General features: G+C 70.1%; 50 protein-coding genes (1 of these 50 running past the window's edge). 26 read left to right on the plus strand and 24 right to left on the minus strand.

Annotated features, from left to right (window positions below; all coding sequences use genetic code 11):
* The first annotated feature begins 63 nt into the window (after positions 1–63).
* Both chpH and QF037_RS37155 read left to right on the plus strand, forming a co-directional pair.
* Positions 64–297 carry a chaplin ChpH gene (chpH, locus tag QF037_RS37150; RefSeq protein WP_307032906.1) on the plus strand — a complete coding sequence of 78 codons (234 nt, stop codon included), beginning with the start codon at positions 64–66 and terminating at the stop codon, positions 295–297.
* Between the two features lie 124 nt (positions 298–421).
* The gene (locus QF037_RS37155; protein ID WP_307032908.1) at positions 422–1,234 is read left to right on the plus strand and encodes a chaplin; all 813 of its coding nucleotides are present in this window, start codon (positions 422–424) and stop codon (positions 1,232–1,234) included.
* A 66-nt stretch (positions 1,235–1,300) separates the two neighbouring features.
* On the opposite strand, the gene QF037_RS37160 is transcribed toward QF037_RS37155, so the two are convergent.
* Positions 1,301–1,489: a DUF5703 family protein gene (locus QF037_RS37160; protein WP_005485166.1), complete on the minus strand. Its 189-nt coding sequence runs from the start codon at positions 1,487–1,489 to the stop codon at positions 1,301–1,303.
* Between the two features lie 47 nt (positions 1,490–1,536).
* Here QF037_RS37160 and QF037_RS37165 point away from each other — a divergent pair, with 47 nt between their 5' ends.
* Complete coding sequence (locus QF037_RS37165) at positions 1,537–2,241, plus strand: hypothetical protein (RefSeq protein WP_307032910.1); 705 nt, start codon at positions 1,537–1,539, stop codon at positions 2,239–2,241.
* A gap of 114 nt (positions 2,242–2,355) precedes the next feature.
* Here the strand turns inward: QF037_RS37165 and QF037_RS37170 are convergent, their stop codons facing one another.
* A complete protein-coding gene (locus QF037_RS37170; protein ID WP_307032912.1) occupies positions 2,356–4,533 on the minus strand; it encodes an ATP-dependent DNA helicase in 2,178 nt (725 codons plus the stop codon).
* Positions 4,530–5,513 carry an aldo/keto reductase gene (locus tag QF037_RS37175; protein WP_307032913.1) on the minus strand — a complete coding sequence of 328 codons (984 nt, stop codon included), beginning with the start codon at positions 5,511–5,513 and terminating at the stop codon, positions 4,530–4,532. Before QF037_RS37175 ends, QF037_RS37170 begins: the two co-directional genes overlap by 4 nt.
* 178 nt (positions 5,514–5,691) lie before the next feature.
* On the opposite strand from QF037_RS37175, the gene QF037_RS37180 reads away from it, so the two are divergent.
* Both QF037_RS37180 and QF037_RS37185 read left to right on the plus strand, forming a co-directional pair.
* Positions 5,692–6,747 carry an LLM class F420-dependent oxidoreductase gene (locus tag QF037_RS37180; protein ID WP_307032915.1) on the plus strand — a complete coding sequence of 352 codons (1,056 nt, stop codon included), beginning with the start codon at positions 5,692–5,694 and terminating at the stop codon, positions 6,745–6,747.
* 225 nt (positions 6,748–6,972) lie between these two features.
* The gene (locus tag QF037_RS37185; RefSeq protein WP_307032917.1) at positions 6,973–7,761 is read left to right on the plus strand and encodes a ferritin-like domain-containing protein; all 789 of its coding nucleotides are present in this window, start codon (positions 6,973–6,975) and stop codon (positions 7,759–7,761) included.
* A 9-nt stretch (positions 7,762–7,770) separates the two neighbouring features.
* Here QF037_RS37185 and corA read toward each other — a convergent pair whose 3' ends face one another.
* A complete protein-coding gene (gene corA / locus QF037_RS37190) occupies positions 7,771–8,766 on the minus strand; it encodes a magnesium/cobalt transporter CorA (RefSeq protein ID WP_307032919.1) in 996 nt (331 codons plus the stop codon).
* A gap of 173 nt (positions 8,767–8,939) precedes the next feature.
* On the opposite strand from corA, the gene QF037_RS37195 reads away from it, so the two are divergent.
* The 4 genes from QF037_RS37195 to mshC all read left to right on the plus strand — a co-directional run bounded on the left by QF037_RS37195 (position 8,940) and on the right by mshC (position 12,464).
* The gene (locus QF037_RS37195; protein WP_307032920.1) at positions 8,940–9,626 is read left to right on the plus strand and encodes a histidine phosphatase family protein; all 687 of its coding nucleotides are present in this window, start codon (positions 8,940–8,942) and stop codon (positions 9,624–9,626) included.
* A gap of 67 nt (positions 9,627–9,693) precedes the next feature.
* Positions 9,694–10,284 carry a DUF3090 domain-containing protein gene (locus QF037_RS37200; RefSeq protein ID WP_307032923.1) on the plus strand — a complete coding sequence of 197 codons (591 nt, stop codon included), beginning with the start codon at positions 9,694–9,696 and terminating at the stop codon, positions 10,282–10,284.
* Complete coding sequence (locus QF037_RS37205; RefSeq protein ID WP_307032925.1) at positions 10,248–11,057, plus strand: SCO1664 family protein; 810 nt, start codon at positions 10,248–10,250, stop codon at positions 11,055–11,057. Before QF037_RS37200 ends, QF037_RS37205 begins: the two co-directional genes overlap by 37 nt.
* Before the next feature lie 177 nt (positions 11,058–11,234).
* Positions 11,235–12,464, plus strand: coding sequence for a cysteine--1-D-myo-inosityl 2-amino-2-deoxy-alpha-D-glucopyranoside ligase (mshC, locus tag QF037_RS37210; protein ID WP_307032926.1), 1,230 nt, complete (start codon positions 11,235–11,237; stop codon positions 12,462–12,464).
* An 81-nt stretch (positions 12,465–12,545) separates the two neighbouring features.
* Here mshC and QF037_RS37215 read toward each other — a convergent pair whose 3' ends face one another.
* Positions 12,546–13,223 carry a hypothetical protein gene (locus tag QF037_RS37215; RefSeq protein ID WP_307032928.1) on the minus strand — a complete coding sequence of 226 codons (678 nt, stop codon included), beginning with the start codon at positions 13,221–13,223 and terminating at the stop codon, positions 12,546–12,548.
* A gap of 42 nt (positions 13,224–13,265) precedes the next feature.
* Positions 13,266–14,996 (minus strand): S8 family peptidase, encoded by a 1,731-nt coding sequence (locus QF037_RS37220; protein WP_307032930.1) that lies wholly within the window; start codon positions 14,994–14,996, stop codon positions 13,266–13,268.
* Between the two features lie 275 nt (positions 14,997–15,271).
* Between QF037_RS37220 and QF037_RS37225 the strand changes: the two genes are divergently transcribed.
* Positions 15,272–16,228, plus strand: coding sequence for a superoxide dismutase (locus QF037_RS37225; RefSeq protein ID WP_307032933.1), 957 nt, complete (start codon positions 15,272–15,274; stop codon positions 16,226–16,228).
* 36 nt (positions 16,229–16,264) lie between these two features.
* Here QF037_RS37225 and QF037_RS37230 read toward each other — a convergent pair whose 3' ends face one another.
* The 8 genes from QF037_RS37230 to QF037_RS37265 form a co-directional block, all read right to left on the minus strand.
* Positions 16,265–17,251 (minus strand): PAC2 family protein, encoded by a 987-nt coding sequence (locus tag QF037_RS37230; RefSeq protein WP_307032935.1) that lies wholly within the window; start codon positions 17,249–17,251, stop codon positions 16,265–16,267.
* A gap of 230 nt (positions 17,252–17,481) precedes the next feature.
* A complete protein-coding gene (locus QF037_RS37235) occupies positions 17,482–18,153 on the minus strand; it encodes a FadR/GntR family transcriptional regulator (protein WP_307032937.1) in 672 nt (223 codons plus the stop codon).
* A 98-nt stretch (positions 18,154–18,251) separates the two neighbouring features.
* A complete protein-coding gene (locus QF037_RS37240) occupies positions 18,252–19,547 on the minus strand; it encodes an amidohydrolase (RefSeq protein WP_307032939.1) in 1,296 nt (431 codons plus the stop codon).
* Entirely contained in the window at positions 19,544–20,296 is a 753-nt protein-coding gene (locus QF037_RS37245; RefSeq protein WP_307032941.1) for a nucleoside phosphorylase, read from the minus strand. The genes QF037_RS37240 and QF037_RS37245 overlap by 4 nt, the downstream gene beginning before the upstream one ends.
* Complete coding sequence (locus QF037_RS37250; protein ID WP_307032944.1) at positions 20,293–21,159, minus strand: ABC transporter permease; 867 nt, start codon at positions 21,157–21,159, stop codon at positions 20,293–20,295. Before QF037_RS37250 ends, QF037_RS37245 begins: the two co-directional genes overlap by 4 nt.
* A complete protein-coding gene (locus tag QF037_RS37255) occupies positions 21,159–22,211 on the minus strand; it encodes an ABC transporter permease (RefSeq protein ID WP_307032946.1) in 1,053 nt (350 codons plus the stop codon). The genes QF037_RS37250 and QF037_RS37255 overlap by 1 nt, the downstream gene beginning before the upstream one ends.
* Before the next feature lies 1 nt (position 22,212).
* A complete protein-coding gene (locus tag QF037_RS37260; protein ID WP_307032948.1) occupies positions 22,213–23,742 on the minus strand; it encodes an ABC transporter ATP-binding protein in 1,530 nt (509 codons plus the stop codon).
* Entirely contained in the window at positions 23,723–24,772 is a 1,050-nt protein-coding gene (locus tag QF037_RS37265; RefSeq protein WP_307032950.1) for a BMP family ABC transporter substrate-binding protein, read from the minus strand. Before QF037_RS37265 ends, QF037_RS37260 begins: the two co-directional genes overlap by 20 nt.
* 292 nt (positions 24,773–25,064) lie before the next feature.
* On the opposite strand from QF037_RS37265, the gene mtnA reads away from it, so the two are divergent.
* The gene (gene mtnA / locus QF037_RS37270; protein WP_307032952.1) at positions 25,065–26,096 is read left to right on the plus strand and encodes an S-methyl-5-thioribose-1-phosphate isomerase; all 1,032 of its coding nucleotides are present in this window, start codon (positions 25,065–25,067) and stop codon (positions 26,094–26,096) included.
* Positions 26,097–26,156: 60 nt separating this feature from the next.
* Here the strand turns inward: mtnA and mtnB are convergent, their stop codons facing one another.
* From mtnB to QF037_RS37285, 3 genes are read right to left on the minus strand one after another with little or no spacing between them, the layout of a single operon-like run.
* Entirely contained in the window at positions 26,157–26,765 is a 609-nt protein-coding gene (gene mtnB, locus QF037_RS37275; protein WP_307032954.1) for a methylthioribulose 1-phosphate dehydratase, read from the minus strand.
* A complete protein-coding gene (mtnC, locus tag QF037_RS37280; protein ID WP_307032956.1) occupies positions 26,762–27,496 on the minus strand; it encodes an acireductone synthase in 735 nt (244 codons plus the stop codon). Before mtnC ends, mtnB begins: the two co-directional genes overlap by 4 nt.
* Positions 27,493–28,092 carry a 1,2-dihydroxy-3-keto-5-methylthiopentene dioxygenase gene (locus tag QF037_RS37285; protein WP_307032958.1) on the minus strand — a complete coding sequence of 200 codons (600 nt, stop codon included), beginning with the start codon at positions 28,090–28,092 and terminating at the stop codon, positions 27,493–27,495. Before QF037_RS37285 ends, mtnC begins: the two co-directional genes overlap by 4 nt.
* A 524-nt stretch (positions 28,093–28,616) precedes the next feature.
* On the opposite strand from QF037_RS37285, the gene QF037_RS37290 reads away from it, so the two are divergent.
* The 4 genes from QF037_RS37290 to mtnK are packed head-to-tail and all read left to right on the plus strand — an operon-like array spanning position 28,617 to position 33,502.
* Complete coding sequence (locus tag QF037_RS37290) at positions 28,617–29,714, plus strand: substrate-binding domain-containing protein (protein WP_307032960.1); 1,098 nt, start codon at positions 28,617–28,619, stop codon at positions 29,712–29,714.
* Positions 29,701–31,230: a sugar ABC transporter ATP-binding protein gene (locus QF037_RS37295; RefSeq protein ID WP_307032962.1), complete on the plus strand. Its 1,530-nt coding sequence runs from the start codon at positions 29,701–29,703 to the stop codon at positions 31,228–31,230. The genes QF037_RS37290 and QF037_RS37295 overlap by 14 nt, the downstream gene beginning before the upstream one ends.
* Before the next feature lie 40 nt (positions 31,231–31,270).
* Positions 31,271–32,317 carry an ABC transporter permease gene (locus tag QF037_RS37300; RefSeq protein ID WP_307032964.1) on the plus strand — a complete coding sequence of 349 codons (1,047 nt, stop codon included), beginning with the start codon at positions 31,271–31,273 and terminating at the stop codon, positions 32,315–32,317.
* Positions 32,318–32,332: 15 nt separating this feature from the next.
* Positions 32,333–33,502, plus strand: a complete 1,170-nt coding sequence (gene mtnK / locus QF037_RS37305) for an S-methyl-5-thioribose kinase (RefSeq protein ID WP_307032965.1) — start codon at positions 32,333–32,335, stop codon at positions 33,500–33,502.
* Between the two features lie 92 nt (positions 33,503–33,594).
* Here mtnK and QF037_RS37310 read toward each other — a convergent pair whose 3' ends face one another.
* The 4 genes from QF037_RS37310 to QF037_RS37325 all read right to left on the minus strand — a co-directional run bounded on the left by QF037_RS37310 (position 33,595) and on the right by QF037_RS37325 (position 38,781).
* Entirely contained in the window at positions 33,595–35,211 is a 1,617-nt protein-coding gene (locus tag QF037_RS37310; protein WP_307032967.1) for a glycerol-3-phosphate dehydrogenase/oxidase, read from the minus strand.
* Positions 35,212–35,262: 51 nt separating this feature from the next.
* Positions 35,263–36,804 (minus strand): glycerol kinase GlpK, encoded by a 1,542-nt coding sequence (gene glpK, locus QF037_RS37315; RefSeq protein ID WP_307032969.1) that lies wholly within the window; start codon positions 36,802–36,804, stop codon positions 35,263–35,265.
* A gap of 75 nt (positions 36,805–36,879) precedes the next feature.
* Positions 36,880–37,680, minus strand: a complete 801-nt coding sequence (locus QF037_RS37320; protein ID WP_307032971.1) for an MIP/aquaporin family protein — start codon at positions 37,678–37,680, stop codon at positions 36,880–36,882.
* Between the two features lie 336 nt (positions 37,681–38,016).
* Positions 38,017–38,781 carry an IclR family transcriptional regulator gene (locus QF037_RS37325; RefSeq protein ID WP_307032973.1) on the minus strand — a complete coding sequence of 255 codons (765 nt, stop codon included), beginning with the start codon at positions 38,779–38,781 and terminating at the stop codon, positions 38,017–38,019.
* Between the two features lie 305 nt (positions 38,782–39,086).
* On the opposite strand from QF037_RS37325, the gene metH reads away from it, so the two are divergent.
* The 4 genes from metH (at position 39,087) to QF037_RS37345 (ending at position 47,129) form a co-directional block, all read left to right on the plus strand.
* Positions 39,087–42,602, plus strand: coding sequence for a methionine synthase (gene metH / locus QF037_RS37330; RefSeq protein ID WP_307032975.1), 3,516 nt, complete (start codon positions 39,087–39,089; stop codon positions 42,600–42,602).
* A gap of 150 nt (positions 42,603–42,752) precedes the next feature.
* Positions 42,753–43,454, plus strand: coding sequence for an HAD family hydrolase (locus QF037_RS37335; protein WP_307032977.1), 702 nt, complete (start codon positions 42,753–42,755; stop codon positions 43,452–43,454).
* Between the two features lie 422 nt (positions 43,455–43,876).
* Entirely contained in the window at positions 43,877–45,481 is a 1,605-nt protein-coding gene (locus QF037_RS37340; protein WP_307032979.1) for an ABC transporter substrate-binding protein, read from the plus strand.
* Between the two features lie 67 nt (positions 45,482–45,548).
* Positions 45,549–47,129 carry an ABC transporter substrate-binding protein gene (locus QF037_RS37345; RefSeq protein ID WP_307032981.1) on the plus strand — a complete coding sequence of 527 codons (1,581 nt, stop codon included), beginning with the start codon at positions 45,549–45,551 and terminating at the stop codon, positions 47,127–47,129.
* A 74-nt stretch (positions 47,130–47,203) separates the two neighbouring features.
* Here QF037_RS37345 and QF037_RS37350 read toward each other — a convergent pair whose 3' ends face one another.
* Together QF037_RS37350 and QF037_RS37355 are read right to left on the minus strand one after the other, a co-directional pair.
* A complete protein-coding gene (locus tag QF037_RS37350; RefSeq protein WP_307032983.1) occupies positions 47,204–47,875 on the minus strand; it encodes a response regulator in 672 nt (223 codons plus the stop codon).
* Between the two features lie 15 nt (positions 47,876–47,890).
* Entirely contained in the window at positions 47,891–48,874 is a 984-nt protein-coding gene (locus QF037_RS37355; protein WP_307032985.1) for a RecB family exonuclease, read from the minus strand.
* A gap of 174 nt (positions 48,875–49,048) precedes the next feature.
* On the opposite strand from QF037_RS37355, the gene QF037_RS37360 reads away from it, so the two are divergent.
* From QF037_RS37360 to QF037_RS37370, 3 genes are all read left to right on the plus strand, one after another.
* Positions 49,049–50,653 (plus strand): site-2 protease family protein, encoded by a 1,605-nt coding sequence (locus tag QF037_RS37360; protein ID WP_307032988.1) that lies wholly within the window; start codon positions 49,049–49,051, stop codon positions 50,651–50,653.
* Between the two features lie 46 nt (positions 50,654–50,699).
* On the plus strand, positions 50,700–51,602 hold the full coding sequence (locus QF037_RS37365; RefSeq protein WP_266833473.1) for a tRNA (adenine-N1)-methyltransferase: 903 nt from the start codon (positions 50,700–50,702) through the stop codon (positions 51,600–51,602).
* A gap of 213 nt (positions 51,603–51,815) precedes the next feature.
* Entirely contained in the window at positions 51,816–52,394 is a 579-nt protein-coding gene (locus QF037_RS37370) for a hypothetical protein (RefSeq protein ID WP_307032990.1), read from the plus strand.
* Positions 52,395–52,418: 24 nt separating this feature from the next.
* Here QF037_RS37370 and QF037_RS37375 read toward each other — a convergent pair whose 3' ends face one another.
* Complete coding sequence (locus QF037_RS37375) at positions 52,419–52,724, minus strand: ferredoxin (RefSeq protein ID WP_307032992.1); 306 nt, start codon at positions 52,722–52,724, stop codon at positions 52,419–52,421.
* 434 nt (positions 52,725–53,158) lie between these two features.
* Between QF037_RS37375 and arc the strand changes: the two genes are divergently transcribed.
* From arc to QF037_RS37395, 4 genes are all read left to right on the plus strand, one after another.
* Positions 53,159–54,925, plus strand: coding sequence for a proteasome ATPase (gene arc / locus QF037_RS37380; protein ID WP_307032994.1), 1,767 nt, complete (start codon positions 53,159–53,161; stop codon positions 54,923–54,925).
* 245 nt (positions 54,926–55,170) lie between these two features.
* Complete coding sequence (dop, locus tag QF037_RS37385; RefSeq protein WP_373463861.1) at positions 55,171–56,682, plus strand: depupylase/deamidase Dop; 1,512 nt, start codon at positions 55,171–55,173, stop codon at positions 56,680–56,682.
* Between the two features lie 188 nt (positions 56,683–56,870).
* Complete coding sequence (locus QF037_RS37390; protein WP_307037557.1) at positions 56,871–57,089, plus strand: ubiquitin-like protein Pup; 219 nt, start codon at positions 56,871–56,873, stop codon at positions 57,087–57,089.
* A 38-nt stretch (positions 57,090–57,127) separates the two neighbouring features.
* On the plus strand, positions 57,128–57,671 hold the 5' portion of the coding sequence (locus QF037_RS37395) for an endonuclease VII domain-containing protein (RefSeq protein WP_373463862.1). It continues 50 nt past the right edge of the window; only the first 544 of its 594 coding nucleotides appear in the window; its start codon is at positions 57,128–57,130; its stop codon lies off the right edge, out of view.

The raw sequence follows: 57,671 nt of genomic DNA on the forward strand, positions 1-57,671 counted from the left end.
CTCGTTACAGGTGATGCGATCGGCAAATAAACACGAGATCGCTTTTGCCAACAAGGAGGAATAATGATCAAGAAGGTCGTCGCCGCTGCGGCTGCCACTGGTGGCCTGGTTCTCGCGGGTGCGGGCCTGGCCGTCGCCGACGCGGGTGCCCAGGGTGCCGCGGTGCACTCCCCGGGTGTCCTGTCCGGCAACGTCGTTCAGGCGCCCGTCCACGTCCCGGTGAACGTGTGCGGCAACACGATCTCCGTGATCGGTCTGCTGAACCCCGCCTTCGGCAACACCTGCATCAACAAGTGACATCGATCCGCTGAGGGTCGTTTGACACCCGCCGGCCTCGGAGCGCGCGCCATGCGCCCCGGGGCCGACCGGTCTATTCACGAGGATTGCAGGTCGGAATCGAAAAGGCAGGGAGAATTCAGGAATGCGACAGGTCACCCGCAAAGGCCTGATGACCGTGGCGGCCGCGACCGGCGTGATCGCCGCCGCGGGCGGTGCCGCCCACGCCGACTCGGCCGCGAACGGATCGAGCTCGAACTCGCCCGGCGTGCTGTCGGGCAACACGGTGCAGGCGCCGGTGCACGCGCCGGTGAACGTCTGCGGCAACACCGTCGACGTGGTCGGGGTGCTCAACCCGGCCATGGGCAACAAGTGCGCCAACACCAGCGGATCGTCCGGCGGGTACGGCGACGACGGTGGGTACGGCGGTGGCTCCGGCGGCAGCGGTTCGTCGTCCGACGGTCACGCGAGCGGCTCGCCGGGCGTCGGCTCCGGCAACCACGTCGAGGCCCCGGTGGACGTCCCGGTGAACGTCTGCGGCAACAGCGTCGACATCATCGGGATCGGCAACCCCGCCACGGGCAACGACTGCGCGAACGACGGCTCCGGGGGCGGGCACCCCGGCACACCTCCGGGCGGTGGCCAGACGCCCCCCGGCGGCCCGGACCAGCCCGGCAACCCCGGGCAGCCGAACAACCCGGGCAACCCCGTGGAGCCGGGCACCCCCGGATCCCCGGGCACCCCCGGATCCCCGGGCACACCGCCGTCCTCGGGCGGGGAGACGCCGGGCTCGCCGGGCGGCAACCACCCCGGTACGCAGACGGTCGCCCAGCCGCACGGTGAGGCCCAGCTCGCCCACACGGGCAGCGACCTCCCGCTGGGGCTCACCCTGCCGGTCGGGGCGGGCGCGCTGCTGGCGGGCGCGGTGCTCTACCGCAAGGCACGGGCAGCCGCGTAGCGGACACGGCGCATGACGGAGCGGGCCCCGCATCGGCGGGGCCCGCTCCGTTTTCGTCGCGTCATCTCACCAGGTGGCACGAACCTGGCGGATGATCCTGCGGCGCAGCCGCACCCTGCGGCTTCCGTCACGCAGCAGGCTCAGGCGGTCCAACTCCCAGTGTCCGTACTCGGCATGGTCCGTCAGCAGTCGGGTGGCGTCCTTGCGGGAGACCCCGCGCGGTACGTACACGTCGACAAATTCGTATTCCGGCATCGCATCTATTGTGCGGTCTGGGGCCCGGTACGGATAGCGTCTGCACTATGTCTGATGCTGTGCAGCCCACCGCTGCCGAGGTACGTGCCGCCGCCGAGGCGGTCAAGACCGCGCTCGACCGCCACCTGGCCGCGGTCGAACGCCGGTCGGGGGAGGACGACCCGGCCGTGTACGAGGCGTTCAACGAGCTCGCCGCGGCCGCCGAGACGTACGACGAGCTGCTCTACGACCGCTACGACGAGGTCACCCCCTTCGAGATCCCCGGCACCGAGGACGCGCTTCCGCCGTACACCGGCCCCGAGGAGCCGCATGCGGTGAGCGTGCTGATCCGCCGTGACTACGCGGTGGCGGAGCCGCAGCGGCTGCTCGCGCAGGCGCAGCGGATCGAGGCGGCGGACTACGAGGACGGTGCGGAGACCTCCGGCACGGTGCACGGAGCGTTGGGCATCCTGTTCGGAGAGTTCGAACCGGACGAGATCGCCTCCCGGCACAAGGAGTTCGGCCTGGAGGAGGGCGACTCCACGCTGTGGGTGACCGCGGCGGACGAGCAGGCGGATCCCGGTGAGTGGCTGGCGGGGCCGTTCGAGCAGATCGACGCGCAGCGGGTGGTGTGCCGGTTCGACGTCAGCGCGGTGTTCGACGACGAGATCGATGACGGCGAGATCGATGACGCCATCGATGACGGCGAGGACGAGCTGGACGATCTCGACGCGGAGCTGGACGAGGACGAGGATCTGGAGCGCCACGCGTAACGCTGCGCCGGGCTTGGGCGGCGGCGGGCGCGGAGGGATTCCGTGGCCGCCGCCGTCTCGCGTGTGCGGGTGCGTCGTGGCTTGTCGCGCAGTTCTCCGAGCCCCTTGGGTGGGTCAGCTGGGCGTTGGTACCTGAGTGGCGAGCAGCACGGGCAGGCGGGTGGTGCGGGGCTTGGCCGGGATTTCCGCCACTGCCCTGGGGAGGGCCTGGTCCGCGCCCTGGACGACGGAGAGGTGGCGCTCGGCTCGGCTGAACGCTGTGTAGACCCATGGTCGGGTCAGGGCCTGGGTCGCGTCTCCCGGGAGGACCACGACGACCGCCGGCCAGCGGCCGCCGGCTGCCTGGTGGGCGGTGAGGGCCCAGCCGTGGCGTACGGAGTCCTCGACCCGCTCCTTCGGTACGACGACGGACTTGCCCGCACAGGTGAGGTGGAGTCCCTCCGCGTCGGCCTTCACCACGTGGCCCGACACAGTGCGGCCCGGCGTGGGGGAGTAGGCGATGCGATCGCCGGGGTCGAAGCCGCCGAAGCGGCCGGGACCGGGGTTGAGCCGCTCCTTGAGGGCCGCGTTGAGGGCGCGGGTGCCCGCCGCGCCGCCATGGCCCGGCGTGATCACCTGGGTCGCCTCGGGCGGAACACCGATCGCCCGCGGCACCGAGTCGGCGACCAGCTGCACGGTGCGGTGCACGGCCTCGCCCGCGTCCCGCGCCGGCACGATCACGACCTCCTTGCCGGGGGCCTCGACCTGGTTCAGCTCGCCGATGCCGATACCGGAGACCAGCTCGCCGAGCGGGCCGGGGTCCGGCCGCCGGGAGGCGATCTGGGGGCAGACGCGCGCGGCCAGCAGATCACCGAACACCCGCCCCGGCCCCGCCGACCACAGCACCGCCGGGTCCCCGGCCAGCACCAGCCGCGCCCCGTCCGGCAGCGACTCCGTCAGCAGCGCCGCGCTCTCCACGTCCAGCTGCGGCGCGTCGAGCACCACGAGGAGGTCGAGATCGAGTGCGCCGTCGGCATCGCGGCCGGGGCCTTCGGTCCCGGAGAGGAGGCCGGTGACGGTGGTGGCGGTGTCGCCGGAGGCCAGGGCCGCGAAGCGGTCCCGTCCCAGCGGGCCGTGGGCTGTCGCCCAGGCACGCAGGCCGAGTTCACGGGCCGCGTGGAGCAGAGCCGCGGGTTCGGCCAGGGAAGCCTCGGCGCCGGTGTGGAGGACCAGGCCGTGGCCCGCGACCGCGCGGATCAGTTCGCCGGCGGAGCCCTGGGCCGAGTCGGCGGCGCGCTCCCAGTCCTCGGCGGAACCGTCCTGCTTCGGTACGGAGTTGATCAGCCGGGCCAGTCCGTCGGCGAGGCTCTCCTCCGCCATCGCGTACCGCTCGAGGCCGACCAGGACGCGGACCGGGCGCTCCTCGCCCTCCTCCGGTTCCGGGGCCCGCGGGTCGAGGGCGTCCTGGAAGACCAGCGCCTCGGCCTCCGTGAGGGTGCTCTGGACGGCCGCGTCGGCATCCGGCACCCCCTGCTTGCCCAACGCCGCCGTGAGCGTGGGAAGTTCGAGAGCCGTGTGCCCGGCCACGGCCGCCTGCTCCAGCAGCCAGACGGTCACCGCCCGGCCCCGCCGCTCGTCGTCCGGGCCGCACTCCGTGCCGAGCAGTGCCCGCGCGAACCCGTCGGCCTGCTCGGGCCGCACCCCGGCGACCCGCAGCAACTGCCAGGGGTCCTCGCGCAGTCGGCCGGCCGCGCCCTCGCCGAGCGCGGCGACCTGCGGGACGAGAGCCTCGGGCGCACCGCCGTCGGCCAGGACCCGCCGGACGGACTCGACGGTCTGCGCCGCGGGAGCCGGGGGCGCGTCGGCCGTCACCGGCCGAGGGCGCTGTACCGGCTCCGGCGCGGACCGGCGCGGCGGCTCGGGCTCGGCGAAGACGGTCGCCGCGGGCTTGTCCCCGCTCTCGACGGCCCGCACGGCGGCCAGCAGATCGGCGGCCTTCCCGCTGAGCTTGGCCCCGGCCTCGACGGGCCCCTGCTTCTCGGCCTTGCGCCGGGCGATCCGCTCCCGCTCGAGCTTCTGCGCCGCGAGTTCGGCCGCGGCCTCGGACAGCTTCGCCGCGGCCTCGCCCTGCTCGCTGTCGGACGCCGAAGCCTCGCCGGCCGCCTCGTCCGAGTCGCCCTCGGCGACCGCGGGCGTCTCGGCCCCGTCGCCCGGGACCGCCGCCCCCGCCTCGGCGTCGTCGGCGTCCGCGTCCTTTGCGGTGCCCGGCGATTGCGGCTCGGTCTCCTCCGTGGGCTCCGGCTCCGTGCTCACAGCGTGCTCCAGTCGTGATCGGGATAGCGGTGCACGGGCGCCGACACATCGTCGAGCGCCCGGCAGATCTCGTCAGGAAGACTAAGGGCCTCCACTGACAATGCCGCCGTGAGCTGCTGCGCGTTGCGCGCGCCGACGATCGGCGCGGTCACGCCGGGCCGGTCGCGGACCCAGGCGAGGGCCACCTGGAGCGGGGTCACCGCGAGCCCGTCGGCGGCGGTCTGCACGGCGTCCACGATGTGCCGGGCCGTGTCGTCGAGGTACGGCGCGACGAAGGGGGCGAGGTGGTCCGAGGCGCCCCGCGAGTCGGCCGGCGTGGCGTTGCGGTACTTGCCCGTCAGCACCCCGCGGCCCAGCGGGGACGACGGGAGCAGTCCGATGCCCAGGTCCAGCGCGGCGGGCAGCACCTCGCGCTCGATGCCCCGCTGGAGCAGCGAGTACTCCAGCTGTGTCGCGGCCAGCCGGGTCCGGGTGCCCGGGGCGGCCAGCTGCCAGGTCGCGGCCTTGGCGAGCTGCCAGCCACAGAAGTTGGAGACCCCGGCGTACCGCGCGCGGCCGCTGCTGACCGCGAGGTCGAGCGCCTGGAGGGTCTCCTCCAGCGGGGTGTCCGGGTCGTAGGCGTGGACCTGCCACACGTCGACGTAGTCCGTGCCGAGCCGGGACAGCGAGGCGTCCAGCGCGGAGAGCAGATGGCCGCGCGAGCCGTCGAAGCGCCGGTCCGGGTCGGGCACGCTGCCCGCCTTGGTGGAGATGACCAGATCCCGGCGCGGGATCAGCCCTTCTATGAGGCGTCCGAGCAGATACTCGGACTCCCCATCGCCGTACACGTCCGCGGTGTCGACGAGGCTCCCGCCCGCTTCCCAGAACGTCTTCAAGAGGTCCGCGGCGTCGTGCTCGTCGGTGTCCCTGCCCCACGTGAGGGTTCCGAGTCCGATGCGGGACACACGCAGGCCGGTGCGGCCGAGATGCCTCTGCTCCATGAACGCCGACATTACTGGCCGGAACCAGCGGTGTGGGGGCCTGTGGACAACCAGTTTCCGTCAGCGACACGCGCGTTCATGTGGGCGGAAGAACACGACCGTCGGCTGCCCCGATCCGCACGCCCCGCGCTAAGGTCGGGAAACCAGGGACGTTACTGATGGGTAAGGGGAATCGGTCATGCAGCTCGGCATCAACCTCGGCTACTGGGGCGCCGGAATGGACGCGGACAATCTCGCCGTCGCCCAGGAGGCCGACCGACTCGGGTACGCCGTGTGCTGGGCCGCCGAGGCCTACGGCTCCGACGCGGCCACCGTGCTCAGCTGGGTCGCGGCGCAGACCGAGCGCATCGACGTCGGCTCGGCCATCTTCCAGATCCCGGCCCGCCAGCCGGCGATGACCGCGATGACCGCCGCCACCCTCGACTCGCTCTCCGGCGGCCGCTTCCGCCTCGGCCTCGGAGTCTCCGGACCGCAGGTCTCCGAAGGCTGGTACGGCGTCAAGTTCGACAAGCCGCTGGCACGCACGCGTGAGTACGTCGAGATCGTCCGCAAGGCGATGACGCGCGAGCGTCTGTCGTTCGAAGGAGAGCACTGGACGCTGCCGCTGGCCGGCGGCCCCGGCAAGCCGCTCAAGCTGACCGTGCACCCGGAGCGCGAGCACATCCCGCTGTACATCGCCGCGATCGGACCCAAGAACCTGGAGCAGACCGGCGAGATCGCCGACGGCGCGCTCCTCATCTTCCCGTCCGCCGAGCACCTCGAGGAGACGACGCTCAAGCACCTGCGCGCGGGACGCGCGAAGGCGGGCAAGACCCTCGACGGGTTCGACGTCCACCCGACGCTCCCGCTCGCCCTCGGCGAGGACAAGGACGTGGCCAGCCTCGCCGACACCTTCCGCCCCTACACCGCGCTGTACGTCGGCGGCATGGGAAGCGCCAAGCAGAACTTCTACAACCAGCTCGCCCAGCGCATGGGCTACGAGGCGGCGGCCGCCGAGGTCCAGGAGAAGTACCTGTCCGGCGACAAGCAGGGCGCCGCGGCGGCCATCCCGCACGACCTGATCGACAAGACGGCGCTGCTCGGTTCCGTGGACCGCATCGCGGACCGGATGAAGGAGTACGCGGCGGCGGGCGTCACCACGCTGAGCCTCGCCCCCGCGGGCTTCACGCTCGACGAGCGGATCACCGCGCTGCGGGCCGGGTCCGAGGCCCTGGAGCGGGCCGGACTCGCGTAACACGCGCCGGAGGTTTCTGCGGCCGTGGTGGGGGCTCGGGGGTCTTCCCCGCCACGGCCGTCACGCGGAACAACGCGCCCGCGCCCGTGTGGTTACGCCCCTGTCGTGACGCGCGGGGTCCTCCTTTTGGCGGAGTTGTCCGACACAGCTGTTGCAGCACCCCTCGCGCCGCATTTGACTCGTTCTTTGCGGAATGCCGCGGAGTCCCGCAGAGAGGTGCCCACGATGCTTTCGGCCAAGGGTCTGTTCCAGGAGATCATCGACAACGACGAGTCCTTCCGGCTGTTCTGCTCCATCGCGGCCGGCGGGGAGACGCAGGGCGGCTGGGAGAACGCCCGCATCGCCGCGCTCGTCCCGGACGGCGAGCGCGCCCTCGCCTCCAAGATCACCCGGCACGGCGCGGACGAGGACAAGCACGGGCGGATCTTCAACGCCCTGATGAAGAAGCGCGGCCTCGAGCCCGTCCCCGTACCGCCCGACACCGACTACACCATGCTCCTGGAGCGCGGCGGCATCGGTCTCGCCCACGACAGGCTCAAGGCCGACCAGGCACTGACCGTGCAGGACATCGTGACCTACCTCGCCCACAGCCGCGTCACCGAGCAGCGCGCCTCCGAGCAGATGGAACTGCTGCGCAAGCACTTCGCCGACCATCCCGACCTCGGCCGCGCCGTGAAGATGATCTCCCACGACGAGGACAACCACCTCGCCTACTGCCACGAGGAGTTGCTGCGCCTCGCCTCCGCGGGGCACGGCCGGGCCATCCAGCGCACGCTTCGGGAGTGCGCGCTCGCCGAGATCCGCGTCTACCGGGACGTCAGCCTCGCGGTCATGGCCCACATGGGCCGCATCCTGGGCTGGCCGACCGCGAAGTCCGCCGTCCTGGCCGCGGGCATCCATGCCCTGTACGCCTACGAACGCGCCGGGGGATGGCGCCGGATGGTCTCCCTGCGGATGCCGGAGCGGCGCGACGCCCTCGGCGGACCGGCGGCCGCGGCCCCCGAGTTCGCCTGAGCAGCGGCGCTACAGCCAGCCCCTGCTCTTGAACAGCCGGTACAGCAGCACCTCCAGGGCGGCCATGAGCGCGATCACCGCCGGATACGCCCACACCCAGTGGAGCTCCGGCATGTGTTCGAAGTTCATGCCGTAGATCCCCGCGATCATCGTGGGGATCGCGGCCATGGCCGCCCACGCGGAGATCTTCCGCATGTCGTCGTTCTGACGGACGCTCATCTGCGCGAGATGCGCGGAGAGGATGTCCGACACCAGCCGGTCCAGGCCCTCCACGGACTCGTTCACGCGCGTGAGGTGGTCGTTGACGTCCCGGAAGAAGGGCCGCGCCTTCTCGTTGACGAACGGCACCCCCGAGCCGAACTGGCCGACGGCGGCCAGCCGGGTCAGCGGCAGCGCCAGCGGGCCCGTCGCCCGGCGGAACTCCAGGATCTGCCGCTTGAAGGTGTAGATCCGCGACGCCGTGTGGCGCGAACCGCCGCCGTCCGGCGAGAAGACCTCCGTCTCCAGCTCCTCCAGGTCGGTCTGGAGCTCCGTCGCGACGTCCAGGTAATGGTCGACGACGGCGTCCGAGACCGCGTACAGCACCGCCGTGGAGCCCTTGCCGAGCAGCTCCGGCTCCTGCTCCAGTCGCTGCCGAACCGCCTTGAGCGGCGAACCCTCGCCGTGCCGGACGGTCACCACGAAGCCCTCGCCGAGGAAGATCATCACCTCGCCGGTGGAGACCCGGTCGCTCTCCGGCTCGTACACGACGGGCTTGAGGACGAGGAAGAGCGAGTCGTCGTAGACCTCCAGCTTGGGCCGCTGGTGGGCCTTCAGGGCGTCCTCGACCGCCAGCGGGTGCAGCCCGAACTCCTGGGTGACGAGGTCGAACTCCCGCTCCGAGGGCTCGTGCAGCCCGATCCAGACGAACCCGCCCGCGGCCCGCGCCTCGTCCAGGGCGTCGGACAGGTCCTCGGGGCCCTCGCTGCGGTGCCCGTCCCGGTAGATGGCACAGTCGACGATCACGCTGCGTATTCTCCCGTCGCTCGCAATCCGCCGCACGGTGACATTTTCGCCTCCGGGGCGCTCCAGCCGGTGTCGAGAGGTCGACCGTGCTCGACCCTTCGGGCCTCCGCGCGCTCGACCTCTCGACACCGGCGCGCCCCTTCGGCCGGGCGCGTGCGCCTACGCTGGGCCGCATGCCCACGTTGATCCTCGTCCGCCACGGACGATCCACCGCCAACACCGAGGGACTGCTCGCCGGCTGGACGCCCGGGGTCGCCCTGGACGAACGCGGGGCCGCGCAGGCCGCCGCACTGCCCGGACGGCTCGCCGGTCTGCCGATCTCCGAGGTCGTCACCAGCCCGCTCCAGCGCTGCCAGGAAACGATTCGGCCGCTCCTCGACGCCCGTCCCGAGCTGAACCCGCACACCGACGAGCGGATCGGCGAGTGCCACTACGGCGACTGGTCCGGCCGCAAGCTCGCCGAGCTCATGGACGAGCCGCTGATGCAGGTCGTCCAGTCCCACCCGTCGGCGGCCGCGTTCCCCGGCGGCGAGTCGATGCGGGCGATGCAGACCCGCGCCGCCGAGGCCGTACGCGAGTGGAACGCGCGCGTGGAGCGCGACCACGGCGACGACGCCGTCTATCTCATGTGCTCGCACGGCGACATCATCAAGTCGCTCGTCGCGGACGCGCTCGGACTCCATCTCGACCTCTTCCAGCGGATCTCCGTAGAACCGTGTTCCATCACGGCGATCCGTTACACCCGTCTGCGGCCGTTTCTCGTGCGCCTCGGCGACACCGGAGATTTCGCCTCGCTCGCCCCGCGCGAGGAGCCTCCCGCCGGCGATGCCACGGTCGGTGGTGGTGCGGGCGCACCGTGATCGTCGGGCGCAGTAGGGTGAAGCGGTCGAAGCAGCGCCGTACCCACGATTCCAATGGAGACAGGACGTGTCCCGTCAGGTGTTCCTCTATGACCCACCGGAGCGTTTCGTGGCCGGCACGGTCGGACTGCCCGGGCGCCGTACGTTCTTCCTTCAGGCCTCCGCCGGCCCCCGGGTGACCAGCGTGGCCCTGGAGAAGACCCAGGTCGCCGCGCTCGCCGAGCGGATGGACGAGCTGCTGGACGAGGTCGTGCGCCGCAGCGGCGGCAGCGCCGCCGTCCCGGCCGTGGCACCCAGCGAGGTGTCCGACGCCGCCCCGCTGGACACCCCCGTCGAGGAGGAGTTCCGCGTCGGCACCATGGCGCTGGCCTGGGACGGCGAGGAGCAGCGCATGATCGTCGAGGCGCAGGCTCTGGTGGAGCTCGACGCCGACACCGAGGAGGACCTCGCCGAGGCAGAGGAGCGGCTCCTCCAGGACGAGGAGAACGGCCCCCCGATGCTGCGGGTCCGGCTCACCGGCGCGCAGGCGAGAGCCTTCGCCAAGCGCGCCCTGGACGTCGTCAACGCCGGGCGGCCGCCGTGCCCGCTGTGCAGTCTCCCGCTCGACCCGGAAGGACACGTATGTCCGCGCCAGAACGGATACCGCCGCGGAGCGTGACCACGGCAGAGCTGCTCACCCGGGGTGAGCTGACGGTGCGCGGACAGATCCGCGAGGCCTCCAACGCGGTGCTGTACTGCGCCGTCTCGTACGAGGGGCAGGAAGTCGCGTGCGTCTACAAGCCCGTACGCGGTGAGCGCCCGCTGTGGGACTTCCCCGACGGCACCCTCGCCCAGCGCGAGGTCGCCGCGTACGAGGTCTGCGAGGCGACCGGCTGGGGGCTCGTACCGCCCACCGTGCTGCGCGACGGACCCTACGGCGAGGGCATGGTCCAGCTGTGGGTCGAGGCCGAGCCGGGCCCCGAGCTGCTGGCGCTCGTCGACACGGAGGAGCCCGGGCCGGGCTGGAAGGCGATCGGGTTCGCCGAGGTCGGCGACGGGAAGACCGCGCTGCTGGTGCACGCCGACGACGAGCGGCTGCGCCGGCTGGCCGTGCTGGACGCCGTGATCAACAACGCGGACCGCAAGGGCGGCCATCTGCTGCCGGCCGGGGACCGTCTCTACGGCATCGACCACGGCGTGACCTTCAACACCGAGAACAAACTGCGCACCCTGCTGTGGGGCTGGGCGGGCGAGCCGCTGCCGGGCGAGGCCGTCGACGTACTCAAAGGCCTCAGAGAAGCCCTGACGGGGGAGCTGGGCACCCGGCTGGCCGCACTGATCACCCCGGCCGAGCTCGACGCCACGCGCGCGCGTGTCGACGCCCTGCTGGCCACCGGGACGCACCCGGAGCCGAGCGGCGAGTGGCCGGCCATTCCCTGGCCGCCGGTATAGGAGCAGAGCGGGTGGCATCGTGCCCCGTAGGGGTGCGGGGAATTGCGCGACCAGCCCCCACCGGCCGGCAGTTCTGTCACGGTTACCCCTGCGGAGCGTTCCGCGCAAGACCGCCTTACCGGCCATCCGGCCCGGTCCGGTTCGTATACGGAGCATCCGTCCGGTTAGGCTCATGACATGCATGCCTGGCCCGCTTCCGAGGTCCCCGCCCTGCCTGGTCAGGGCCGCGACCTGAGGATCCACGACACCGCGACCGGTGGCTTGGTCTCCCTTGCCCCCGGTCCTGTCGCCCGTCTCTACGTGTGCGGCATCACGCCGTACGACGCGACCCACATGGGACACGCGGCGACGTACAACGCGTTCGACCTCGTTCAGCGCGTGTGGCTCGACACCAAGCGGCAGGTTCACTACGTCCAGAACGTCACCGACATCGACGACCCGCTCCTGGAGCGCGCCGAGCGGGACAGCGTCGACTGGGCCGCCCTCGCCGAGAAGGAGACGACTCTCTTCCGCGAGGACATGACCGCCCTGCGGATGCTGCCGCCCCAGCACTACATCGGCGCGGTCGAGGCGATACCCGGGATCGTCCCGCTCGTCGAACGGCTGCGGGACGCGGGCGCCGCGTACGAACTCGAAGGGGACGTCTACTTCTCCGTCGAGTCCGACCCGAACTTCGGCAAGGTCTCGAACCTCGACGCCACCGCCATGCGGCTGCTGTCCGCCGAGCGCGGCGGCGACCCGGACCGTCCGGGCAAGAAGAACCCGCTCGACCCGATGCTGTGGCTGGCCGCCCGTGAGGGCGAGCCGAGCTGGGACGGCGGCTCGCTGGGCCGCGGTCGGCCCGGCTGGCACATCGAGTGCGTCGCCATCGCCCTCGACCACCTGGGCATGGGCTTCGACGTCCAGGGCGGCGGCTCCGACCTCGCCTTCCCGCACCACGAGATGGGCGCCTCGCACGCCCAGGTGCTGACCGGCGAGTTCCCCATGGCCAAGGCGTACGTCCACGCCGGCATGGTCGCCCTGCACGGCGAGAAGATGTCCAAGTCCAAGGGCAACCTGGTCTTCGTCTCGAAGCTGCGCTACGACGGCGTCGACCCGGTCGCGATCCGGCTCGCCCTGCTGGCCCACCACTACCGGGCCGACTGGGAGTGGACCGACCAGGTGCTCGAGGACGCCGTCGCCCGGCTCGGACGGTGGCGTGCCGCCGTCTCCCGGCCCGACGGTCCGTCCGCCGACGCCCTCGTGGAGGAGATCCGCGAGGCCCTGGCGAACGACCTCGACGCCCCCACCGCGCTGGCCGCCGTGGACCGCTGGGCGGCGCGGCAGCAGGAGCAGGGCGGCACGGACGAGGGCGCACCCGGCCTCGTGTCGCGGGCTGTGGACGCGCTGCTGGGCGTAGCGCTCTAGACAGAACAGAGACGAGGGCGCTTCCGCCACGTGGCCACGTGGCGGAAGCGCCCTCGGTCATGTCAGACCGTCAGGCGCGGGTCAGAGCCGCTGGATCCTGACGCTGCGCAGCACGTTCGGGGACTGGGTGTCCCAGACGCCGATCACCTGGTGGCCGAAGGCGAAGGCCTCCTGGATCTGCTGCTGGATCTGCGGGATCGGGTTGTTGAGGACCCGGAACTGGTTGTTGATGCGCAGGAAGATCTGCCGTGGCTGGCCCTGGAGCGGCTGGATGATGTCGATGAAGCCGTTGGCCACACCGGCCGCCAGAGGCTGCGCCTGGACCTGCTGAGCGACCTGCTGGACCACTTGCTGCACGATCTGCTGGAGATGCTGCTGCACCTGCTGCTCGATCTGCTGCGCCTGCTGGTCCTGCTGCTGGCTCTGCTGGTCCTGCTGCTGCCCCTGTTGGCTCTGCTGCTGACCGAGCTGCTGGAGCAGCTGCTGGAACGGCTGCTGCCGGCCGAGCTGCTGGAGCTGCTCCAGCGAGCCGCCCCCCATGCCGAACGGCTGCTGCTGGCCCTGTTGGGCGTAGCCCTGCTGACCTTGCTGGCCCTGCTGTCCTTGCTGGCCGAAGCCCTGCTGCCCGTACGGCTGTTGCTGCTGGCCGAAGCCCTGCTGGCCGAACGGCTGCTGCTGTTGCTGCTGGTACGGCGAAGTGCTCGGGAACTGCTGTCCCTGCTGTTGTCCCAGTTGGCTCATCTGCGGGGTGGTGCTCATGCGGGTGCCACCTTCCCTGGTGATGGTGGGGATGTGTCGCCGTCAGCCAGTGACGACCAGACCGACGATCTCGTCGTCCGCGAACCACACGCGGACGTCGGGGCGTCCCCCCGCGAACGCGGCGTGCACCGCCTGGCGGATCTCGGGGGACGGGTGGTTCAGGTTCCGCCAGCCGCCGGCCACGAACAGCCGGAGCCTGGGCGGGAGTTCGCGCGGATACGGCAGCAGTTCGTCCCAGTACCGCTCGGCCTGGCCGGAGCCGACCGCGTGCGGCAGCAGATGGGTCACCGCCGCCTTGATGTCGGGCCGGTTGCCGATCCGCTGGGAGGCGGGCCGGCCCGGCGCGTCCTGCTGCGGGGCCCCGGTCGCCCGCAGCACCGCGCGGGCACGCTCCGGGGACATCGGAGCCTGGGCGGCCGCCCTGAGCATGCCCTGCAGCGCGGCCAGGGCGCCGACCACCATCGGAGAGGCCGAGGAGGTCCCGGAGAACGTGTCCGTGTACCAGGCGATCTCCTCGGGCCCGCCCTGCAGGTCGCCGGGCTTGTCCCAGAAGCCGCCGGTGGTCGTGACCTCGCGTCCCCAGCCCTGGGCGTCCACCCGGGCACCGTAGTTGGAGAACGCGAGCCGTGACCGGTCCGGTCCGTGGTCGCGGCCGTGTGTGCCGGGCGGCGGGGCGCCCGCGCCGACCAGGACGGCACCGGAGGACTGGTTGGACGGGTTGAACGGGTTGCGCCACCACTCGGGGAACTCGTCGGGGCGGCGCTCGTAGACCGCGTCGTCGAGGGACTCGCCGCCGTTGCCGGCGGCCGCCACGACGAGGACGCCCTTGGCGGTGGCGTGGCGGACGGCCGCGAAGTCGTCCGGCCACCACTCCAGGGCGATGTAGCCGCGCTGGTCGTCGCGTTCGGCGAACTCCGACCGCGGTCCGGGCCGGTGGAGTTCGACGAGGACGATGTCGCCGGGGCCGAGCCGGTCCGCCGCCGCGTGGATCGCGGCCGCGGTGCCGATGCCCTGGAAGGACGCGGCCGCGGTGGTCGCCTCCGGCACGATGCCGGTGACGCCGTGCTCGCCCTGGTCGCCGCCGATCACCCCGATCACGGCGGTGCCGTGGTTGCGCCAGGCGATGTCGGTCAGCGGGGTGCCGACCACGACACCGGCCAGCTTGGCGGCCAGGTCCTCATGGCCCAGCTGCCAGGAGCCCTCGACGTCGATCACGGTCACGTCCTGACCGGTACCGCCGGGCCGCTGCCAGGCCCAGTGCGCGTCGATCCCCTCGGGCGCCGGCCGCAGATAGCCCTGCCGGCTGCTGAAGTCCGATGTGACCGGGGCGCCTTCCTTCAGCCGGCCGCTCTCCTCGCCGATCTGCTGGAGGGCGGCGGGTACGGCGCCCGGCTTCACGTACGCGGTGTCGACGCCCGGCAGCGCGGCGATCCGCGAGCGCAGTTCCTCGGCGCGGCTGCGGTCGCCGCGCACCCGGTAGAACAGCGCGAGGTCGGGCACGTTCTCGGAGCCCGAGACGGCCGACTGCTGCAACCTTTCCTCGCTTCCGAACAGCGGTTCAAGAGCGAGCTGTTCGTCGCTGAGGAACATGTTGAGGGCCGAGACGTCGGCGCCCGCCGCCGACCGGACGCCGTCGGCCTGGGCGCGCAGCCGGGCCTCGGGACGGGCGACGACGATCAGTTCCTGTTCGGCTCCTCGATAGGTGAATCCCGCTCCGTCGGGCCCCGGCCCGGACGTTCCTGGGCCCTGCTCCGGCTGTACCTGGTCGGTCATCGGGTTCCGCTCCCCTCGGTCCTTGCGGGTGCCTGGTTGCGGGTGGTGAGCCTCCGTGGGACAACCAAGCACTCCGACGGCGCCTCGTCCAGCCCGTGTTCGCCAACTCGGTTTGGAAACAAGCTGAGTTGGGTACCGTGTGCAATCCGTCCTGAAACAGATGTCACGTGGCAATCCGGCCAAAGACTGCGGAGGCGACGGTCATGTGATGGGGTGAGAGCGCCTGTTGACCGTTCGGCCGACCCATCCGTCGGCCCTTGGCAGAAGGACGCACAGTGGCACCCACAGATCGTTCCTTCGCACGTCGAAGACTCCTCACCACGACCGCGGCGCTGACGGGAGCAGCGCTGCTCGGCGGCACGGCCCACGCAGCCGAGAAGCCGAAGGGCGCCTGGCCCGACCGGTTCCCGCTGCCCGACGGCTTCCAGCCCGAGGGCATAGCCATCGGCACGAAACCCTTCGCGTACTTCGGTTCCCTCGCCGACGGCGACATCTACCGGGCGAGCCTCGCCACCGGCCGGGGCTCCGTGATCAGCAAGGGCCTCGGCGCGGGCCACCCGACCGTCGGCCTGAAGATCGACGGGCACGGCCGTCGGCTGTTCCTCGCCGGCGGCGACAGCGGCGAGATCCGCACGGTGCACGTCCGCTCCGGCGAGATCGAGAAGGTGTACGCCACCGGGGGCACCTTCGTGAACGATGTGATCCTCACCCCGGGCGCCGCCTGGTTCACCGACTCGTTCAAACCGCAGCTCTACAGGCTGAGCCTCGGCAAGCACGGCGAGCCCCAGGGCGTCGAGACCGTCCCGCTGACCGGTGATTGGGTCCAGGGCGACGACTTCACCGCCAACGGCATCGAGCGCACCCCCGACGGCCGCGCCCTGCTCGTGGTGAACGCCTTCGCCGACGGCGGCACCCTCGAACGGGTCGACCCGCGCACCGGAGTCGCCCGCGCCGTCGACCTCGGCGGCTCCAAGATCCCCAACGGGGACGGCCTGTTGCTGCTCGGTCGGACCCTCTACGTCGTCCAGCAGCGGCAGAACGCGATCGATGTGTTCCGGCTGAACGCCGCCGGCACGAAGGGCACGGCGATCGTCAGGATCACCGACTCCCGCTTCCGCATCCCGACGACCGTCGCGGCCTGGGGCGAGAAGCTGTATCTGCCCAACGCCCGCTTCGACGTGGAACCGACGCCCGACACCGATTACGACGTCGTGGCGGTACCGCAGGTGTGACCGTGAGGTGGGCGGTGCGAACCGCCCACCTCCGTCTCACTCCTCCGACGACTCCTCGTCGTCCGTGCCGCCGCCGCCCGGCTTCGGCGGCTTCGGCGGCCGCGGACGACCACTGGGGTTGTCCCGCAGATACGTACCGTCGCCGCCCTCGGTCGCGTGCCCGCCCGGCGGGGTCGGGCCCCCGCCGTCCCGTCTGCGCAGATACCGCTCGAACTCGCGGGCGATCGCCTCGCCCGTCGCCTCCGGCAGCTCCGCGGTGTCCCGGGCCTCCTCCAACGTCTGCACGTACTCGGCGACCTCGGTGTCCTCGGCGGCCAGCTGGTCCACCCCCACCTGCCAGGCGCGCGCGTCCTCGGGCAGCTCGCCCAGCGGGATGCGTACGTCGATCAGGTCCTCGAGCCGGTTCAGCAGCGCCAGCGTCGCCTTCGGGTTCGGCGGCTGCGACACGTAGTGCGGTACGGCCGCCCAGAGGCTGACCGCCGGTACGCCCGCGTGCGTGCACGCTTCCTGGAGGACGCCGACGATGCCCGTGGGGCCCTCGTACTTGGTCTCCTCCAGGTCCATGCGCTGGGCCAGGTCCGGGTCGGACGTGGTCCCGCTGATCGGGACCGGACGCGTGTGCGGGGTGTCGCCGAGCAGGGCGCCCAGGATCACGACCAGCTCCACTCCCAGCTCGTGGGCGAAGCCGAGGAGCTCGTTGCAGAACGAGCGCCAGCGCATGGATGGTTCGATACCTCGGACCAGTACGAGATCACGCGGCTTGTCGCCGCCGACGCGGACCACCGAGAGGCGGGTCGTCGGCCAGGTGATCTTCCGTACGCCGCCGTCCAGCCACACCGTGGGGCGGTTCACCTGGAAGTCGTAGTAGTCCTCGGCGTCCAGCGCCGCGAACACCTCGCCCTTCCACTCCTTGTCCAGATGCGCGACCGCGGTGGAGGCGGCGTCGCCGGCATCGTTCCAGCCCTCGAACGCGGCCACCATGACCGGGTCGATCAGCTCGGGAACCCCCTCGAGCTCGATCACCCAGTGCCTCCTTCCGACGTGCCCTCACGTACGCCCCAACCTTACGGCGTCCAACGGGGGCGTCCGCAGCCCCCTTGCACGGGGGAGTGAACGCATCACTGCCCCATCAGCCACCCCGGGACACCCTCCATTCCTCGGAGCTGTGCCGGATCACCGTGCACGCCTGTCCCTACATGAGGTCGGTGACCCGGGTAGACGTCGGATGACCCGGCGAGGCATGGAACGGCAGTTCAGAGCGAGGCCCGCAGCCACTGCTCCACGCTCGCGATGTGCACCGTCGCCCACGACCGGGCCGCCTCCGCGTCGCGATCCCGTAGCGCGGCGAGGATCATGCGGTGCTCGTGCAGCGTGCGGCTGACCGCGTCCTCCTGTGTCAGGCCTCGCCAGATCCTCGCCCGGGTCGTGGGGCCCGACAGGCCGTCGAGGAGGGAGCACAGGACGGAGTTGCCGGAGCTCTGCACGATGCCGCGGTGGAAGTCGAGGTCGCAGGCGACCAGTTCCTCCACCGAGGGGGCGGAGCCCAGTTTGTCCAACTGGGCCGACAGGGCGTCCAGTTGCTGTTCGCTGATCCGCAGGGCCGCCATCGAGGTCGCGGCCGGCTCCAGGATGCGGCGGACGGCCAGGAACTCCAGGACCGTGTCGTCGCGGTGGAAGTCGACGACGAAACTCAGCGCCTCCAGGAGGAGTTGAGGGTCCAGGCTCGTCACATACGTGCCGTCGCCCTGTCGCACGTCCAGGATCCGGATCAGCGACAGGGCCCGCACGGCCTCCCGCAGCGAGTTGCGGGACAGTCCGAGCTCGGAGGCGAGCTCGCTCTCCTTGGGGAGCCGGTCGCCGGGGCGCAGGGCGCCCGAGACGATCATGCCCTTGATCTTCTCGATCGCCTCGTCGGTGACTGCCATGGCCGGCCTCCCAGTGGTTCCCGCATGCCCGTAAAGACATCCGATGTCTTACGCCATTATGGGGGCGGATCTGCCGTTCGGGGTGCCAAACGCCCCGCTCAGACAAGGGCTTCCAGGTCGGCGATCACCGTACGCTCGTCCAGCGTCGTCAGCACCCGTTCCCGCAGGAGCACCCGGCCGTCGACGACGGTGTCCCGCACGTCCGCCGAGTGCGCCGCGTACGCCAGCGTCGACCACGGATCGTGCACGGGCCGCAGGTGTGGTGCGTCCAGGTCCAGCACGACGAGGTCGGCCCGCTTCCCGGCCTCCAGCGAGCCCAGCCGCTCCCCGAGCCCCAGCGCCCGCGCACCCTCGATCGTCGCCATGCGTACGGCCTGCTCGGCGCCGACCGCCGTGGGGTCACCGCCCGCCTTGTGCACCAGCGCTGCCTGCCGCACCGCCCCCAGCACATCCAGCGTGTTGGAGCTGACGGCCCCGTCCGTACCGAGCCCGACGGTCACCCCGGCGCTCAGCAGCCGCGGCACCGGCGCGATCCCGCAGCCCAGCTTTAGGTTGGACACCGGGCAGTGGGCGACCGACGTGCCGGTGCGGGCCAGCGCCGCGATCTCCGGTCCGGTGAGGTCCACGGCGTGCGCGAGCAGCACATCCGGGCCGAGCAGACCGAGCGAGTCGAGCAACTCCACCGGACGCTTGCCGTACTTGACCTCGACGGTGGCGACCTCGGTCGCGTTCTCCGAGGCGTGGATGTGCAGCAGCGCCCCGAACTCCCGGGCCAGCGCGAAGATTTCGGTGAGCTGGTCCGGGCTCAGGGTGTACGTGGAGTGCGCGAAGAGGACCGGACGGGTACCGGGGCGGGCTGTGCCGCGGGCTTCCAGATCCCGGCGCGCCCAGTCCAGGCGGTCCTCGTAGGCGATGCCGTCGGGCGGGCCGGGCACGTCCATGAAGGTGGGCCCGGTGTGCAGCCGCCAGCCCGCCTCACGGGCCGCCTGCTCGGCCGCCTCGTGGAACCAGTACATGTCGAGCGCCGACGTCACCCCCGCCCGTACGCTCTCGGCGACCGCCAGCCGCACCGCCGCCGCCACGTTCTGCGGCGTCAGCAGCTCGGCCTCCCACTTCAGCACCCGCTCCAGGAAGCCCTGGAGGGTGACGTCGTCGGCGCGACCGCGCAGCAGGGTCATCGCGAGGTGGGTGTGGGTGTTGACCAGTCCCGGGAGGACGAGACAGCCCGCGGCGTCGATGGACTCGGTGGCCGGGAAGCGCGCACGCAGCTCGTCGGCGGGCCCCACGGCGAGGATCTCGCCCTCGTGGACGGCAACAGCCCCGTCCCGTACGACAGTTCCCTCGTCGTCCACGGTCAGGACGTCACCGCCGTGGATCAGCAGGTCGATGCTCATGCCCGGTACTCCTCCGCCAGCAGCCGCAGCGCCTCCAGCGACACCACCGCGCCCCGCTCGACGCCCGCCGTGACGACATCGCGGTGCGGGTCGTAGGCGCTGGCGCCCTCCTCGTCCACCAGCTCGTCCGCGTTCGCCCCGTCGATGACGAGGACGCCGCCCGCGACCAGTCCGCGCAGCGACGCGGTGACCAGCAGTGCGGAGAGCTCCATCTCGATGGCGGCGAGGCCGGCACCGTCGTAGGAGAAGAGCGGGAGGAGGCCGGGCTGGAAGGCCGCCCGGGTCCAGACGATGCCGCGGTGGTGCGGGGCGTTCGCCTCGCGGGCCGCACGCTGGAGCGCGATGACCGCCTCGGGGGAGGAGACCGCGGGGTACTCGGGCGGGAGCAGCTGCTGGGTGACACCGTCGTCGCGGACGGCCGCCTCCGCGATGACGAGGTCGCCGTCGCCGATCCCGGGCTTCATCGCGCCCGCCGTGCCGAACCGCAGGATGGTGCGGACCCCCGCGTCCGCGAGCTCCTGGAACAGCAGGATCGCGCCCGGACCGCCCACCCCGTGCGAGGCGACGACGACCGGCAGACCCTTCCAACTGCCGCTGAACGTACGGTATTCGCGGTGGTACGAGACCTCCTCGGCCCCGTCGAGCAGTGCGGCGACGGCCGCGGCGCGCGCCGGGTCGCCGACGACGACCGCGTGGGCCGGCAGGCCGGTGCGGGGTATGCGGGTGATGGGCAGCAGGTCCTGCGTCATGCGGCGGCTCCGGTGGACGGACGGGTACGGCGACGGCGCGCCGTGGTGAGGAAGAGGGCGCCGAGCGTGACGACGTACGGCGCGGCGTCGGTCGCCTGCTGCGGCAGACCGAGGCCCTGGAGTCGGAAGCCGGCTGCTTCGGCGAGGCCGAAGAGCAGCGCGGCGAGCAGCACCCCGAGGGGCAGGGCGCGGCCGAGCATCACGGCGACGACGGCGATCCAGCCGCGGCCCGCGGTCATGTTCTCGGTGAACAACGTGACGTTGCCGAGGGCGAGTTGGGCCCCGGCGAGACCGCACAGGACACCCGAGACCAGCACGGCCGCGTACTTGTACTTCGCCGGGCTCACCCCGAGGGTGGCCGCCGCGTCCGGTGCCTCGCCGACCCCGCGCAGGCGCAGCCCCCACACATGCCGGGACAGCATCACCGCGGCCACCGCGACCGCCGCCCACGACAGGTAGGCGAGCGGGCTGAGGCCGCCGACCAGGGGGAGGCCGAGGAGGGACGGGTCGTCGAAGGTGCCCTGCACGCCGAAGACCGTACGGAGCAGGAAGCTCGTCAGGCCCACGGCCAGCAGGTTCATCGCGATACCGAGAACCACCGCGTCCCCGCGCAGAGTGACCGTCCCGACCGCGAGGATCAGCGAGTACGCCGCCGCGGCCAGCGCCGCCGCGAGGACGCCGAGCCAGGGGCTGCCGGTGAACCAGCTCGTGGCGACCGCGGTGAAGCAGCCCATCAGCATCATGCCTTCGAGGCCGATGTTGAAGACGCCCGCCCGTTCGCAGACGGCTCCGCCGAGCGCGGCCAGCAGGATCGGCGTCAGCGCGCGCAGCGCCGACATGAGGAGGTCGGAGTCGAGGAACATCACACGGCCTCCTTGGCCTTGACCTCGGCCTTGCGGCGCGGGAGACGCGGGAAGGTCAGCCGGGCCGCGAGGAACACGATCACGATCGCCTGGAGCACCTGCGTCAGCTCACGCGGCACCTCGTTCGTCCGCTCCATCGCGAGACCGCCGACCGCGAGGACGGCGAAGAAGAACGACGCGATCACCGTACCGAGCGGGGCCGCCGTGGCCAGCAGGGCGGCGGTGAGGCCCGTCCAGGTGTAGCCGGGTGCGGTGAGCGAACCGTCGACGAAACGGTAGGGGAAGCTCAACACCCCGATGGCGCCCACGAGTCCGGCGATCGCTCCCGACACGGACATCAACTTCAGGGTCAGACCCCGGCGTTCGACACCCGCGTACGCGGAGAAGCGCGCGTTGAGTCCGGTCATGCGTATCTCGTACCCGAAGGCGGTCCGCCGGTCCGTGAACCAGTACGCGGCCGCCGCGAGAACGACCAGCACCAGACCGAGGGTGACCGTGGAGTCACCGAAGGAGGGCAGCGCCACGCCGTCGGGCATCGCCCGGGTCTGCGGCAGGCTGGAGCCGGGCTCCTTGAGCGGGTAGCGCGCCAGGTAGGAGGCGAGCGAGACCGCCGGGTAGCTCAGCAGCAGGCTGCTGACCAGGAGCGGGACGCCGAGGTGGTTCTCGCACAGGGCGGCCAGGGTGGCGTACGCGGCGCCCGCCGCCATGCCCGCGAGCAGCGTGAGGACGACGGTGAGGGGCGCCGGCAGCGGGGAGTACAGGCCGGTCACGGCCGCGGTGATGCCGCCGAGGACCATCTGGCCGTCGCCGCCGAGGTTGATGAGCCCGGCACGCAGCGGGATCGCCAGCGCGAGGGCCATGCCGAGCACGCTGGTGAGAGTGGTCAGCGTGGAGCCGATGCCGTCGGCGCCGAGCGAGCCGGTGAGGACCGCCTCGTACGCCGCTATCGGGTCGGCGCCGGTGCCGAGCAGGAAGAGCGCGCCGATGAGGACGCCGGCGAGCACGGAGAAGGTGATGGGGGAGCGCAGGGCTCCGGATATCCGGTTGGTCATGTCAGTCGACGGCCTCCACCGTGACCCGGGCGCCCGCCATCGCGAGGCCCAGCGTCCGTTCGTCCGCCTCGTCCTTGTCGTACGACGCCGTGATCCGGCCCTCGTACATCACCAGCACCCGGTCCGCCAGGCCCCGGATCTCGCTCAGTTCGGCCGAGACGAGGAGGACGGCGTGGCCGGCGTCGCGGTAGGCGACGATCTGGTCGTGGATGTTCTGGATGGCGCCGATGTCGACACCGCGAGTGGGCTGCTCGACGAGCAACAGCGGTGCGTCGTGGGCGAGTTCGCGGCCGATCAGCAGCTTCTGGAGGTTGCCGCCGGACAGCGCGGAGGCAGGGACCTCGGGGCTCGACGCCTTGACGCCGAACCGCTCGATCAGCCGCCGCGCGTGCGCCCGGACGGCTGTCGGCGGCAGCAGGCCGCGGGAGGACAGGGACGTACGGTGGTGGCCCATCGCGAGGTTGTCGGCGACGGACGCCGCGGGCGCCGTACCGATCGCGTGACGGTCCTCGGGGACGTACGCCAGACCCTTGAGGCGGCGTTCGGTGGCGGAGGCGTGGGTGATGTCCTCGTTCTTGAGGGCCACCCGCCCGGCGGTGACCGGCCGCAGACCGGCCAGCGCCTCGATCAGCTCGCTCTGGCCGTTGCCCGCGACGCCCGCGATGCCGACGATCTCGCCGGCCCGGACGGTGAGTCCGGCGCCGCGCACCCCGTCGGTGGCGAGACCGGTCACCTCCAGTACGGCGTCACCGGGTGTGCCCCGGGCGTGGACGCGGTCGAGTTCGACCGCGCGGCCGGTCATGGCCGCCGCGATCTCTTCGGCGGAGGTCTCCGAGGTGACCAGACGGGCGACCACTCTGCCGTCCCGCAGGACGGTCACGTGGTCGCTGACCTCCAGCACCTCGCGGAGCTTGTGCGTGACGAGGATCACCGTACGGCCCTGTGCGGCCAGCGACTTGAGCACCGCGAACAGGGCGTCCGCCTCGGCCGGTGTGAGCACCGCCGTCGGTTCGTCGAGGATCAGCGTGCGGGCCCCGCGGTGCACCAGCTTGAGGATCTCCACACGCTGGCGCAGACCCACGGGCAGATCACCGACGCGCGCGTCCGGGTCCACGGCGAGGCCGTGCTCCTCGGCGAGTTCACGTACCCGGCGGCGGGCCGCGGCGCGGTCCACCAGGCCGAAGCGGCGCGGCTCGGCGGCGTAGACGACGTTCTCGGCGACCGTCAGCGAGTCGAACAGCTTGAAGCTCTGGTGGACCATGCCGAGCCCGGCGGCCATCGCGTCACCCGGGCTGGCGAAGTGCGCGTCACGGCCGCCGACGCGGACCGAGCCCGCGTCGGCGCGCTCCATGCCGTACAGGATCGACATCAGCGTGGACTTGCCCGCGCCGTTCTCGCCCATCAGGGCGTGGATCTCGCCGTGGCGGACGGTCAGATCGACGGAGTCGTTGGCGAGCGTGCCGGGGAACCGCTTGGTGATTCCCCTGAGCTCGACGGCCAGGCCCTCGGCGTCAGCTCGCGGCGGGGTCATCGACCTTCAGCTCTCCGGAGACGATCTGGTCGCGCAGTTCCTCGACCTTCGCCAGGACGTCCTTGTGGTCGGCGATCACGCACTTCGACGCGTCGACGCCGTCCTCCAGGCCGGTCAGGCTGATGCCGCCCTCCTTGAGGCCGTAGGAGACGGTGCCCGTCCGACCGGCCAGGACCGACTCGATGCCCTTCTCCACGGCGACGTCCGTGCGCTTGATCACGTTGTCGACGACCGTGCCCGGCGCCGAGAGGCACTGGTTGACGTCGACGCCGTACGCGTAGGCGCCCTTGGCCTTCGCGGCCTCGAAGACGCCGTAGTTGCCGGCCGCGGCGGCCGCCATGATCTGGTCGTAACCCTTGGAGAACAGGGTGTTCGCCTGCTCCTTGGCACGCGCCGAGTCGTCGAAGGGGGACTGGCCGCCGACGAAGCGGGTCGACGTCTCGGTCTTGGCGGCGACCTTCTTGGCGCCGGCCGCGAACGGGTCGCTGTAGCGGCGGAACTGGGGTGTGTCGAGGACGTCGACCGCGCCGACCTTGCCCGACTCGCTGAGCAGACCGGCCTCGGCGCCCGCGAGGTAGACGCCCTCGTGCTCGCGGAAGACCGCGCAGCTGACGTTCTTGAAGGTCTTGGCGGTGCAGGCGTCGATGATCAGGAACTGCTGCTTCGGGTTCTTCTGAGCCTGCTGCGCGACCAGGTCGGCGAACTCGAAGCCGACCAGCACGACGACGTCCGGCTTGGCGTCCACCGCGGCCTGGACGTTCTGCTGCTGGGAGGCGGTGTCCGTGGACTCGTAGACCTTCTGCGAGCCGTCGTGCTGCTTCGCCGCGTCCTTGACGCCGCTGACGGCGAGTTTCAGGAACTCGTTCTGACCGACCGCGTCGGGCGTGACGAGGGTGAAGGTCTTGCCGCTGCCGCCGCTCGCGCTGTCGGAGGCGTCGCTCTTCGCGGCGGCGTTGCAGGCGGTGGCCGCGGTGACCATGAGGGCGGTGGCGGCGGCGAGCTGCAGGGAACGGTGGTGTCTACGGGACATCGGGAGACCTTCCGGGTACGGCGAGGCACGCACGGGCGGGAGCGGCGATGAGGTGAGAGGGGACGCTGGAACGGGGACGGGTCAGCGTCGACAGCCGTCACCGGCACACCGGCCGAAGTCGAGGAAACGGCGCTTGGTCAGCAGCACAGGCTTCCTCCTTCGTCTCGGTCTGCGGACTGATTGGCGGACAGTAGCATCTGATTGCGGACACCTGCCCGACTGTCTCGAACTGTGGTGCTAGCAGGTCATGTACCGTGGCCGGACACCACCGGAACAGCAGGAGTGTCCCGAAATGCCCCAGGAATTGCGTGCCGTCGACTGGACCGGAGACGCCCTCGCGCTCATCGACCAGACGCTGCTCCCGCACCGCAATGAGACGAGGGTTGTCCGCGATGTGGACACTCTGGTCGACGCGATCCAGCGGCTCGTGGTGCGCGGCGCGCCCGCGATCGGTGCGGCCGGCGGGTACGGCGTCGCGCTCGCGCTGGTGCAGGGCGAGCGCGAGGACTGGTCGGTGGACGAGGTGCGGGCCGCCGTCGCGCGCATCCGGGAGGCCCGGCCGACCGCCGTCAACCTGATGGTGTGCGTGGACCGCGTGATGACCCGCTTCGACGAGGGCCTCGACGCCGTGCTGGAGGAGGCCGTCGCCGTCCAGCGCGAGGACGTCGAGGCGAACCGGGCGATGGGCGCCCACGGCGCCGACTGGCTGCTCGAAAGGGTGGGCGTGGAGCGGCCGTTGCGCATCCTGACCCACTGCAACACGGGCGCGCTGGCGACGGCCGGGTGGGGCACGGCACTCGGCGTCATCCGCGAACTCCACGCGCGCGGACGCCTCGAGGTGGTCTACGCCGACGAGACGCGCCCCCTGCTCCAGGGATCCCGCCTCACCGCCTGGGAGTTGGTCCAGGAGGGCATCCCGCACTACGTCCAGGCGGACGGTGCCGCCGCCGGCACCATCCTGCGCGGCCAGGTCGACGCGGCGATCGTCGGCGCGGACCGGATCGCCGCCAACGGCGACACCGCGAACAAGGTCGGCACGGTGGGCGTGGCGCTCGCGTGCGCGGACGCCGGGATCCCGTTCCTGGTGGCGGCGCCGACGACGACCGTGGACCTGTCGACCAAGTCCGGCGACGACATCCACATCGAACTGCGCGGCGAGGACGAGGTGTTGGAGTGGGGCGGGGTACGGACGGCGCCCGCCGAGTCGCGCGGCCACAACCCCGCCTTCGACGTGACGCCGGGGCGGCTGGTGACGGGACTGGTGACGGAGCGGGGCGTGCTGGAGGTGGCGTCCGGCCAACTGCCCGGCGATCACCTGCAGTAGAACCCGCGGCACGAAGAAGGGGACCCCCGAGCCCGGAGGTCCCCTTCTTCCTGGCGCCGCTCAGCGCTGCGACAGCTCCAACTCCAGCAGCCACTCCACCACTTCGGTGTGGTGCCGTGCCTGACGGGGATCGGCGCCCCACACGTACAGGCCGTGCCCCGCGACCACCACGGCCGGCATCCGCGGGTCGCGTGCCGCCTCCAGGCGGTCCCCGAGCACCTTCATGTCCTGGCTGTTGGCGATGACCGGCAGCGTCACCTCGACGTCGTGCGCGGGCTGGCCGACGCCCTTGAGCATCTCCACGTCCTTGAAGACGATCCCGCCCGGCTCCCGCCGGCCCATGGCCACGGAGGCGACCGTGTGGACGTGCACCACGGCCCCGGCCCCCGTCAGCGCGGCGACCCGCGCGTGCAGCTCGGCCTCCGCGGACGGCTTGCCGCCCCGCACCGCGGCGCCCTCGCCGTCCACCAACACCACGTCCGCAGGGGTCAGTTCACCCTTGTCGTGCCCGCTCGCGGTGACCGCGAGCCGCAGCGGCTCCCGGGTGAGCACGACGGACAGGTTGCCGGAGGTGCCCCGCATCCAGCCGAAGCCCGCGAAGCGCGCGGACTCGGCGGCGAGGACCGCCCCCGCCTCCTCCAGGTCCAGTTCGGTGATCTCGGCGGTCATACGGTGCTCCCGGTGGTGCTGATGGTGATCTCGTCGAACGCCCCCGCCTCGGCGTGGCCGCCGACGCCCTGCTCGTAGTACGGCTCCCCGGGCCGCCGGATGCCCACCGCGTGCCAGCCGGCCGCGCGGGCCGCGTCCAGCTCGCCGGGGCGGTCGGAGAGGAAGAGGAGCCGCGAGGGCTCGACGCCGGCCGACTCCGCGATACGGCGGTACGACTCCGGCTCCTGCTTGGGTCCCGCGTTCTCGGTGTCGTGGAGACCGGAGACGAGCGAGGTGAGGTCGCCCTCCGGGCTGTTCGTGAACCACGCCCGCTGGGCGGCCACGGACCCGGACGAGTAGACGTACAGCCTCGTCCCCGCCGCGTGCCAGACACGCAGCCGCGGTACGACGTCGTCGTAGAAGTGCGAGACGAGGTCGCCGCGTGCGAAGCCCTCGGACCAGATGATCCCCTGGAGGGTCTTCAGCGGCGTGGCCTTGCGGTCCTCGTCGAGCCAGGTGTTCAGGGCCTTCTCGACCGCGGCCGCGTCGGCCCGCGGATCGCCCAGCTCCTCGCGCACCTGCGCGACGGCCCGCGCCACGTCCGGATCGTCGGCCCGCTCGGTCAGCAGCGCGCCGAAACGCGCGCGCGAGTACGGGTACAGCACGTCGACGACGAAGCCCGTGGCGCTCGTGGTGCCCTCGATGTCGAGCACCACGGCGTCCACGTCGTACGTCAGGCCCCGCTGCGTCACGCCGCGCCCTTGCCGGCCGCGTAACCCGCCGCGATCGTGTCGTAGTCCGGGAAGCGGGAGGCGATCGTCGAGCCGGTGAAGTTGCCGATCCAGCCGTCCTCCTCGTGGAAGAAGCGGATCGCCGTGAACGACGGGCTGGTGCCCATGTCGAACCAGTGAGTGGTGCCGCGCGGCACGCCCAGCAGGTCGCCCTTCTCGCAGAAGACCGCGTGGACCTCGCCGTTCACGTGCAGATAGAAGATCCCGGAGCCGGAGACGAAGAAGCGGACCTCGTCATCGTCGTCGTGCGTGTGCTCCTGGAGGAACTTCGCGCGCGCGGCCGCGGCCTTCGCCGGGAACTCCGGGTCGTCGCTCGGGTGCAGGCCGAGGACGTCGACGGTGGTGAAGCCCTCCTCGGCGTTCAGCTTGTCGATCTCCGGGCCGTACGCGGCGAACACCGTGTCGCTGTCGGCGTCGAACGGGACGTCCTCACGCACGGGCCACTGCTCGTAGCGCACACCGAGCGGCGTGAGGGCCTCGGCGATCTCGGCGGGGTCCGAGGTACGGCGGACCAGCGTCTCGGGGCCGGACTCGGACCAGGTCGTCAGCAGGGTCATGGGAACAACTCCAGGCGTCTGAAAGGGATGTCCGGATACCGAGACAAGCACCGGACGGGCGTGGCAGGAAGAGGGCGGCGACGGACAGCCGGTCAGCCGCGACACGCGGCGCCGGGACAGCGGCGGGGCATGCGCAGCGCTGTCGGGCGTGGCGTCGTCATCAGGGCCTCACTGGTCCGGGGTGGGGTGCCGGTTCCGCGATGGTAACTCGACACGGCAGGTCAACCCGGTGTGACGAAGTTGTTGTCTCAAGCAGTGAGAAAGCGTGTTCAGTGCTTTGACGAATGGCCGGAATCGTTCCCATGATCTGTGCATGAAGACGCTGCTGCTCGTGCGGCGGCTGCACGTGGATCTGCTCCGGACGGCCACGGCCAGCTGTCGCTGACCCCACCCGGAGCCCCGTACGCCCTTGTCGCCGTGGGCCGTCGCCCCTGCTTGAGATGGCGCATTCCTTTCCCTCGCTCCGGGTCGCGAGTTCCCCTCCGCTTCACCCCCTTCGCACCACCCTGCACCTGGAGCCCCTCATGCCCCGTGTCCGCCTCCCCCTTGCCGCGCTCTCGCTGGCCTCCGTCTCCGCGCTCCTGCTCGCCGGCTGCTCGCAGTCCACGGACGCCTCGAAGGGCACCGGCAGCACCGCCGCCTCCGCGTCGGCCGCCACCGGCAAGAAGCCCGCCCCCTTCAGCGACGGCGCGGTCAAGGTCGCCCTGGTCCGGCAGAGCGGCGCCGGCGACTACTTCGAGCAGTGGGGCAACGGAGCCAAGGCCCAGGCCAAGGCCCTCGGCATCGACCTGACCGTGTACGACGCGCAGGCCGACAACGCCAAGCAGGCCACCGATCTCTCCTCGGCGATCAACTCGGGCGCCAAGGCGATCATCATCGACCACGGCTTCCCGGCGACCATCCAGCCGGAGATCGACAAGGCCGTGAAGAAGGGCATCAAGGTCGTCGTCTACGACGTCGAGACGGCCACGAAGGGTGTCGTCTCGACCAAGCAGGACGACGCGAGCATGGCCCAGGCCGTCCTCGACGTGATGGCCAAGGAGGTCGGCAAGGACGCCAAGGTCGGCTACGTCAACGTCGCCGGCTACGCGGCCCTCGACAAGCGGAACACCGTCTGGACCAAGGAACTCGCCGCGCAGGGCTGGAAGCAGGAGTTCAAGGTCGGCAAGGTGACCGACTCCACGGCCACCGACAACGTTCCCCTCGTCTCCGCCGCGCTCACCCAGCACGCGGACGTGGCGGGCGTCTTCGCCCCCTACGACGAGCTGGCCAAGGGCACCGTCCTCGCCGTCCAGAACAAGAAGCTCCAGGACAAGGTGAAGGTCTTCGGCGCGGACGTCTCCAACGCCGACATCCAGCAGATGACCGCCGCCGACAGCCCGTGGGTCGCCACCGCCGGCACCGACCCGTCCGCGGTGGGCGCCGCCGTCGTCCGTACCACCGCACTGGAGCTGGCAGGCCAGCTGAACAAGACCTCCGTCGAGTTCCCGGCCGTCGCCATCACCCAGGACTTCCTGAACAAGAACAAGATCGAGAACATGGACCAGCTCCGCACGGCGCTGCCCGCGCTGAACCTGTCCCAGGTCTCGACCGCGGACTGGATCTCGAATGTCGCCCACTGAGACGACCGAGACGCCCGCGGTCAGCCTCACCGACGTCAGCATGGCCTTCGGAGGCAAGACCGTCCTCGCCTCCGTCTCCCTGGACATCGCACCGGGCAGCGTGGTCGCGCTGCTCGGTGCGAACGGCGCCGGCAAGTCCACCCTGATCAAGATCCTGTCCGGCGTGCACACCGACCACGGCGGCGAGGTGCGGGTCGCGGGCCGATCCGCGGCTCTCCAGTCGCCGCTGGCCGCACGCCAGCTGGGCATCCAGACCGTGCACCAGCGCATCAGCGAGGGCATCGTGCCCGGCCTCACGGTCGCCGAGAACCTGGTCTTCGAGGAGCTGGCGCAGAGCCGGGGCAATCCTTTCCTGAACGGGGGCAGGCTGCTCGCCCGCGCCCGCGAGATCCAGGCCGGCCTCGGCCTGGACTGGAGCGACAGCCTGCTCAAACGGGACGTCACCGAACTCGGCATCTCCGACCGCCAGTTGCTCATCCTCGCCCGCGCCCTGGCCACCCGCCCGCGCCTGCTCATCCTCGACGAGCCGACCTCCGCCCTGTCCGCCGCCGAGGCGGAGCGCCTGTTCGCGCTGGTCGAGAAGATGCGCGACGACGGCATCGCGGTGCTCTACGTCTCCCACCGCCTCGGCGAGATCGACGCGCTGGCCGACCGTCTGGTCGTCCTGCGGGACGGACGTCTCACCGAGGACCAGACCAAGCCCTTCGACTGGGACGCGGCGCTGCGGGCGATGCTCGCCCAGGCCCAGGAGACGACCACGGCCCGCCCGGTCCGCGAGGGGACGTCCGGCGCGGCCGTGCTGTCCCTTCGGGGGGTACGGCTCTTCGCGGGCCGCGCCCCTCTCGACCTGGACATCCGCGCCGGCGAAGTCACCGGTGTCGTGGGCCTGTTGGGCGCGGGCAAGACCGAGCTGGCCCGCGGCCTGTTCGGCGCCGAACCCTTCGCGACCGGCTCCGTCGCGCTCGACGGCAAGGACTTCGCACCCCGGCGGCCCGCCGACGCGATCCGGGCCGGCATCCACCTGGTCCCCGAGGACCGGCACGCCGACGCCCTCGTGCCCGGCTGGTCGCTGGCGCAGAACATCTCGCTGCCGTTCCTGAAGTCCCTGTCCAGAGGGGGGCTCGTCCAGCGCGGGAAGGAGGACGCCCTCGGCCGCGCCACCATCGAGGCCCTCGGCGTCGTCGCCCGCGACGAGCACAGCACCGTGGAGGAGCTGTCCGGCGGCAACCAGCAGAAGGTCGTCGTCGGCCGCTGGCTGGCACACCCACCCCGTGTCCTCATCCTGGACGAGCCGTTCCGAGGCGTGGACATCGGCGCCCGGCGCGACATCGGCCGCCGCGCCCGCTCTCTTGCCGCCGAGGGTGCCGCCGTCCTCGTCCTGTCCGCCGACGTCGACGAGATCCTCGAGATCGCCGACCGGGTCGTCGTCCTCGCGTCCGGTGAGATCCACCTCGACGCATACGGCGAAGCCGCGGAACGCGACCGCGTGATCCAGACCATCGCCGTGTCCGTCTAGCCCCGGCTGACACCGGCCGCCGAAGGAAGCAGTCCCCCTCATGACCACCCAGCAGAGCACCGAGGTCCCGGTGAAGGCGGCGATCCCGCCCGCCACCACCACCGCCGTGCGCGTCCAGAACGCCGTCATCAAGTACGGCTTCATCTTCGTGACGGTCGCGCTCTTCCTGTACTTCGCGCTGAGCGAGGGCTCCTTCCGCGAGTCGGCCACCCTCCTCGACACCCTGCGGTACGTCTCCGTCGCCGCCATCCTCGGCCTCGGCGTCACCCTCACCATGGCCGTCGGCGGAATGGACATGTCCGTCGGCGCGGTGGCCGGACTGGGCGTCTCCGTCGCCGCGCAGACGATGGTCGTCCACAACCAGATCGGCACGGTCGCGATCATCGCGGTGATCGCGGCGGGCGCGGTGGCGGGTCTGCTGAACGCGCTCCTCATCGTGGTGCTGAAGATCCCCGACATGCTGGCCACGCTCGGCACGATGTTCGTCATCCAGGGCACCAAGCTCATCCTGGTCGACGGCCAGTCCATCACCCCGGGCATGACCCTGGACGACGGTTCCACGGCACCCGGCAAGTTCACGGACGGCTTCCTGAAGATCGACCGGGGCACGGTCCTCGGCATCCCCATCTCGGTCCTCGTCTTCGGCGGCCTGACGATCGCCGCCTGGGTCTTCCTCGCCCGCACCCGCTGGGGCCGCGTCCTGTACGCCATCGGCGCCAACCCCGAGGCCTCCCGCCTGGCCGGCATCCGCGTCGGCGCGTACCGCTCCCTCGCCTACGTCATCTCCGGCGTCCTCGCCTCGATCGGCGGCCTGATCCTGGCGTCCCGCATCGGCCAGGGCGATGTGAGCGCCGGAACGTCCCAGTTGCTGGAGGCGGTGGCGGTCGCGCTGGTCGGCACCTCGGTCCTCGGCCGCGGCCGCCCGAACGTCTGGGGCACGGCCCTCGGCGCCGTACTGATCGGCATCATCACGACCGGCCTGACCATCAAGGGCCTGCCGTACTACACGCAGGACGTCGTCGAGGGCGCGGTCCTCATCCTCGCCCTCGTCTTCAGCTTCACCCTGTCCAAGCGCCGCACCGCATAGGGGAGTTCACCGACCATGGGCTACCGCATCCTGGAGACCGACGACATCCCCGCGTACCTGCGCGAGCGGGGCCACTGGGACGAGACGGCCGATCCGCAGGTCCGCGAGGTCTCGGACGGCAACATGAACCGGGTGTTCCTGGCGTCGAACGCCGACGGCACCCGCAGCCTCGCCCTCAAGCAGGCCCTGCCCTGGGTCCGTGTCGCCGGCCCCTCCTGGCCGATGAACCCGGACCGCGCCGACGCCGAGGCACGGGCGTACGAGCAGGTCGCCCGCATCGCCCCGGACAAGATCCCGGCGATCCACGGCTACGACCCGGAGAACTACGCCCTCGTCATGGAGGACATGTCGGACCTGGAGGTGCTGCGGACCCTGCTGAACGAGGGCGCCCCCTACGGTCCGCACACCTCGGCCAGGACCGGCGAGTTCGTCGCCCAGTTCTCCTTCGCGACCAGTGACTTCGGCATGGCGTCGGCCGACCGCAAGGCACTGATCGCCGCCTCGGTCAGCCCCGAGCTCTGCAAGATCACGGAGGACGTGGTCCTGTCGGAGCCGTACATCGAGCACGAGCACAACCACTGGCACGAGGGCCTGGACGACCTGGCGCGGGAGTTCCGCGCCGACAGCCGGCTGCGCACGGAGGTCGCCGACCTCCGCCACACCTTCATGACCAGCGCCCAGGCCCTCCTCCACGGCGACCTGCACACCGGCAGCATCATGGTCGGCGAACGCGAAGGCGCCCCCGTCATACGGGTCTTCGACCCCGAGTTCTCCTTCGTCGGCCCGATCGGCTACGACCTCGGCCTGTACTGGGCCAACGTGCTGGTCTCGGAGGAACGGGCGCGAGCGCTGGACTCCTTGAGCGACCACGCCGACCAGCTCGGTCTGTCGTGGACAGCGTTCGAGACAGAGTTCCGCCGCCTGTGGCCGACCCGCGTCGACACCTTCTTCGACGACGCGTACCTGGACCGCTTCCTGCGCAAGGTCTGGACGGAGTCGATCGGCTACGCAGGCACGGAAATCATCCGCAGAATCATCGGCTTCGCCCACCTGACGGACCTCACAACGCTGCAGGACCCGGTCCCGGCATCGCGCAGGGCACTGCTGTTGGGTCGCGAACTGGTCGTGCACAGAGGTGAGTTGAGTAACCCGAACGATGTAAGAGCGCTGGGATCGCTTACCTAGGGGCGCGGGGCTGTATCGATGTGCGGCTCCGCCACGACACGCGAAAGGGGCGGCTCCCAAACCAAGGAGCCGCCCCTTCAACGCCGTACCGCCTACTTCTTGTCGAGCAGATCCTGCACCTTCGCGCGGACATCGTCCGTGGCAAGCCCCCGGATCGTCAGCGTCGTACGCCGACGCAGCACATCGTCCTGCGTCTCGGCCCACTCGTTGTCCCGCGCGTACACGACCTGCGCCCAGATCTCCGGGGCGTCCGGGTGCACACGCTCACCCAGCTCCGGGTTCTCGTTCGCCAGCCGGGCGATGTCGAACGCCAGCGAACCGTAGTGCGTGGCCAGGTGCTTCGCCGTGTCCGCCGCCATCCGCGGACCCGGCGCCGGGTTGTCGACCAGCAGCCGGTGCGCGACCGCCCGCGGGTTCGCGACACCCGGCAGCGGCAGCTTCTTCGGCAGCGAGGAGATCGGCTCGTAGTCGTCACCCAGCGGAGCGCCCGGCAGCGACTCCAGCTGCTTCATGACCGTACGGCCGATGTGCCGGAAGGTCGTCCACTTGCCGCCCGCGACGGACAGCATGCCGCCCTTGCCCTCGGTCACCACCGTCTCCCGCTTGGCCTTCGCGGTGTCGCCGGGGCCACCCGGCAGCACGCGCAGACCCGCGAAGGCGTACGTGATGAGGTCACGGTCGAGCTGCTGGTCCCGGATGGAGAACGCGGCCTCGTCGAGTATCTGGGCCGTGTCCTTCTCGGTGACCGAGACATCCGCCGGGTCGCCCTCGAACTCCTCGTCCGTGGTGCCGAGCAGCAGCATGTCTTCCCAGGGGAGGGCGAAGGTGATGCGGTACTTGTCGATCGGGGTGGCCAGCGCGGCCTTCCACGGCGCCGTCCGCTTCAGGACCAGGTGCGCGCCCTTGGACAGACGGATCGACGGGGCCGCGTTCGGGTCCTCCAGCTTGCGCAGGTGGTCGACCCACGGGCCGGTCGCGTTGAGGACGAGACGGGCGCTGACGCCGAACTCGTCGCCGGACTGGCGGTCGCGCAGCTCGGCGCCCGTGACCCGGCCCTTGGTGAACCGCAGGCCGGTCACCTCGGCGTGGTTCAGGACCACCGCGCCCGCCTCGACGGCCGCGCGGACCGTCATCAGCGCCATGCGCGCGTCGTTCATCTGGTCGTCGCCGTACACGGCGACGGCCTTGAGGTTGTCGGTGCGCAGCTCGGGCACGTCCTGCGCCGCCTTGGCCGGCGAGAGGAGGTGGCCGACGCCGTCACCGAACGCGGAGAGCGCGGAGTAGGCGAAGACGCCCGCCCCGAGCTTCGCGGCGCCGTGCGGCCCGCCCTTGTACACGGGGAGGTAGAACGTGAGCGGGTTCGCCAGGTGGGGGGCCACCTGGCGGGAGACCGCACGGCGCTCGAAGTGGTTCTCCGCCACCAGCCGCACCGCGCCGGTCTGCAGATAGCGCAGACCGCCGTGGAGAAGCTTGGAGGAGGCGGAAGAGGTGGCACCGGCGAAGTCGCCGGCGTCGACCAGGGCCACCCGCAGGCCGGACTGCGCGGCGTGCCAGGCAGTGGAGATGCCCAGGATGCCGCCGCCGATCACGAGAAGGTCGTACGACGCCTTGGAGAGCTGCTCCCGGGTCTCGGCGCGGCTCGGGTTGGAGCCGGAGGCCGGGCGCGTACCGAGGGCAGGCACGGACTGCAGGGTGGTCTGACTGGTCATTTCGGGTTCTTACTCCTCATCAGAGCGTGCTGAGCCTACGAGTGGCTCTCGTCAGCTCTCTTCGTCCTCAAGCCAGCCCATCGTCCGCTCGACGGCCTTGAGCCAGCTCTTGTACTCACGGTCGCGCTTCTCCGCGGCCATGTTGGGGGTCCACTCGGCGGCTCGGCGCCAGTTGGCGCGCAGGTCGTCGGTGCTGGTCCAGAAGCCGACGGCGAGACCGGCGGCGTAGGCGGCACCGAGGCAGGTCGTCTCGGCGACCATCGGGCGGACCACGGGGGCGTCCACGAAGTCGGCGAGGGTCTGCATCAGCAGGTTGTTGGAGGTCATACCGCCGTCGACCTTGACGGCCGCGAGCTCGACACCGGAGTCCTTCGTCATGGCGTCGGTGATCTCACGGGTCTGCCAGGCCGTGGCCTCCAGGACGGCGCGCGCGAGGTGCGCCTTGGTGACGTACCGGGTCAGGCCGGCGATCACACCGCGGGCGTCGGAGCGCCAGTACGGGGCGAACAGACCGGAGAAGGCCGGCACGAAGTAGGCGCCGCCGTTGTCCTCGACCGAGAGCGCGAGCGTCTCGATCTCGGCGGCGGTGGAGATCAGGCCCATCTGGTCGCGCATCCACTGCACCAGCGAACCGGTGACGGCGATCGAGCCCTCGAGGGCGTAGACCGCCTTCTGGTCGCCGATCCGGTAGCCGACCGTGGTGAGCAGGCCGTTGTACGAGTTGACCGGCTTCTCTCCGGTGTTCATCAGCAGGAAGGTGCCGGTGCCGTACGTCGACTTGGCCTCGCCCTCGGCGAAACAGGTCTGGCCGAACAGGGCCGCCTGCTGGTCACCGAGCGCGGACGCGACGGGGATGCCACCGAGGATGTCGCCGAGCTTGCCGCCGGTGACCTCGCCGTACACCTCGGCGGAGGAGCGGATCTCGGGCAGCATCGCCAGCGGCACGCCGATGGACTCGGCGATCTTCTCGTCCCACTCCATGCTGTGGAGGTTCATCAGCATGGTGCGGGAGGCGTTGGTGACGTCGGTGACGTGCCGGCCGCCGTTCACGCCGCCGGTCAGGTTCCAGATGACCCAGCTGTCCATGGTGCCGAAGAGGATGTCGCCGTTCTCGGCGCGCTCGCGCAGACCCTCGACGTTGTCGAGGAGCCAGCGGGCCTTGGGGCCGGCGAAGTACGAGGCGAGGGGGAGGCCCGTCTCGCGGCGGAAGCGGTCCTGGCCGACGTTGCGGCCGAGCTCCTTGCAGAGCGCGTCGGTGCGGGTGTCCTGCCAGACGATGGCGTTGTGGACGGGCTCACCGGTGTTCTTGTCCCACAGCAGCGTGGTCTCACGCTGGTTGGTGATGCCGATGGCCTTGATGTCGTCGCGGGTGATGCCGGCCTTCTGGATGGCCCCGGCGACGACCTCCTCGACGTTGGTCCAGATCTCGTTGGCGTTGTGCTCGACCCAGCCCGGCTTCGGGAAGATCTGCTCGTGCTCCTTCTGGTCGACGGAGACGATACGTCCGTCGCGGTCGAAGACGATGCAGCGGCTGGAGGTGGTGCCCTGGTCGATGGCGGCGATGAAGGGGCCGGCGGTGTGCGCGTCGGTCACGGTGTGCTCCTGGGAGGTCCTAGGTCGGAAAGCTGTGGGTACCGCGTGCTGCGAGGCTTGTGCTGCGAGGGTTTTCTAAGCAAAAGCGACGTTGTAGATACCCGCAGCGATCGCGCCGCCGATCAGCGGACCGGCCACCGGGATCCACGCGTAGCTCCAGTCCGAGCCGCCCTTGTTGGGCAGCGGAAGGAGGGCGTGCACGATACGCGGACCGAGGTCACGGGCCGGGTTGATGGCGTAGCCGGTCGGGCCACCGAGAGACAGACCGATCGAGACGACGACCAGCGAGGTGATCAGAGCGCCCAGGGTGCCCAGGCCGTTGCCGCCGTCGTTGAGGCCCTGCGTGAGGACGGCGAGCACCAGCACGATGGTGCCGATGATCTCCGTGGCCAGGTTCTGCACCACGTTCCGGATCTCCGGACCGGTGGAGAAGATGCCGAGGACCGGACCAGCGCCCTGTTCCTGGGCTTCGACCGCCTTGGTCTTGGTGGCCTGCGCACCCGGACCGCCGACGATTTCCTTGTCGGTGAGGTGCGCGTGGAACTGGCCGTAGTAGGCGACCCAGACCAGGGCTGCGCCGATCATGGCGCCGAGGAGCTGCCCGCCCCAGTAGGTCGGGACCTGGCTCCACGGGATGCCGTCGTCCTTGAGCGCGAGCGCCAGCGTGACGGCCGGGTTCAGGTGCGCGCCGGAGAGCGGCGCGGAGGTGTAGACGGCCGTCAGTACGGCGAAACCCCACCCGAAGGTGATGGCGAGCCAGCCCGCGTTGCGGGCCTTGGAGGCCTTCAGCGTGACGGCGGCACAGACGCCGCCGCCGAGCAGGATGAGTATGGCGGTACCGATGGTCTCGCCGATGAAGATGTCGGAGCTGGACACCCGCGACTCCTTTGTCCTTCGTCCAGGGGACCGAACCCCGGGTCCCTCCGGAGGTTCGAGCTGCTCTCGGATGAGAGCTGTGCCGGCCCTTGGCGTTGTCACACTCTAGCGCGTATTGCCGGTAGGTGTTCGACAATGCCGACCGATGGACGGGAGTCTCGCTCCGGCGTTACATGTGCGTCAAGGGTTCTGTTATCGAAAGCGCGATCGTTATTGATGCTGCGAGCTGTCGATCTTCACAAGGGGCTGCTAAGGGGCCCCGTCCGATATGTCCGCTTCAGGGTACGGTCGGAACCGGAACGCCGTCAGGGCGTCCCGGTGTGCTCTTACCGACTTCTAGAACCGCCCGGCACCCAGGTCCCGCGACACCGCGCGGGCACAGTCCCGTACCGCCGCGATCAGCTCGGGACGCAACTCGCCGTCCCGGCACAGCCGTTCCACGGCCCCCGTGATGCCGACCGCGCCCACCGGCATCCGACGCCGGTCGTGGATGGGGGCGGCCACACCGGCCACGCCCTCCCAGGTCTCCTCCACGTCCACGGAGTAGCCACGCGCGCGTGTGATGTCGAGGATGTTCTCGAAGGCGTCCAGCTCGGACACCGTGCGATCGGTGAACGCCTTGCGGTCCGCCTCGATGGCCTCACTGTGCGCCACCGGGTCGTACGCCGACAGCACCTTCCCCAGCGCCGTGGAGTGCAGCGGCTGCATGGCCCCGATCTCCAGCACCTGCCGGCTGTCGTCGGGCCGGAAGACGTGGTGCACGATCAGCACACCCTGCTGGTGCAGGACACCCAGATAGACGCTCTCGCCGCTGGACCGGGCCAGATCGTCGGTCCACACCAGCGCGCGCGCCCGCAGCTCGTGCACATCGAGATAGGTGGTGCCCAGGCGCAGCAGCTCGGCGCCCAGCTGGTACCGCCCGGACGCATCGTCCTGCTCGACGAACCCCTCCAGCTGCAGAGTGCGCAGGATGCCGTGCGCGGTGCCCTTGGCGAGGCCCAGGGCCGAGGCGATGTCCGAGAGGCCGAGCCGCCGCTCGCCGCCCGCGAGCAGGCGCAGCATCGCGGCCGCCCGTTCGAGCGACTGGATGTTCCGTGCCATCGCCGTTCTGCCTCCGTCCCCTTCGCCGTCGACCCGCGACGTCGCTGCCGCCGTTCGGCAATGTCGAACACTACTAGTCCATGCCGACCAACCGCCAATGGTCGTACGACACCTTTAAGTCACTCCTGCTGCACGCTCGCGTCACTCGTATCCCGGGAATGAGCTGCCCGTCATCCTCGTCCGTCCCGTGGACGCTCCGCCCGTCCGGGCCGGGTCCCGGCTACCCTGACGGCGTGCGCCCGCTGTGGGAAGCCCCACGGCAGGACGCAAAGCCGACAGCCGTCGCACCCACAGGGAGCCCTTTCATGGCCTCGTTGCCACCGACCCCTTCCGCCGACAGCCGGACCCGCGCGTCCGCCCTCCGCGAGGCACTCGCCACCCGTGTGGTGGTCGCCGACGGGGCGATGGGCACCATGCTCCAGGCCCAGGACCCCACGATGGAGGACTTCCAGCAGCTCGAGGGCTGCAACGAGATCCTCAACGTGACCCGGCCCGACATCGTGCGCTCGGTGCACGCCGAGTACTTCGACGCGGGCGTCGACTGCGTCGAGACCAACACCTTCGGCGCCAACCTGAGCGCCCTCGGCGAGTACGACATCCCCGAGCGCATCACCGAGCTGTCCGAGGCCGGTGCTCGCATCGCCCGCGAGACGGCCGACGAGTACGCGGCCCGGGACGGCCGCCAGCGCTGGGTCCTCGGCTCGATCGGCCCCGGCACCAAGCTGCCCACGCTCGGCCACATCACCTTCGGTGCCATCCGTGACGCGTACCAGCAGAACGCCGAGGGCCTGCTCGCCGGCGGCGCCGACGCGCTCCTGGTGGAGACCACCCAGGACCTCCTCCAGACCAAGGCCTCCGTCATCGCCGCCCGCCGGGCCATGGAGACGGCCGGATACGACGTCCCCCTGATCGTCTCGGTCACGGTGGAGACGACCGGCACGATGCTCCTCGGTTCGGAGATCGGCGCCGCGCTGACCGCGCTGGAGCCGCTCGGCATCGACATGATCGGCCTGAACTGCGCGACCGGGCCCGCCGAGATGAGCGAGCACCTGCGCCATCTCGCCCGCCACTCCCGCATCCAGCTGTCCTGCATGCCCAACGCCGGCCTCCCGGTCCTCACGAAGGACGGCGCCCACTACCCCCTGACCGCGCCCGAGCTGGCCGACGCGCAGGAGAACTTCGTCCGCGACTACGGCCTGTCCCTCATCGGCGGCTGCTGCGGCACGACCCCCGAGCACCTGCGCCAGGTCGTCGAACGGGTACGCGACCTCGCACCCACCGAGCGCGACCCGCGCCCCGAGCCGGGCGCCGCCTCCCTGTATCAGACGGTGCCGTTCCGGCAGGACACGTCGTACATGGCGATCGGTGAGCGGACGAACGCCAACGGCTCGAAGAAGTTCCGTGAGGCGATGCTGGAGGGCCGCTGGGACGACTGTGTGGAGATGGCCCGGGACCAGATCCGCGAGGGCGCGCACATGCTGGACCTGTGCGTGGACTACGTCGGGCGTGACGGTGCCGCCGACATGCAGGAGCTGGCCGGCCGCTTCGCCACCGCCTCCACCCTGCCGATCGTGCTGGACTCCACCGAGGTCCCCGTCATCCGGGCCGGGCTGGAGAAGCTCGGCGGCCGCGCGGTCATCAACTCCGTCAACTACGAGGACGGCGACGGCCCCGAGTCCCGGTTCGCCAAGGTCACCAAGCTCGCCCAGGAGCATGGTGCCGCGCTGATCGCGCTGACCATCGACGAGGAGGGCCAGGCCCGCACCCCGGAGCACAAGGTCGCCATCGCCGAGCGGCTCATCGAGGACCTGACCGGGAACTGGGGCATCCACGAGTCGGACATCCTCATCGACACCCTGACCTTCACCATCTGCACCGGTCAGGAGGAGTCCCGCAAGGACGGCATCGCCACCATCGAGGCGATCCGTGAGCTCAAGCGCCGTCACCCGGATGTGCAGACCACCCTGGGGTTGTCGAACATCTCCTTCGGCCTGAACCCGGCCGCTCGGATCCTGCTCAACTCGGTGTTCCTGGACGAATGCACGAAGGCGGGTCTGGACTCGGCGATCGTGCACGCCTCGAAGATCCTGCCGATCGCCCGGTTCAGTGAGGAAGAGGTGCAGACCGCCCTCGACCTGATCTACGACCGGCGCGCCGAGGGCTACGACCCGCTCCAGAAGCTGATGGCGCTGTTCGAGGGCGCCACTGCGAAGTCGCTGAAGGCGGGCAAGGCCGAGGAACTGGCCGCCCTGCCGCTGGAGGAGCGCCTCAAGCGCCGCATCATCGACGGTGAGAAGAACGGCCTGGAGGCCGACCTCGACGAGGCCCTTGAGTCCCGTCCGGCCCTGGACATCGTCAACGAGATTCTCCTGGACGGCATGAAGGTCGTCGGCGAGCTGTTCGGCTCGGGGCAGATGCAGTTGCCGTTCGTCCTTCAGTCCGCCGAGGTGATGAAGACCGCCGTCGCCCATCTCGAACCGCACATGGAGAAGACGGACGACGAGGGCAAGGGCACGATCGTGCTGGCCACGGTCCGCGGTGATGTCCACGACATCGGCAAGAACCTCGTCGACATCATCCTGTCCAACAACGGCTACACCGTCGTCAACCTGGGCATCAAGCAGCCGGTCTCCGCCATCCTGGAAGCCGCCGCGGAGCACCGCGCCGACGTGATCGGCATGTCGGGGCTGCTGGTGAAGTCCACGGTGATCATGAAGGAGAATCTGGAGGAGCTCAACCAGCGCGGGCTGGCAGCCGACTTCCCGGTCATCCTCGGCGGAGCCGCCCTGACACGTGCGTATGTCGAGCAGGACCTGCACGAGATCTACGAGGGCGAGGTCCGCTACGCCCGCGACGCCTTCGAGGGCCTGCGCCTCATGGACGCCCTGATCGGCGTCAAGCGGGGCGTACCCGGCGCCAAGCTTCCCGAGCTGAAGCAGCGCAGGGTACGCGCGACCGCCGCCGTCGAGGTCGAGGAGCACCCCGAGGAGGGCCACGTCCGTTCCGACGTCGCCGTCGACAACCCCGTGCCCACCCCGCCGTTCTGGGACACCCGCGTCATCAAGGGCATCCAGCTCAAGGAGTACGCCACCTGGCTCGACGAAGGCGCCCTGTTCAAGGGGCAGTGGGGGCTGAAGCAGGCCCGCGCGGGCGACGGACCGACGTACGAGGAACTCGTCGAGACCGAGGGCCGGCCCCGGCTGCGCGGACTGCTGGACAAACTCCAGACGGAGAACCTGCTCGAAGCGGCCGTCGTCTACGGCTACTTCCCGTGTGTGTCCAAGGACGACGACCTGATCATCCTCGACGACCAGGGCAACGAGCGCACCCGCTTCACCTTCCCGCGCCAGCGCCGCGGCCGCCGGCTGTGCCTGGCGGACTACTTCCGCCCCGAGGAGTCGGGGGAGACGGACGTCGTCGGCCTCCAGGTCGTCACCGTCGGCTCCCGGATCGGCGAGGAGACGGCGAAGCTGTTCGAGGCCAACGCCTATCGCGACTACCTCGAACTGCACGGCCTGTCCGTGCAGTTGGCCGAGGCGCTCGCCGAGTACTGGCACGCGCGCGTGCGTTCGGAACTGGGCTTCGCCGGTGAGGACCCGGGCGAGATCGAGGACATGTTCGCCCTGAAGTACCGGGGCGCCCGCTTCTCCCTCGGCTACGGCGCCTGCCCGAACCTGGAGGACCGCGCCAAGATCGCCGACCTGCTCCAGCCCGAACGCATCGGCGTCCAGCTGTCCGAGGAGTTCCAGCTGCACCCCGAACAGTCCACGGACGCGATCGTGATCCACCACCCCGAGGCCAAGTACTTCAACGCACGCTGAGGCACCCCTCGACCGTGACTCCGGTGTGCCCCTGGGCACACCGGTTAAACAAGGCATGTCGTCGTACCGCGACGTACACTGGTCGGTCCACCGCAGGCCGGCTCCCTTCCTGGGAGCCGGCCTGATCGTCCCTCAAGGAGGTGCGCCAGGATGACCAGCACGGTCCCCGCGCCAGTAACCCGAACGGCCGAAGGCTCAGCCCTGCAGGCGGTGCTCCTCGACATGGACGGCACCCTCGTGGACACCGAGGGGTTCTGGTGGGACGTCGAGGTCGAAGTCTTCGCCGGCCTCGGCCACGCCCTCGACGACTCGTGGCGCCATGTGGTGGTCGGCGGCCCCATGACCCGCAGCGCGGGGTTCCTGATCGAGGCCACCGGTGCCGACATCACCCTCGCCGAGCTGTCTGTGCTGCTCAACCAGGGGTTCGAGGACCACATCGGCCGCCACCTGCCGCTGATGCCGGGCGCCGCCCGGCTGCTGGCCGAGCTCGCCGAGTACGAGATCCCCACGGCCCTGGTCTCCGCCTCGCACCGGCGCATCATCGACCGGGTGCTCACCACGCTCGGGCCCCAGAACTTCGCGCTCACGGTGGCGGGGGACGAGGTGGCCCGGACCAAGCCGCACCCCGACCCGTACCTCTTCGCCGCCGCCGGTCTCGGCGCGGATCCGGCCAGATGCGCGGTCGTGGAGGACACCGCGACCGGTATCGCGGCGGCCGAGGCCGCGGGCTGCCATGTCGTGGCCGTGCCCTCGGTCGCACCCATCGCCCCGGCCGCCCGGCGCACCGTCGTGACCTCGCTCGAGGAGGTGGACCTGGCATTTCTGCGCGGTCTGATGACGGAAATGCGCTGAGCGTTCACCCAGCGTGCGGCACCGATAGAGGCCGCATTTCCGGGGCCCGCACGCAAAGGAATTCGCGGCTCGATGGATGGCCGAATTCCGGTACGGGAACAAACCGTTGATGATGTGACGTTCCCCACGCGACGGGGGATCGACACTCGATGAGGTGTGTGCATCGACGCCCGGTTCGGGCGGCTTGCGCGTGCCCTTGTGTCCCGATTGATGGGACCCTGCACGAATCCTTCCCCTGTCGGGTTTTCAATGCGTCCACGCCCGGTTTCGCTGCGTGATGGCAGCTCAACTCCGGTGGCCGCCAACCCTCGTGCAGGTGCGGACTAATCTCGTCGCGAGAACATCGACGAAACCCCCGTGATCCGCCGCACCACCCATGCATGCCGGGTACACGGACTCAACAGCTCTGGAGAAACTCGAGCATGAACCGCAAGACTTTGGTGCTGCCGGCCGTCATCGGTCTGCTCGTGCCGGTACTCGCCGCGTGCGGCGGGTCCGACGGCGGCAGTGGCGGCGGGGACGGAATCGTCGTCGGCACCACGGACCGGTTCACCGCCTCGCAGGAAGCCCCCGCGCCCCTCGACCCGGCGTACGCCTACGACGTCGGCACCTGGAACATCCTGCGCCAGACCGTGCAGACCCTGATGATCCAGCCGCGCGGCGAGGGCGAACCCGTGCCCGAGGCCGCCGAGAGCTGCCGCTTCACCGACACCGGCAACGAGCGCTACGCCTGCACCCTGCGCAAGGACCTGCAGTTCGCGAACGGCGACGCCATCACGGCCGAGGACGTCAAGTACTCCATCGACCGCGCCCGTTCCCTCAAGGCCGACAGCGGTGTCTTCGCCCTGCTGTCCACCATCGACACCGTGGAGACCAAGGGCGACCGCGAGGTGATCTTCCACCTCAAGACGGCCGACGCCACGTTCCCTTACAAGCTGTCGACCCCCGTCGCCGGCATCGTCAACCCCGACGACTACCAGCGCGGCAAGCTGCGCGACGGCTTCGACGTCGACGGCTCCGGCCCGTACACCATGTCGGCCGACGTCAAGAACGACGAACTCGTCGACGCCGTGTTCACCAAGAACCCCCACTACACGGGGACGCTGAAGGTGAACAACGACAAGGTCGAGCTGCGCTCCTTCGAGGACGCCGACGCCATGGGCACCGCCCTGAACGACGGTGACATCGACGTCATGTCCCGCACCATGTCGCCGGAGCAGATCGAAAAGCTTTCCCTCTCCTCGGACGACGACGTCGACCTCGTCGAGATGCCCGGCCTGGAGATCCGCTACCTGGCCTTCAACACCGACGCCGCGACCGTCAAGACCAAGGCCGTGCGCCAGGCGATGGCCCAGATCGTCAACCGCAGCGAACTCGTCTCCAAGGTCTACGGCTCCGAGGCCGAACCGCTGTACTCGCTGGTCCCGGCGAGCATCACCGGCCACTCCAACGCGTTCTTCAACAAGTACGGCGACCCGAGCAAGGCCAAGGCCCAGGCGCTGCTGACGAAGGCGAACATCACCACCCCGGTCAAGCTGACCCTGCACTACACGACCGACCACTACGGCGCCGCCACCAAGAACGAGTTCGAGCAGCTGCAGAAGCAGCTCAACGACAGCGGCCTGTTCGACGTCAGCATCAAGGGAGCGCCCTGGGCGACCTTCCGCCCCGCCGAGCAGAAGGGCGAGTACGACGTCTACGGCATGGGCTGGTTCCCCGACTTCCCGGACGCCGACAACTACATCGCGCCGTTCCTCGACAAGGACAACTTCCTCGGCTCGCCGTACGCCAACAGCGAGATCCGCAACACCCTGATCCCGGAGTCCCGTCGCGAGGCCGACCGGCTGTCCGCCACCAGCAGCCTGACGAACATCCAGGACATCGTCGCCAACGACGTCCCCGTGCTGCCGCTGTGGCAGGGCAAGCAGTACGTCGCCGCCCGCGACGACGTCACTGGCACCGCCTATGTCCTCAACTCCTCCTCGACCCTTCAGCTGTGGGAGCTCAGCCGTGGCGTGAGCGGCTGATCCGATCCCTGCCCGGGCCGCGGACGACGGCCCCGGGATTCGCCAACCGACGACAAGGCATCCGCAAGTGAACATGCGTAACCAGTGGCCGGTCCTGCCGATGCTGGCGGGGCTGGCCTCCGGCCTGCTGACCGGCTGCGGTACGGAGAACGGGGGCTCGGGGAGCGACGGCTCCGGCGTGGTGATGGGGATGTCGGACGACGTCCTGGCCACCGACCCCGCGTCCGGCTACGACCCCGGATCCTGGCTGTTGTTCAACAACGTCTTCCAGTCGCTGCTGAGCTTCCCCAAGGGCGGCACGGAGCCCGAGCCCGAGGCCGCGGAGAGCTGCGAGTTCAGCGACACCGGGACCACGGTCTACACATGCAAGCTCAAGGACGGCCTGCAGTTCAGCAACGGTGACTCCCTCACCTCGGAGGACGTCAAGTTCTCCTTCGACCGCATGCTGAAGATCAACGACGACGACGGTCCCGCGATCATGTTCCCCATGCTCGAAAAGGTCGAGACGCCGGACGAGAAGACGGTCGTCTTCAAGCTGAACACGCCCGACGCCACCTTCCCGAGCAAGATCGCCTCCGGTGCCGGCTCCATCGTCGACCACCAGCAGTACGACGCCGACGGGCTGCGCAAGGACGGCGAGGCGGTCGGCTCCGGCCCCTACAAGCTGGACTCCTTCGGCGACGACGAGGCCGTCTTCTCCGTCAACGAGAACTACAAGGGCACCGCCGACGTACAGAACTCCGGCGTCACCCTGAAGTTCTTCCACGGCAAACAGGACGAGCTCAAGCAGTCCCTGATCGACAACAAGATCGACATCGCCTACCGAGGCCTCAGCGCGAGCGACATCGCCGACATCGAAGCCGCCGGAACCGACGCCGGCGTCGAACTCGTCGACGGCACCAGCGCCGAGGTCCAGCACCTGGTCTTCAACATGAACGACCCGGTCGCCGGACAGCTCGGCGTACGCAAGGCCATCGCCTACCTGCTCGACCGCGATGCCCTCATGACCGAGGTCTACCAGGGCACCGCCACCTCGCTGTACTCGATCATCCCGGCCGGTATCGCGGGCCACAACACGGCCTTCTTCGACACCTACGGCGCCAACCCGTCCACGACCAAGGCCGCCGCGGCCCTGAACGCCGACGGCATCACCGGCAAGGTCAAACTGACCCTCTGGTCCACCCCCACCCGCTACGGCCCGGCCACCGACCAGGAACTCAAGGCGATCGCCGGACAGCTCAACAAGAGCGGCCTGTTCGACGCCGACGTCAAGTCCGTCGACTTCGAGCAGTACGAGAAGGACATCGCCGACGGCAAGTACGGCGTCTACGTGAAGGGCTGGGTGCCCGACTACCCGGACCCCGACAACTTCACGGCCCCCTTCTTCGGCAAGGGCAACGTGCTGGCCAACAACTACCACAACAAAACGATCACCGGCACCCTCATCCCGCGCACAGCCGCCCAGAGCGACCGCGCCGCGACCGACAACGACTACGGCCGCCTCCAGGACCTGGTCGCCGAAGAGCTCCCGGTCATCCCGCTCTGGCAGGCCAAGCAGTACGCGGTCGTCCGCGACGACGTCTACGGACTGGAGTACTGCCTCGACGCCTCGACGGTCTTCCGCTTCTGGGAGATCAGCAAGGGCTGACGCCGGACCTCCGGACACGACGAAGGGCGCCTCTTCTCACGAAGAGGCGCCCTCGGCCGTTCTACGACGTGCTCCTACTGCGCGCCGGGGCGCACCAGACCGCTCTCGTACGCGTACACCGCCGCCTGCACCCGGTCGCGCAGCCCCAGCTTGGTGAGGACGTGACCCACATGCGTCTTCACCGTGGTCTCGCTCACGAACAGGTCCGCGGCGACCTCGGCATTGGACAGCCCACGCGCCACCAGCTTCAGCACCTCGACCTCACGGTCGGTGAGCGTGTGCAAGGCGTCCGGGACGGGGTCGTCGCCCGAGGGCAGATGCGTGGCGTACTTGTCGAGCAGCCGGCGCGTGATGCTCGGCGCGAGCATCGCCTCACCGGCGGCGACCACCCGGATCGCCTGCACCAGCTCGTTGGCCGGGGCATCCTTGAGCAGGAAACCGCTGGCCCCCGCCCTGAGCGCCTCCACCACGTACTCGTCGAGGTCGAAAGTGGTCAGCACCAACACCTTCGCCGGGCCGTCCCGCCCGGGGCCGGTGATCTGCCGGGTCGCCTCCACACCGTCCATCCGCGGCATACGGATGTCCATCAGGACCACATCGGGCTGCAAGGCCCGCACCTGGTCGAGCGCCTGGAGCCCGTCACCGGCCTCGCCGACCACAGCGATGTCCTGCTCGGCCTCCAGGATCATCCGGAAGCCGGTGCGCAGCAGCGGCTGGTCGTCGACCAGTAGGACGCGGATGGCCACGTAAGTCTCCTTCGCCTAGTCCGGGCCCATTCTGCCCTGTGAGCCGTCACCGGACTCGGCCGCCCTCACCGCCAGCGGATACGGCGGGGGGGTGCCACCGAACTCCGGGCAGTGGGCCTGGTGATCGCACCAGCCGCACAGCTTGGTCGGGCGGGGGCGCCAGTCACCCGTCTCCGTCGCCTCCCGGATCGCCTCCCACAGCGCGAGCAGCTTGCGCTCGACACGCTCCAGGTCGGCGAGGACCGGGTCGTACGTCAAAACGTCACCGCTGCCCAGGTAGACGAGCTGAAGACGGCGCGGGATCACGTTCTTCAGCCGCCAGACCACCAGGGCGTAGAACTTCATCTGGAACAGAGCACCCTCGGCATACTCCGGCCTGGGCGCCTTGCCGGTCTTGTAGTCGACGATGCGGACATCGCCCGTCGGCGCCACATCCACCCGGTCGATGATCCCGCGCAGCTTCAGCCCCGAGTCCAGCACGGCCTCCACGAACAGCTCACGCTCGGCCGGCTCCAGCCTCGTCGGGTCCTCCAGGCCGAACCACCGCTCCACGAGCTGCTCGGCCTCACCCAGCCACCGCGCCAGCCGCTCACCCTCCGGATCGTCCGCGAACAGCTCCACGACCTCCGGCCGGGTCTCCCGCAGCCGGTCCCACTGACCCGGGATGAGCGACTTGGCCCGCGGCGGCGTCCGCTCCGCCGCCGGGGCGTCGAAGAGCCGCTCGAGGACCGCATGCACCAAAGTGCCCCGCGTCGCCGCCTCGCTCGGCTTCTCCGGCAGCCGGTCGATCACCCGGAACCGGTACAGCAGCGGGCACTGCATGAAGTCACTGGCACGCGAGGGCGACAAGGACGCGGGCGCTATGGCGACACGCGCCTCGACGACGGCCGCCGTGGCCGCCGCCTCCCGCGTCGTCGCCTGCTCGTCCGGGACCGGCGGATCCACTTCCGCGATCCCGCCGCCGGGGGTCTCGGCCGCGCCCTCTGTGCTCGTCTCCATGACCCCAGACCTTACGGCCCACCACTGACAGTGACCCAGTCGCGGCCGAGACCCCCGCGACAACAGAGAAAACAGAGGGGGTGCCGAGGCGGAACGCGTGACGACCGCCGCATACCATCGACCCGAGACCCTTCCGCCGGCAGGCGCGGAAGACGCTTCGAACGAGGGGAAACCGTGGACGAGAGCGGCGGGAGCGGGCACCCGCGGTCCGGCAACGACGAGCCGGCCCACCAGCACGCAGGCCCTGCGGCCCCGACCGCCGACCCCGAACACCCCGACGCGGACGCCCCCGAGCAGGGCGCCGACGCCGCTGCCGCCGCCCGCTCCGAGGAAGACACCGCGGACGCGCCGAAGCACGACAGCGAGACCGCGGAGACCGCCGCGACGGCGCCTTCGGCAAAAACCCCGGCCTCACACGAGGACACCACGCCGGACGAGGGGGAACGGCCCGCCGCCGACGCCACCCCGTCGCAGCACACCCCGGAGCACCCCGCCGCCGACGGAAACGGCACGGAAACAGCACCCGAGGACCGCCCCGCCACTCCCGCCGACGCCCCCCACACCCACCCCGACCGCACCCTCGCCCACTCCGGCACGGCCAGGAGCCGCCCGCCCCGCCGCCAGAAGGACCCCGGCGGCGGGCTCCTCATGGGACGCCCCTTCGGCGTGCCCGTGTACGTCGCACCCAGCTGGTTCCTCGTCGCCGCCCTCATCACCTGGGTCTTCGGCGGCCAACTGGACCGCGTCCTGCCCGAACTCGGAGCCGCCCGCTACCTCGTGTCGCTCTTCTTCGCGGTCGCCTTCTACGCCTCCGTGCTCGTGCACGAACTCGCCCACACCGTCGCCGCCCTCCGCTTCAAACTGCCCGTACGCCGCATCCAGCTCCAGTTCTTCGGCGGCGTCTCCGAGATCGAGAAAGAAGCCGAGACCCCGGGCCGGGAGTTCGTCCTGGCCTTCGTCGGCCCCCTCCTCTCCCTCGTCCTCGCCGGCCTCTTCTACCTCGCCATGCAGCCCGTGGAACCCGGCACCGTCCCCGGCGTCCTGCTGGCCGGCCTGATGATCTCCAACCTCATCGTGGCCGCCTTCAACCTCCTGCCCGGCCTGCCCCTCGACGGCGGCCGCATGCTCCGCGCGGTCGTCTGGAAGATCACCGGCAAACCCATGAGCGGCACCATCGCCGCCGCCTGGGTCGGCCGCGCCCTCGCCGTCTGCGTCCTCATCGGCCTCCCCCTGCTCACCCAGTCCGGGGCACTCGGCTCCAACGCCGAGGACAACGTCGGCATGGACACCGTGATGGACGCCCTGCTCGCCGCCATCCTCGCCGCGATCATCTGGACCGGCGCCGGCAACAGCCTCCGCATGGCCCGCCTGCGCGAACACCTCCCCGAACTGCGCGCCCGCAACCTCACCCGCCGCGCCGTCCCCGTCGAGACGAACACCCCCCTGTCGGAAGCCCTGCGCCGCGCCAACGAAGCCGGCGCCCGCGCCCTGGTCGTCGTCGACGCCGACGGCGAACCCCTCTCCCTCGTCCGCGAGGCCGCCATCGTCGGCGTCCCCGAACACCGCCGCCCCTGGGTCGCCGTCAGCGGCCTCGCCCAAGACCTCACCGACGGCATGCGCGTCTCCGTGGAACTCGCCGGCGAAGACCTCCTGGACACCCTGCGCGCCACCCCCGCCACCGAATACCTGGTGGTCGAGGAGACCGGAGAGATCTACGGCGTCCTGTCCGCCGCCGACGTCGAGCGCGCCTTCGTCAAGGCCATGGCCCGCCCCAGCTGAACTTCACGTGGTCGGCGCCCCCCACAAACCCCGGTAGTCTGTTCACATGTCCGAACCGACCGGTGCCGCCCGCAGGCGCGGGCCCTTCAAGGTCGGGGACCAGGTTCAGCTGACCGACCCCAAGGGCCGCCACTACACGTTCACGCTCGAGGCCGGGAAGAACTTCCACACCCACAAGGGTTCCTTCCCCCACGACGAACTGATCGGCGCTCCCGAGGGCAGCGTTGTCCGCACCACCGGGAACGTCGCCTACCTCGCGCTGCGCCCCCTGCTCCCCGACTACGTCCTGTCCATGCCCCGCGGGGCAGCCGTCGTCTACCCGAAGGACGCGGGGCAGATCCTCGCCTTCGCCGACATCTTCCCCGGCGCACGCGTCGTCGAAGCCGGCGTCGGCTCCGGCTCGCTCAGCAGCTTCCTGCTGCGCGCCATCGGCGACCAGGGCATGCTGCACAGCTACGAGCGCCGCGAGGACTTCGCCGAGATCGCCCAACAGAACGTCGAGCGCTACTTCGGCGGCCCGCACCCCGCCTGGCAGCTCACCGTCGGCGACCTCCAGGACAACCTGTCCGACACCGACGTCGACCGCGTCATCCTCGACATGCTCGCCCCCTGGGAATGCCTGGAGGCCGTCTCCAAGGCGCTGGTCCCCGGCGGCATCCTCTGCTGCTACGTCGCGACCACCACCCAGCTCGCCCGGACCGTCGAATCCATCCGCGAGATCGGCAGCTTCAACGAGCCGACCTCCTGGGAGACGATGATCCGCAACTGGCACGTCGAGGGCCTGGCCGTCCGCCCCGACCACCGGATGATCGGCCACACCGGCTTCCTGCTCACCGCCCGCCGCCTCGCCGACGGCGTCGAGCCGCCCATGCGCCGCCGCCGCCCCGCCAAGGGCGCCTACGGCGAGGACTACACCGGCCCGAACGCCGACGGAGGCTCCGGCCGCTGAGGCGGCCCCCAGCCGCATACAACGCAACCGCGCCGTGGCCGAGTTCCCGACAGTCGTCCGGAACTCGGCCACGGCGCTCTTTCATTGACACCGCACCAGAAAACGCAAGGCCGCGAGCCGACAAGCACCGACCCCGCCGTTCCGCCACGGCGAGCCGTGTGGCAGCATGCTGGCCACCCCCACCGGCACCAGCCCTCTCGGGAGTCACCCTCAGTGCAGCAATCCGCGGTCCCGGAACTCGCTCACACCCACACCCGCCCCATCCACTGGGTCGCCACCGCCACAGCAGTCGCCGGCGTCATAGCGCTCTCCTCGGTACTCCAGCCGAATCCGGCCACCGCCGCCCAGGCCGCCGGCCCCCAGTCACACAGCGCCCCCACCACCGTCACCGCCCCCGACCCCGCCCACATCGACTTCCCGATCGAATGCGGCCCGGTCAAGGCACTCGTGGTGAAGAAAGCCTCCGGCGACCTCGACGGTGACGGCAGGCCCGAAACCGTGGCGGTCGTCCACTGCGACGCCCCCATGGGCACCCCACCCGACGGCGTCTACGTCCTCACCCAGGCCGCCGACGCCAAAACCCCCCGCGTCGTCGCGACCCTCGTGAACCCCAAGGACCGCATCACCGTCAACACCCTCACGGTCTCCGACGCGACGGTCACCGCCGACATGGTCGGCTACTCCTCGGACTCCGTACCCAGTTGCTGCCCCGACGTCACCACGGGCGCCAAGTGGCAGTGGAAGAACGGCACCTTCGTCCGCTCCACACCCGCAGGCGCCCACAGCGTCTGATACGCACGCAGGGCACCCGACGACTCAGTCCGCCTCGGGCCCGTACACCTCGACCCGATCCGACACCCGGCGCACATGAATGCACTCGCCGGGACACTCCTTGGCCGAGTCCACCACGTCCGTGAGCAACGGCAGTGGCACCGGCGTCGTCGCGCCCTTGGCCTGCAGCAGCTCGTCGCCCGTGCCCTTCACATAGGCCAGACCATCGATGTCCAGCTCGAACACCTCGGGCGCGTACTGCGCACAGATGCCGTCGCCGGTACAGAGATCCTGATCGATCCAGACCTCGAGAGCCTCACCGTCGGCCACAGCTTCCTGCTGCACGCTCATGTCTCCTGCCCCATCGGGTGCTGAACACCCACGACCCTACCCCCGGCCACCCGCGCCCGACGGCCCCGCCAAAGGAGCCCCGGACCGTGACACGTCCCGCCCGCCCGTACACGCTCCGTCAACGAACTCAAGACGCGATCGAGCCGGACCGCAGCCCCGCTGGAGCGCGCCGCGGGCACTCCAGCCCCAGTTCCACGGGCCCCCGACCGGCGACGCTGTGGGCAACTCCGGCCCACCGTGGAAGATTTCGAGCACTCCGACCTTGGAACAGTCCGCTTCTGAAGCACGTTCACTGGGTATCCACACGGCGTAGAGGGATGGCGCAGGGTGACCGACGACACACCTTGACACTCATGGTGATCTAGGGGTTTCAATCGACACCCACCCAGGTAGGGTCTGGAAGCGTCCAGCTCCCCTTGGAGGAGGTGAGGACCGTGGCAGCCCACGACGACGACATGAACCGCGGCATCCGCCCGGGACGAGGGTCCGACGACCCGGCCGGGCAGATTGCCTACCTTGAGCAGGAGATCGCCGTCCTGCGACGCAAGCTCGCCGACTCTCCGCGGCACACGAGAATTCTCGAAGAGCGGATCGTCGAACTGCAGACCAATCTGGCCGGCGTGTCCGCCCAGAACGAACGACTCGCCAACACACTCCGCGAGGCCCGCGACCAGATCGTGGCCCTCAAGGAAGAAGTCGACCGGCTCGCACAGCCACCGGCCGGCTTCGGAGTCTTCCTGCAGGCCAACGAGGACGGCACCGCCGACATCTTCACCGGAGGACGCAAACTCCGCGTGAACGTCAGCCCCAGCGTCGAACTCGAAGAACTCCGGCGCGGCCAGGAACTGATGCTCAACGAAGCACTCAACGTGGTCGAGGCCATGGAGTTCGAGAGCGTCGGCGACATCGTCACCCTCAAGGAAATCCTCGAGGACGGCGAACGCGCACTCGTGCAGGGGCACACCGACGAGGAAAGGGTGGTGCGGCTCGCCGAGCCACTCCTGGACGTAGTCATCCGCCCCGGCGACGCCCTGCTCCTCGAACCCCGATCCGGATACGTCTACGAAGTCGTTCCCAAGAGCGAGGTCGAGGAACTCGTCCTCGAAGAGGTCCCCGACATCGGCTACGAGCAGATCGGCGGTCTCGGCGGCCAGATCGAGGCCATCCGCGACGCGGTCGAGCTCCCGTACCTCTACCCCGACCTGTTCAAGGAGCACGAACTGCGGCCGCCCAAGGGCGTGCTGCTCTACGGGCCCCCCGGATGCGGCAAGACGCTCATCGCCAAGGCCGTCGCCAACTCGCTGGCCAAGAAGGTCGCCGAAGTCACCGGCCAGGCCACCGGCAAGAGCTTCTTCCTCAACATCAAGGGCCCCGAACTCCTCAACAAGTACGTCGGCGAGACCGAGCGGCAGATCCGCCTCGTCTTCCAGCGTGCACGTGAGAAGGCCTCCGAGGGCACACCCGTCATCGTCTTCTTCGACGAGATGGAATCCCTCTTCCGCACCCGCGGCTCCGGTGTCAGCTCGGACGTGGAGAACACCATCGTCCCCCAGCTCCTCGCCGAGATCGACGGCGTGGAAGGCCTGCAGAACGTGGTCGTGATCGGCGCCTCCAACCGCGAGGACATGATCGACCCCGCCATCCTGCGCCCCGGCCGCCTGGACGTGAAGATCAAGATCGAGCGTCCCGACGCCGAGGCCGCCAAGGACATCTTCGGCAAGTACCTGACCGAACGCCTCCCGCTGCACTCCGACGACGTCGGCGAGCACGGCGGCAACAGGACCACCACGGTCCAGAGCATGATCCAGACCGCCGTGGAACACATGTACGCCGAATCCGAGGAAAACCGCTTCCTGGAAGTCACCTACGCCAACGGCGACAAGGAAGTCCTCTACTTCAAGGACTTCAACTCCGGCGCCATGATCGAGAACATCGTGGGCCGCGCCAAGAAGATGGCGATCAAGGACTTCCTCGACCACAACGCCAAGGGCCTTCGCGTCTCCCACCTCCTCCAGGCCTGCGTGGACGAGTTCAAGGAGAACGAGGACCTGCCCAACACCACCAACCCGGACGACTGGGCCCGGATCTCCGGAAAGAAGGGCGAACGGATCGTCTACATCCGTACCCTCATCACCGGAAAGCAGGGTGCCGACACCGGACGCTCCATCGACACGGTGGCCAACACCGGTCAGTACCTGTAAAGGCAGGGCGGCTGCGGGTGCCCTCACCGGGTACCCGCAGCCGACTGTTTTTCAGACAACTAACCGGAACAAGAGGCGTGCAAGGCAATGACGCAAATGATCTCCCCACCAGCGCAAAGCCGTTCTAGGCTCTTCGGTACCGCCGAGTCGCGCAGTGCGGGGACGGGCACCGCACACGCACCGGAGCGCCAGCGGTACTTGAGCGCCGCCCCCGACCGAGGGCGCCGCCGGGCAAGGAGGGCCGCATGACTGTACGGCGAGTAATGGGCATCGAGACGGAGTACGGGATCTCCGTCCCCGGCCACCCCAACGCCAATGCCATGCTCACCTCGTCCCAGATCGTCAACGCCTACGCGGCGGCGATGCACCGGGCCCGACGTGCCCGCTGGGACTTCGAGGAGGAGAACCCGCTGCGGGACGCGCGGGGCTTCGACCTCGCCCGCGAAACCGCCGACTCCAGCCAGCTCACCGACGAGGACATCGGCCTCGCCAACGTCATCCTCACCAACGGCGCACGCCTGTACGTCGACCACGCACACCCCGAGTACAGCGCCCCCGAGGTCACCAACCCACGCGACGCCGTCCTCTGGGACAAAGCCGGCGAGCGCATCATGGCCGAAGCCGCCGAACGCGCGGCCCAGCTCCCCGGCGCCCAGCCGATCCACCTCTACAAGAACAACACCGACAACAAGGGCGCCTCTTACGGCACACACGAGAACTACCTGATGAAGCGGGAAACCCCCTTCTCGGACATCGTGCGCCACCTCACGCCCTTCTTCGTCTCCCGCCAGGTCTTCGCCGGGGCCGGCCGCGTCGGCATCGGCCAGGACGGCCACGAACACGGCTTCCAGATCAGCCAGCGCGCCGACTACTTCGAGGTCGAGGTCGGCCTCGAGACCACCCTCAAGCGCCCCATCATCAACACCCGCGACGAGCCGCACGCGGACGCCGAGAAGTACCGCCGCCTCCACGTCATCATCGGCGACGCGAACCTCTCGGAGATCTCCACCTACCTCAAGCTCGGCACGACCGCCCTGGTCCTGTCCATGATCGAGGACGGCTTCATCGCCGTCGACCTGGCCGTGGACCAGCCCGTACGCACCCTCCACCAGGTCTCCCACGACCCGACACTCCAGCGCCTGGTCACCCTCCGCAGCGGCCGCACACTCACCGCGGTCCAACTGCAGATGGAGTACTTCGAGCTGTCCCGCAAGTACGTGGAGGAGCGCTTCGGCGCGGACGCCGACGAACAGACCAAGGACGTCCTGGCCCGCTGGGAGGACACTCTCAACCGGCTCGAGAACGACCCCATGAGCCTCGCAGGCGAGCTGGACTGGGTCGCCAAGCGCGAACTCATGGAGAGCTACCGGCGCCGCGACGACCTCGACTGGGACGCCGCGAAGCTCCACCTCCTCGACCTCCAGTACGCCGACGTACGGGCCGAGAAGGGCCTCTACAACCGTCTCGCCGCCCGCGGCAGGATCAAGCGCCTCCTGGACGAGTCCGACGTCGAGCGGGCCCGTACGAAGCCGCCGGAGGACACACGCGCGTACTTCCGGGGCCGCTGCCTCGAGCAGTACGCCGACGACGTCGCCGCGGCCTCCTGGGACTCGGTGATCTTCGACCTGCCGGGGCGGGACTCTCTGCAGCGCGTTCCAACCCTGGAACCGCTTCGCGGAACGCGTAATCACGTCAAGGAGCTCCTGGACCGCTGTCGCACCGCGGAAGACCTGGTCAGGGTCCTCTCCGGCAACTGAGCGGGTACCCGGAACAAGACCTCCGGACAGGGTGGAAACCCCGACGTCCGGGAATCATCGAGATGGCCCCCGTACGTTGAGGAAACTGCGGGGCCGATGTCAGACCGGGCTTGTAGGGTCTGATCATCACCGATCGGCGGATAGCCGACCTGGCGACCATGTCGGGCGAAACGAGCGGGGTGAGGGTTATGTCAACCAAGGACACCGGCGGCGGCCAGCAGAAGGCCACACGCTCCACCGAGGAAGTCGAGGAGGCGGCGCCGGAGGCGGCAGCCACCGAGGACCTCAAGGAGCGCCAGGAAAAGCTGAGCGACGACGTGGACTCCGTCCTGGATGAGATCGACGACGTCCTAGAGGAGAACGCCGAGGACTTCGTGCGGTCCTTCGTTCAGAAGGGTGGAGAGTAGTTTTTCCCTTCGAATCGAAGGTGACGGGGGAGTCGAGAGTGGAAAGCGAAGAAGGTGTGAGGCGCTGCTCGCGGTGTAAGGAGTGCAAGCCGCGAGCAGCGTTCGCGCGAAACAAGGCGATGCGTGATGGGTTGCAGGCCTATTGCCGCGAGTGCGCGGCTGTCTACCACCAGCAGCGGCAGGTGGCGAAGGGGCGCAACGTTCGGCTGAGGGTGGATGTCCCTGCCGGGCACAAGCTCTGCCGCACCTGTGGCGAGGTCAAGCCGCACAGTGAATGGCATCGCAACGCGACTGCCTCGGACGGTCTGGTAACGCGCTGCAAAGCTTGCCGGGCCGAGCGCGGGCGGGAGGATCACCTAAAACGTAAGTACGGCATGACGGAAGCCGAGCGTGACGAGTTGATCGCCTCTCAAGGGGGCGTCTGCTGCATATGTTTGGCGGCGTTGCCCGAGCATGTTGATCACTGTCACGAGACGGGTAGGGTCCGAGGCGTACTGTGCTTCAGCTGCAACGCGGCGCTGGGGCAGTTCAAGGATCGGCCCGACGTCATAAGGCGGGCTGCAACGTATGTGGAAGGAATCG

The sequence above is a fragment of the Streptomyces canus genome, from assembly GCF_030815415.1.
GTDB lineage: Bacteria > Actinomycetota > Actinomycetes > Streptomycetales > Streptomycetaceae > Streptomyces > Streptomyces canus_F.

Coding starts and splice junctions, on each gene's coding strand:
- QF037_RS37205 (WP_307032925.1), top strand. CDS start 10,248: ATGTCCGCGCCAGAACGGATACCGCCGCGGAGCGTGACCACGGCAGAG.
- dop (WP_373463861.1), top strand. CDS start 55,171: ATGACTGTACGGCGAGTAATGGGCATCGAGACGGAGTACGGGATCTCC.
- QF037_RS37340 (WP_307032979.1), top strand. CDS start 43,877: ATGAACCGCAAGACTTTGGTGCTGCCGGCCGTCATCGGTCTGCTCGTG.
- QF037_RS37160 (WP_005485166.1), bottom strand. CDS start 1,489: ATGCCGGAATACGAATTTGTCGACGTGTACGTACCGCGCGGGGTCTCC.
- QF037_RS37355 (WP_307032985.1), bottom strand. CDS start 48,874: ATGGAGACGAGCACAGAGGGCGCGGCCGAGACCCCCGGCGGCGGGATC.
- QF037_RS37295 (WP_307032962.1), top strand. CDS start 29,701: ATGTCGCCCACTGAGACGACCGAGACGCCCGCGGTCAGCCTCACCGAC.
- QF037_RS37390 (WP_307037557.1), top strand. CDS start 56,871: ATGTCAACCAAGGACACCGGCGGCGGCCAGCAGAAGGCCACACGCTCC.
- QF037_RS37260 (WP_307032948.1), bottom strand. CDS start 23,742: ATGACCCCGCCGCGAGCTGACGCCGAGGGCCTGGCCGTCGAGCTCAGG.
- QF037_RS37375 (WP_307032992.1), bottom strand. CDS start 52,724: ATGAGCGTGCAGCAGGAAGCTGTGGCCGACGGTGAGGCTCTCGAGGTC.
- QF037_RS37285 (WP_307032958.1), bottom strand. CDS start 28,092: ATGACCCTGCTGACGACCTGGTCCGAGTCCGGCCCCGAGACGCTGGTC.
- QF037_RS37240 (WP_307032939.1), bottom strand. CDS start 19,547: ATGAGCATCGACCTGCTGATCCACGGCGGTGACGTCCTGACCGTGGAC.
- mshC (WP_307032926.1), top strand. CDS start 11,235: ATGCATGCCTGGCCCGCTTCCGAGGTCCCCGCCCTGCCTGGTCAGGGC.
- metH (WP_307032975.1), top strand. CDS start 39,087: ATGGCCTCGTTGCCACCGACCCCTTCCGCCGACAGCCGGACCCGCGCG.
- QF037_RS37235 (WP_307032937.1), bottom strand. CDS start 18,153: ATGGCAGTCACCGACGAGGCGATCGAGAAGATCAAGGGCATGATCGTC.
- QF037_RS37215 (WP_307032928.1), bottom strand. CDS start 13,223: ATGAGCACCACCCCGCAGATGAGCCAACTGGGACAACAGCAGGGACAG.
- QF037_RS37325 (WP_307032973.1), bottom strand. CDS start 38,781: ATGGCACGGAACATCCAGTCGCTCGAACGGGCGGCCGCGATGCTGCGC.
- QF037_RS37155 (WP_307032908.1), top strand. CDS start 422: ATGCGACAGGTCACCCGCAAAGGCCTGATGACCGTGGCGGCCGCGACC.
- QF037_RS37175 (WP_307032913.1), bottom strand. CDS start 5,513: ATGGAGCAGAGGCATCTCGGCCGCACCGGCCTGCGTGTGTCCCGCATC.
- QF037_RS37185 (WP_307032917.1), top strand. CDS start 6,973: ATGCTTTCGGCCAAGGGTCTGTTCCAGGAGATCATCGACAACGACGAG.
- QF037_RS37300 (WP_307032964.1), top strand. CDS start 31,271: ATGACCACCCAGCAGAGCACCGAGGTCCCGGTGAAGGCGGCGATCCCG.
- QF037_RS37365 (WP_266833473.1), top strand. CDS start 50,700: ATGTCCGAACCGACCGGTGCCGCCCGCAGGCGCGGGCCCTTCAAGGTC.
- QF037_RS37255 (WP_307032946.1), bottom strand. CDS start 22,211: ATGACCAACCGGATATCCGGAGCCCTGCGCTCCCCCATCACCTTCTCC.
- mtnA (WP_307032952.1), top strand. CDS start 25,065: ATGCCCCAGGAATTGCGTGCCGTCGACTGGACCGGAGACGCCCTCGCG.
- mtnK (WP_307032965.1), top strand. CDS start 32,333: ATGGGCTACCGCATCCTGGAGACCGACGACATCCCCGCGTACCTGCGC.
- QF037_RS37220 (WP_307032930.1), bottom strand. CDS start 14,996: ATGACCGACCAGGTACAGCCGGAGCAGGGCCCAGGAACGTCCGGGCCG.
- QF037_RS37195 (WP_307032920.1), top strand. CDS start 8,940: ATGCCCACGTTGATCCTCGTCCGCCACGGACGATCCACCGCCAACACC.
- QF037_RS37250 (WP_307032944.1), bottom strand. CDS start 21,159: ATGTTCCTCGACTCCGACCTCCTCATGTCGGCGCTGCGCGCGCTGACG.
- QF037_RS37265 (WP_307032950.1), bottom strand. CDS start 24,772: ATGTCCCGTAGACACCACCGTTCCCTGCAGCTCGCCGCCGCCACCGCC.
- QF037_RS37290 (WP_307032960.1), top strand. CDS start 28,617: ATGCCCCGTGTCCGCCTCCCCCTTGCCGCGCTCTCGCTGGCCTCCGTC.
- mtnB (WP_307032954.1), bottom strand. CDS start 26,765: ATGACCGCCGAGATCACCGAACTGGACCTGGAGGAGGCGGGGGCGGTC.
- QF037_RS37165 (WP_307032910.1), top strand. CDS start 1,537: ATGTCTGATGCTGTGCAGCCCACCGCTGCCGAGGTACGTGCCGCCGCC.
- QF037_RS37335 (WP_307032977.1), top strand. CDS start 42,753: ATGACCAGCACGGTCCCCGCGCCAGTAACCCGAACGGCCGAAGGCTCA.
- QF037_RS37180 (WP_307032915.1), top strand. CDS start 5,692: ATGCAGCTCGGCATCAACCTCGGCTACTGGGGCGCCGGAATGGACGCG.
- QF037_RS37245 (WP_307032941.1), bottom strand. CDS start 20,296: ATGACGCAGGACCTGCTGCCCATCACCCGCATACCCCGCACCGGCCTG.
- chpH (WP_307032906.1), top strand. CDS start 64: ATGATCAAGAAGGTCGTCGCCGCTGCGGCTGCCACTGGTGGCCTGGTT.
- QF037_RS37310 (WP_307032967.1), bottom strand. CDS start 35,211: ATGACCAGTCAGACCACCCTGCAGTCCGTGCCTGCCCTCGGTACGCGC.